Source organism: Campylobacter concisus, from assembly GCF_003048905.1.
GTDB classification, from domain to species: Bacteria; Campylobacterota; Campylobacteria; order Campylobacterales; family Campylobacteraceae; genus Campylobacter_A; species Campylobacter_A concisus_V.
In genome coordinates this window covers 1-56,884 of sequence record NZ_PIRO01000005.1, presented here as the reverse complement: position 1 = coordinate 56,884, position 56,884 = coordinate 1, and the positions used below count along the sequence as shown (strand labels likewise).

Sequence of the window (56,884 nt, the reverse complement as noted above, 5' to 3'; positions counted from 1 at the left end):
ATTTTGGAAATTTATACAAAGAGCTTTATGAAATTTGGCTTGAAGTGTGCAAAAGTGGCGTAGAATTTGACCTAGTCTACGACCCAGTGGGCTTTATGACACTTTTTGCAAATTTAGACAAGCTTGGTAGCGAAATTTTATATATCCACCAGGGCGGAATTTTAGGTAACATTACACAAAAGCAAAGATATGAGAGAAAACTAAAAATAAAGGATCATAAATGAAGTTTTTACACAGCAGCGACGCTGACTTTGAGAGTAAATTTTCGCAGCTTGTTAGGCGAAGCGACAATGACATGAGTGCCGTGATGCCAGTGGTTACAGGTATCATAGACGAGATAAGAAAAGATGGTGATAGCGCGCTTTTTACCCAGATAAGCAAATTTGATAAATTTAATGTCACAAGCAAAAACGACATAATAATCGACGTAAAAGAGATGGAAGCGGCCTATAATTCGCTAGATAACGCCCTAAGAGTGGCTTTAAATTCAGCTCACGATAGGATAAAAAGCTATCACGAGCGCACAAAGCCAAGTGACTGGACATATAAAGATGAGCATGATATCTTGCTTGGTGCAAAATACACAGCGGTTGACCGCGCTGGCCTTTATATCCCAGGTGGTAAAGCAGCTTATCCTAGCTCACTTCTTATGAATGCAATCCCAGCGATCGTAGCTGGCGTAAAAGAGATCGTAGTGTGCACTCCAGCGCCAAATGGCAAGGTAAATACCTTACTTCTTGCGGCAATGCACCTTTGTGGCATAAAAACAGCCTTTAAAATAGGCGGTGCAAGCGCGATCGCGGCGATGGCATACGGAACTGAAACAGTACCAAAAGTTGATGTCATCACAGGACCTGGCAATATCTACGTAGCGACTGCTAAAAAGCTAGTTTATGGCGACGTAAATATTGATATGATCGCTGGTCCAAGCGAGATAGGCGTCATCGCTGATGATAGTGCCGATTCTCGCCACATAGCTATTGATATGCTCTCTCAAGCTGAGCACGACGAGATCGCAAGTGCCTTTTTGATAACACCGGTAGAGGCTTTTGCAAGGGCTGTGCAAAGACACATTGAAGATGAGCTAAAGACACTAAAACGTGAGCCGATCGCAAGTGCAAGCATAAGAAATAAAGCTGCAATAATAGTGGCAAGAGATTTAAAAGAGTGTTTTGCTCTCATGAATGAGCTTGCTGTTGAGCACCTAGAGATCGCTACAAACGATGCTTTAAGTTATATTGATGATGTGACTCATGCGGGCGCTATATTTTTTGGACACTTTACGCCTGAAGCGATGGGAGATTATATCGCTGGACCAAATCACACATTGCCAACTGGCGGAAGTGCGAGATTTTACTCGCCGCTTGGAGTTGAAAATTTCATGAAGCGAAGCTCGATCATTTCAGTGAGTAGAAAAGGTATCATGCATCTTGGCAAATCATGCATGCAGCTAGCTGAAGCTGAGGGGCTAACCGCTCATAAAAAATCAGTTGCAGTGAGACTAGAAGAGTAAAGAAAAATGGATTTTATAGAGATTTTGCAACTTTTTATAGAATTTATAGTAGAATCCATAGCGAATTATTAAAAAGGAGTTGTTATGAAGTTAGGAACTTATACTGCAAACCAGGCTTCAGGAAACTATTATTTAGATCAAGCAAAAAATAGCGAGAAGAAAGCGCTAAATGCTATCTCTGCAAACAGCGAGATCAAAGCATCAGGTGCAAATTTGCAGATCGCAGAGAGTTTGCTTTCACAAACAAATGTCTTGAACGAAGGTTTGGCAAATGCAAACGATATGATCGGTATGCTTCAAATCGCTGACTCAACACTTTTAAATTTAAGTAAAAGCACAGATAGAATAGGCGAACTTTCAAGTAAGCTTACAAATCCTACTCTCTCAGCAAATGAACAAAAAGGCATAAAGGGCGAAATCAACGCACTAAGAAATGCTATGAATGATAGCGTAAAAGAGGCTAAATTTAACGGTAAAAACGTATTTGATGCTGAGCTTGGATTTTTTACAGGTGAGAGCACAAAAAATATAAATTTGGGCACAAATGCTCTTTTAAATGTAAAAGATGACGGCTCAAATACAGGTGAAATTTTAAAAAATATAAATTCACTTCGCTCAGAGATCGGATCAACACAAAATGCTGTATTTAGAGGCATAAATGCTCTAGCCGCAAGGAGCGTGGCAAATGCTAATAGTGTAGAGAACCTTGATAGTAGTGATATCGCAAAGAGCTTGGAAGAAAATTTACAAGTAAATTTAAAACTTCATGCTACGAGCTTAGCTAAAGCTCACGATACTACGAGCTTGGCTGCAAAACTAGATAAACTTCTAGCTGAATAAATTTTTACCGGTCTTGCGCCGGTAAAATACTTTTTATCTAACTTTATTCTTTAAAAAAATATTAAGTTCTTTGTATTTTTAAGTTGGTCTAATGGCTAAATGAGGGCTGAATCCAGCCTTTCAATAATAAAATCAATGTAGATTGTTAGTGAAATTTGTTGCTAAAAAAATTTTTAAATTTTATAAAGCTAAAGAGAAAGTCTTAAGGAAAATATCCAAAAGAAAAAAGGGCTTTTTAGCCCTCAATGTAGTTTTTAAGTTTTCTACCGACTTTTGGGTGTTTTAGTTTTTTGATAGCTGAGCTTTCTATCTGGCGAACACGCTCGCGAGTGACGTTTAGTGCCTTACCGATCTCTTCAAGTGTGCGGTCGCTCTCATCTTCTAGTAGACCAAATCTCATTGAGATGACAGCTTTCTCGCGCTCATTTAGCTGTGAAAGCACATCGTCAATTTGCTCTCTAAGGTCACTTTTTAAAATTTGCTCTATCGGAGAAAGTGAGCTTTTATCCTCAACAAAATCTCCAAATTTACCGTCTTCTTCGTTTGCGATCGGAGCTTCAAGGCTGATAGGCTCTTTTGTGATCTTGATGACTTGTTTTACCTTATCAACACTTAGTCCAACCTCTTTTGCGATAACGCTTACATCAGGCTCTTTACCTTCTTCTTGGAGGTATTTGCGGTTTATTTTGTTGATACGATTTATTGTCTCTATCATGTGGATAGGTATCCTAATCGTCCTTGCCTGATCGGCGATCGCACGCGAGATAGCCTGGCGGATCCACCATGTGGCGTAGGTTGAAAATTTATAGCCTTTTCTATATTCAAATTTATCAACTGCTTTCATAAGGCCGATGTTGCCCTCTTGGATAAGATCTAAAAATGGCAAACCCCTGTTTGTATAGCGTTTTGCGATACTTACAACTAGACGGAGGTTTGACTTAGCCATTCTGGCTTTTGCCTCGTCAGAAATTTTCTTTCCACGTTTGATCTGCTCTAAAATTTCTTTTAGCCTTGTTGGCTCAAGATCAAAGCCTTGCTTGCTCGCCTCTTTTGTAGTAAATAGCTTTTTGATCTCGACATAAGTTGAGACCATTGTAGCTTCTGGCACACGAGCTGCGATCTCCTCCTTACTAAGCTTGATGATATCTTTTAAGATACTTTTGTGATTTTTCTTAAGCTCGTCGCTAAACATCGGTAAGCGATACTCCAAGCGTTTTAGCTCTCTGTCAAATTCATCATCACTTTTTAGCGCTGTCTCCATTGATTTTACGATCTCGCTAATTAACTTACTTGTTGGGCCAAGATCCATTAGCTTCTCTTTTAAAATTTTCTTTTTAAATGCAAGAGTCATCTTTGAAGCTGTGTCATCGCTCTCAACTTTATCTTGTTTGTTTGCAGTCTTTAGCCACTCTTTTTTTGCCTTTTCGAGGGCCTTGAAACTCTCTATAACTTTTTCAGCGCGTTTATCGTTTTTGGCTGATTTTTTAGGAGTTTCGTTCTCTTCGTTTTCTTCATCTTCCTCGTCTATATCGTCTTCGCTGTCTTCATTCTCTTCGTTTTCACTCTCGTCTTCAAAGCTCTTAAAAAGCTCTTTTACACGGCGCTCCCTATTGATTAGTGGCTCTTTATAATCAAGTATGAAGTCAATCAAAAATGGCACAGAACAAAATGCATCGATAATGATATCTTCGCCAAGCTCAATCCTTTTGCTGATCTCAACTTCCTCATCTTTTGTAAGAAGCGCGATCTGACCCATCTCTCTTAGATACATCCTCACTGGACTATCTGACCTTGACCACTCTAAAAGGTCACTTTCGCCTGAAAGATCGAGATCCTCGTCGATATCTTGATCACTTTTTTGAGCGTTTTCTTGGCGCTTTTTAGCATCAGCTAAATTTCTAAGCTTTGCAGCCTCAGCAGATGTGATGAGCTGGACTTTGTTTGTTTTTGCTAGTTGTTCTATCTTTTTTACTATCGTAGCTGTCGGAGCTTTGTCTAATAATTTTACTAATTTTTCGTATGTCAAAAAGCCTTTTGCATTTTCAGCGAAAAGCTCTTCTATCTGAGAAAAAGAGTCTTTTGCGGCGCTCATAAATTTCCTTTCGAATCGTCTAATTGTGATTTAAGTGTTGTTTAAAAGAAAGTGGATTATACCCAAATTTTGTAAATGTGTATAAAAAACAAAGTTGGAACGATGATTGCTTAGTAGCTATAAAAATCAAATTTTGATTAGGAAATTTTATGCAAAATGGTTATTATCAAGCCACAGCTGGCATGGTAACGCAGTTTAATAGATTAAACGTTATCTCAAATAATCTTGCAAATGTAAATACGATCGGCTATAAACGAAATGACGTAGTTATCGGTGACTTTGCGAGAATTTTTAAAGAGACGCAAGATGAGCTTCCGCTTAAAAATCACACAAAAGATGGAGCTAAATTTTTAAATAGAACGCTTGACCGCGTACCACAAGTAAGTGAAGAGTACACCGACTTTAGTGCCGGTGGCTTTAAATACAGCTCAAACACGCTTGACTTTGCGATAAAAAGAGATGACGCATTTTTCTTAGTTGATACCCCAAATGGTGTAAAGCTTAGCAAAAACGGCTCTTTTAGCCTTGATGGCGACGGCTATATCGTCACAAAGGAGGGCTATAAGGTTTTACCAAGTGGCTATGAGGCACAAAGCCCCGGTCAAAGAGGCATTCAAGCACCACAAGGTGAGGTGCTAACTGCTGATAAAAATGGAAATTTATACTCAAATAATAATCAATTTTCTAAATTTTTTATCGCTCAGCCAAGAGAGATAAGAGATCTTAAAAAGGTCGGCGACAACCTCTTTGAAACTAGAAATTTTAACGACATAAATGAGCTTGATGAAGCTGATAGCGTAATGCAAGGATATGCCCAGATGTCAAACGTAAATCCAGTTTTAGAAATGGTGGGTCTTATAGAAACCCAGCGCCTAGTTGATATGTATCAAAAGGTTATGACAAGCCACATGACTGACCTTAACCAAGATGCTGTTCAAAAACTAGCCCTAAAAGCTTAATAAAAGGATAAAACTATGATGAGATCACTTTACACTGCGGCCACTGGCATGATCGCCGAGCAGACGCAGATAGACGTAACCTCACACAACATCGCAAACGTAAATACCTATGGATATAAGAAAAATAGGGCTGAATTTGCTGACCTTATGTATCAAGTCATGGAGTATGCAGGCACAGCTACGAGCCAAACTACTACAAGCCCGACAGGCATCGAAGTAGGCCTTGGTGTGCGCCCAACAGCGATAAATAAAATTTTCTCTCAGGGCTATTTTAAAGAGACTAGCAACAACCTAGATATGGTAATAGCTGGCAACGGCTTTTTTCAAATTCAACTCCCTGATGGCACGACGGCTTACACTAGAAATGGTGCATTTAAGCTTGACGCAAACGGCACGATCGTAAATAGTGATGGCTATCAGCTAATCCCTCAGATCACAGTGCCTGCAAATGCGACGCAAATTTCTATCGGCACAGATGGCACCGTGTCAGTGCTTCAAGCAGGCGAGAGAGAGATGGCTCAGATAGGTCAGATCGAGCTAGCAAATTTCATAAACCCAGCTGGCCTTCACTCAATGGGCGACAACAACTACCTAGAAACAAGCGCTAGCGGTAATGTTGTGGTAGGTGTGGCAGGACTTGACGGACTTGGTACGATCAGACAAGGATTTGTCGAGATGAGTAACGTTCAGCTAGTTGAAGAGATGACCGATCTTATCACTGGTCAGCGCGCATACGAGGCAAACTCAAAGGCGATAACTACGAGCGATTCGATGCTTGAAATAGTAAATGGGCTTAAAAGGTAGGTAGTATGAACGCGACTCTAGCTATCGTTGGGCTTATACTGCTTTCTTTTACGCTTGAGGTATTTTACTTTTTAAATAAAACGCCAAAAGGCAAGGACTCGATAAAATAGACTCATTAATTTGGGCTAAATTAAAATTTGGCACATCTCGTCTAAAATTTCTACTTTTAGGAGCAAGAATAAAAGTTACTGAGAAATTTTTAAGCTACTGCATGCTTCTTCCAAAGCAAGCTCGCAGGCTTTTTTGTAGTAGTTTTTTGCTCTATTTTTATTTTGCAGTATACCAGCATCTCCAGCTTCGTAGATGAGTGCAAGGGTGTAGCAAGCAAATGCATTTTTTAATTCGCAAGCCTTATTATAAAGCCTAAGCCCTTCTTCTTTCTCTTGTGCTAGTGTGTCTTTTTGTAGATATATATTTCCTAAAAATAGACAACTGTGTGGATTGCCTAGCTCGCAGGCCTTGTTTGCCATAGCTGACATTTTATCGCGCTCATTTTTGTCAAGGTAGATATATATAAGATCGGTGCAGCTTTCTACGTTATTTAAAGCGCATTCACTTTCAAGCTTGGTGGCATCAAAATTTTTACCCCAAGAAAATAGAACACAAAATAAAATTAAAATTACTTTTTTCATCTTTTGGCTCCATAAATTTTTATTATTTTATAAAATTAGCTCCATTTTTACTCTAAATTTTTCAAATTTTGCTAACATTTCGGCTTTTTATGAAGGTAAAAATTTGACATTTAACTACGTTTTTAAACTATCCATTCCTATCTTTATGGGTTTTTTCCCTCTTGGCATCGCCTTTGGCATTTTGGCTAAAAGCATGGGCATTAGCGCATTTATCGCTGTGGCGCTTAGTATGCTTGGATATGGCGGAGCAGCGCAGTTTATGATGCTTTCGCTCTTTAGCGTCGGCACGAGCTATGTTGAGGTTTTTATCGTGAGCTATCTGGTAAATTTGCGCCACACTTTTTATGGAATTTCACTTTTAAAAGAGTATAGCGGGATCAAATTTAAGCTCTTAAACATCGCTTTGCTAACAGATGAGACCTTTGCGATATTTAAAAATTTGGGGCTAAAAGAGGCTAGTGATCGAAGTTTTGTCTTTACTTGGCTAAATGTGCTTTCTTGGTCTTACTGGGCGGCTGGAACGCTGCTTGGAGCGATACTTGGTGACTTTATCAAGGCCGATACGAAGGGGCTTGAGTTTAGTTTGACCTCGCTTTTTATAGTAGTCGTCATCGAGATGTTTAAAAATGATAAAAATTACCGCGTGCTCTTTGCGGCGACATTTTTTGGCGTGCTTGGAGTGAGCCTATTTCCAGCTAAATTTGTGCTTGTTGGCTCGATGACGCTTTGTTTTGTATTTTTGCTTTTGTTTAAGGATAAAATTTGATAAGTGTAAATTCAAGTGAAATGATACTGTTTATAGCGGTGCTTTTAAGTGCCTTGGCTACTTTCATCACAAGGGCGACACCGTTTTATGCATTAAGAAACTATAAGCCAAACCCTTATTTGGATGCCATCGAGAAGCATATGGGTATGATGATAATGGTTGTTTTGGTCTGCTACGGCTTAAAAGATACGAAATTTAGCGAGTTTCCATACGGCTTAAGCGAGATAGTAGCGGTTTTTACAGCTATTTTGATGCATTTAAAATTTAAAAATACCCTTCTTAGCATAGTTATTTCAACCGGAATTTATATGTTTTTGATAAGAATTTTTTAAATAAATATAAAATTTAGAAGTTAATAATTTTTTTAAATAAATGGCATTATAATGACTTTGCAAATTTTAATGCAAAGGAGCTAAAATGCGTTTAATCTTTAAGGCGGTGTTACTCATGATTTTAGGTGCTACTTTAGCGGTTGCTAAGCCAACCATCTACATCCTAGCCACTGGTGGAACGATAGCAGGAAGCGGCTCAGGTTCGCTTGATTCTAGCTATACTTCTGGAACTGTTACGGTTGATAAACTTATCGCAGCCGTACCAGATATCAACAAGATCGCTACCATAAAAGGCGAGCAAATTTCAAATATCGGCTCACAAGATATGAACAACGAAGTTTGGCTAAAGCTTGCAAATAGAATCAACGAGCTTCTAAATAGCGGCAAAGCTGATGGTATCGTTGTTACTCACGGCACAGATACTATGGAAGAGACAGCTTACTTTCTAAATTTAGTTGTTAAAAGCGACAAGCCAGTTGTACTTGTAGGTGCGATGAGAAATAGTGGCTCACTAAGTGCAGATGGCCCACTAAATTTATTTAACGCTGTAAACGTAGCTATTAGCAAAGATAGCGTAGGTAAGGGCGTTGTGGTTACTATGAATGATGAAATTCACGCTGCTAGAGAGGTGACAAAGACCAATACAACAGGCGTTGATACATTTAAATCACCAAATAGCGGCAAAATCGGAACAGTCTTTTATGGTAACGTAAAATACTATATGAATCCGATCAGAAAACACACAGCAAAATCAGCATTTGACCTAGAGGGTGTAAAAGAGCTTCCAAGAGTCGATATCATCTACTCTCACGCAAATGACAACCCTGACTTTGTAAACATAGCTGTTAAAAACGGCGCAAAAGGTATCGTTAGTGCTGGCCTTGGTAACGGCAACCCTTACTTTAGCGTACTTGACGCACTTGGTGAGGCTTCAAAAGCTGGCGTAGTGGTAGTTCGTGACTCACGTGTAGGAAGTGGCGAGACAACTATGAACGGCGAAGTTGATGACGCAAAATACGGCTTTTTAACAAGCGACAACCTAAACGCGCAAAAAGCCAGAGTGCTTTTGATGCTTGCGCTTACAAAAACAAACAATAAAGCAAAAATTCAAGAATATTTCTTGACTCACTAAAAAAGAGGCGGCTTAGTCCGCCTTTTAAATTTAAGCTATAAATTTGATCGTTGGATCTGATTTATAGCTTAAATTTTTATATTCGTTAGCTAAATTTCAAGGCTTTTTATGGACTTCTTACTCTTTTTTGCCACACTTGCTCCTATCTCACTAATGCCAGGCATCAACATGACCTATGCGATGAGTATCGGTATGAGTTTTGGTTATAAACACTCGCTTATTATGATGACCGGACAGCTTCTTTCGCTTGCTTTCGTGGCATTTTGCTGTATGCTTGGCGTGGGTGCGGTGCTTCATCATTTTGAGTACGCATTTAAGGCGCTAAACATCATCGCAGGGCTTTATATGCTCTATCTTGGCGCGATGCTTCTTTTTGGCAAGAGCGAGCTTAGCATAACAAACGTCTCAAATTTACCAAGCAAAAAGCAGATGTTTATAAACGGACTCATCGTTTGCGTCACAAATCCAAAGGCATGGATATTTTTCTCGGCTTTACTGCCTACATTTTTGGATAAAGACGATCCCTTTAGTCTCGCTCGTATGTGCTTGATCACGGCAACGCTCGTTTTTATCGAGTTTTGCTCGCTAAATATCTATGCGCTTGGCGGAGCTATGCTAAAGAAATTTTTACAAACGCACCTAAGGCTACTTGAAATTTGCACCGCCATTATCGTCTGCACGATCGGCGTACTTTTACTTTTTAGATAAATTTAGCCTCTTTTTATATAGCTTGGCTAGAATTTGCCCGGTTTGCACTACATTTTTGGCAAAAGGAGAAAAAGATGAAAAAATTTCTATTTATACTTACAAATCAACCATACAACGGTACCGACAACGCTTACAACGCATTAAGGCTAGCTAAAACGCTAAAAGAAAAAGGCGAAGAGGTTAGAATTTTTCTAATGAACGACGCGGTCGACCTTGCGCGAAATAGCACCAAAAAGCCGGAAAACTACGACGTAGATCTAGTAGCGATGTTAAAAGAGCTTTACGCTAGCGGCGCTATGCTAAAGGTTTGCGGTAGCTGCCAAACGAGGTGCGGTTTGTATGCGGGAGAGCCTTATTTCGAGGCTGAGGTGAAAGGCAGCATGGATATCTTGTCCGAGTGTGTTAGGCAGTGCGATCAAGCGATGACATTTTAGAGTAGGCGAAAGAGAATTTATGAGCGTAACATTTAAGGTAAAAAATAAAAAGAAGCTTTTGGGCGGATATGAAAAGGCGCTAAGCGAGCGCGAAATTTCAGAGTTTATAGAGGGATTTTGCTTTTTTAATAGCCAAAACGACGAGCCGAGCGAGCTTTTGCTAAACGAAAACGTGATGATTGCTGGCGTATGGCAAAAGAGCGCTCGCGGCTTTGAGCTAAGCTACGAAGACGGCAAATATATCGTTCGGGTCTGTACTCCAAGCGGCGTTGGCGATTGGCAGACGGCGATTTTGTTTCTTTCTAAAATTTCAGCCAAAACCGGCTCGAAAATAGAGTGCGACAATGAAGAAATTTACGATAGCGAGCAAATTTTAAAATTTGATTATGAAGCCGACATAATGTGGGGACTTGAAGCGTTAAAAGACGCAAAAGAGAAAAATCAAACGCTTTATATCTCTGGCCTGGAGCGCGACGTGGCGTTTGACGCGGTTATGATAGATGAAATCTTTGCAAGCGCTAGCCCTGCGGCTAAATTTGATGAGATGATGAGGCGGGTGCAGTATCTTGACGCTTATAGCGCAAGAGAGAATTTATACGAAGATAAAGACGGCAGCGAAATTTTTGGCGCATATACGCTTAGCGAAAATTTACCGACTATCTTGCCTTACGCCCCCTCTCCTTCGTGGCAGGCGCAAGAAGTTCTAGGAGAGAGAAAGGTCTCGCGCTGGATACTTACGCTAGTCGTCGGCGTAGATGATAGGGACGCGCACGTGCTCGGCGAATGCGAATATGGCGCTTTTATGGTAAATCTGCCAAAAGAAAAATATCGCTTCATAGACGCCGCAAATATACTAGTTGAGCCGCTTAGCGAAGAAGAGATGAGAGAAATTTTTAAAAAGGCAAATGAAGCTTAGGTTTAAGTTAATAAACCGCAAGGAAATGAAAATTGCCTCAGGCTTGCTTAAAAATTTAAGTCGGTTTCAAGCGCGGATTTAAACTCGTAAAAGATAGAATTTTACTGGTATTGCCGCTTTTTAGCCTAAACTAATCTAGGCTTTGCGTGATTTGAAAAAGGATAAAAATGAAAATTTTAAAGGCTATTTTAGCGGCGGCATTGGCGGTTTGTTATCTAAACTCGGCCGTTTTACCGCAAAACGACTGGAACAAAAGAGAGCTAAAAGGCGAGGTAAAAAGCATGACGGCTACGGAGTATGAATACTCTACGGACGGCTCCGGGACGCTAGAAAATACGCGCGTAAGGCGGACGGAGTTTAACGAAAACGGCTATATACTGCAAGAAACCGAGCATATAAACGGCGTACCGAACGGCTCGGTTTTGTTTGAGTACGGCAAAGACGGGTTAGTGCGCAAAAAATATCAAGACAGCGCCGTTTATCTATACGAATACGAATTTGACGGCGAAAATTTAGTCGCGACGGCCAAAAAACGGTATATCGAGGATAGATTTTACCCCCGCACGGAGAAAACTACCTACGGCAAGGACGGCAAAATGATCGCTCGGGCTGTGTATTCGGGCGGGACGCTAGTGACGGACGATAGCTACGTCTACGATGAAAGGGGCGTTTTAGTGCGGATAGAAAATAATATGGAGCCGCGCCACGGTATAGAGATAAGCTTCGAGCGCAAGCCAAACGGCGAATACGAAAAAATCACGCAAGGCCCGAACTCAAAATGGGTTTATTACTACGCCGCAAACGGCGACGAGATGGAGTATACGTCGGTAAATTACTTCGGCTCCGAGGCAAAAATCTGGCAAATCTTGCAGTTTAAAGACATAACGAGGGACGAGCGTGGAAATTTGACGCATAAAACCTCGGTCAAATTTAAGCCCGCGGACAAATACTATGAAAACGGCGACATAACGGAAATCGGCCTATATAAAAAGCTAGAAATCAGCTACGAATACTACTAAAGTAAATTTTTGAGTTAAGGCTATTTTTCCGAAAAAATTTCGCCGTTTATTATGGATTTAACCGTTAAAAATCCGACTATCAAAATCGAAGCGACTAGAGCCGCAAAAGCACCGACGCCTAAAACTAAGTAAAAATCGCTTTGCGTAATTTCGTAAGCTTTTAAAAACGCTATGGAGCTAGCGGCCGTCGGGAAGGTAAAAGCCCACCACGATAGGGCGAATTTGAGTTTAATAAATCTTTTATACGAAAAAAGTATAAGCGCGGCGAAAAATACGTTTATATTAAGCAGTATCGCCGCAAAAGCGTCGAATCGCTCGGTTAATTTTACGTATCCTAAAAACGCCATAGCCGGCGGCGCTAGCGTAATGACTAGCGTCGGGACGAATTTATCGGCTAACCTATCGCAAAAGACTAATCTGTAAAATATAACGGCGAATAAAATAATCCAGAAAAATAGCCCCAAACTAAAATAATACCAGATCTCTTGAGATTTTTCGGCTATGATCGGAATTAGCAAGTTGCCCACTACGGGGATAAACCATGCCGGATTTAGCATTGCGATATCGAATTTTTCGTCAATCCAAAAAGAAATTACGTAAAGCGTAAAAATCGTTTGCAAGCCTAAAGCCGCGTAAAAGAGCGAGTAGTATAGTCGCGGCGCGTCTTTGTAGGCCAGAGCTAAAAGAAAAAGCGAGATGATAAATCCGCCGAAAAAATTTATCTTTATAGGGTGCGAAAATTCGGCCTTTATCTCTTCTTTAAATTTTAAAAACTTAAAGAAGTAAAACGCCGAAAGTAGGCAAAATACCGTGCAGTCTAACGCTCTAAGCGCCGAGAATATCTCGCTCGGTAAATCAAATATCTCGCTTAATTTCTTATAGGCCGCGCAAAGCCCTCCAAGCCCCATAGTACCGGCAAAAAGCATAATCGGCAGCGATTTTATTTTGCTTTGCGAGTCGTTTTTCTTAACGTCGTGCATTGTTTTTCTTTTCGTATTAAATTTTTATGCAATATTACCTATAATAAGGTTAAATTTTTGTAACGAAGTCACGAAAGGGCAAAATGCTAAGCGAAGAGTTAAAAGAAATTTTGCGCGAGAGGTTTACGAATAATTTCGATCTAGCAAGCGAGGATCTAAATGCGATCTTTGCTAACGCGTATCTAAAAACCGTAAAAAAGGGCGATATATTTTACTCCGGAAACGATTGCTTCGGATTTATCCTTATACTAAAAGGCGTTTTAAGGGCGTTCGTGTCGTCTAACGCAAAGGAAATAACGATATTTAGGCTAACTAAAGACGAGAGTTGCGTGCTGTGCGATACGTGTTCTATAAATTCGCTAGAAAATAAAGTAAGCGTCGAAATCGAGCAAGATAGCGAGATTATCGTTATTCCGGCGCGAATTTACAAACCTCTTAAAGAAAAATATCCAAGCATTTTAAATTTTACTCTAAAAATCGTAGCCGATCGGTTTGCCAGAACGATAAACGTTATGGAGCAGGCTTTGTTTTCGCCGCTTTCGGCGCGGATTATGAATTTTTTATCCCAAAGCATCGAAAATCTAAACGAAAATTTTATAAAAATAACTCACGAAGAGCTGGCGAATCATCTAGGAAGCGCTAGAGAAGCGGTATCTAGGGTGCTAAAAGAGCTTGAGAGAAGCGGGCAAATAACGCAAAGCCGCGGCGAAATAAGGCTTGTTTCTTAAGATTCTCGTTTTAAGGTAACTTTGTTACGGAGAGAGCGGCCTTTTTTATGTAGCATTTCATAAACTCGTTTGAAAGGAGAATTTATGAAAGGACTGCAAAGAAGAGACGCTTTAAAGCTAATGGGGGCCGCGGGACTAGCCGCGAGTATGAGCGGTTGTTCGGCAACGGGCGGCGAAAACGACGATATAAATTCTAAAATCGTCATAATGGGCGCAGGACTTAGCGGTATCGCGTTGGCGGCTAAACTTAGAAGAGATATGCCTAACGCCAAGGTAATTCTCGTGGATAAAGACGAGAAATTTTACTACCAGCCGGGCTTTACGCTAATTGCCGTCGGAATTTACGAAGCTAGCGACGTCGTTTACGAAAAAGCGGATTATATCCCGCAAGGAGCCGAGTGGATACGCAAAAACGTATCGGAGATAAAACCCGAAGCCAATCTACTCGTCCTAGACGACGGGAGCGAACTAGGGTATGATTATCTAATCGTAGCAAGCGGCGTGGAATACGATTTTGAGGCCGTTAAGGGGCTGAGCTTAGAGGATATTAACGATACGAGCGGCAACATATCCTCCGTCTACACTCTACAAGGTGCCGTAAAAAGCAACGAGCTGATGAAAAAATTCTCTCAAAACGGCGGCGCGGCGGTATTTTGTGATCAAAAAACCCCAATGAAATGTAGCGGCGCTAATAAAAAAGTAACATGCATGAGCGAAGATAGGCTGAGGTTGGCCGGTAACCGCGATAAAGGCAGCGTTAATCTTTACGTCGGCGGCGGCAAGCTTTTCGGCGATCCGACTTATGCCGCGGCGATGACTCAAATAATGATAAAAAGAAAGATAAAATTTAATCTTCGCCACCAAATCGTAGCCGTCGATAAAAGCTCAAATACCGCTACTTTCGAGTTTTGGACGGCGTATAGGCAAAACGGCGAAGATAAAATCGCATCCGAGCTAATCGACGTAAAATACGACTGGCTTCACTTGCCGCCTAAGCAAAAAGGAAGCGAAATTTTAGCTCGCGCCGGCCTAACCAAAGAGGGCGACAAGCTAAATTTCCTAGCCGTCGATAAATACAGCCTACAAAGTACAAAATTTAAAAATATATTCGGTATCGGCGATATTTGCGGATTTGCGGCCGGCAAAACGGGAGCTAGCGTTAGGAAAATGTATCCGATCTTAGCTAAAAATTTAGCCGATACGATAAAAGGACGAGAACCTAGCGAGAAATTTACAGGATATACGGCTTGCCCTTTTATCACCAAATACGGCAAGGCCATAATGGTAGAGTTTGACTGGGAGGGAACGGCTCCGACGCTAGAGTGCTTCGGTGCTACCAGGGAGAGCTATATGAGTTGGCTGGTTAAAATTTACGGATTTAAACCTATGGTTATGAACGGAATGCTAAAAGCTTTGGCTTAAAGGAGATAAAATGAGCGTTTTAGATAAAACTATACGTTTGATTATAGCGGCGATTTGGTTTTTTATTTTCGGATTTATTTGCGACTGCTGGTTGTGGACGGTTGGGCTAATTCCGCTTTTAACGGGATATTACGGCTACTGCCCGCTTTATAAAATTTTCAAGAAAAGGTAAAAATATGGTAAGCGTAAAAAGTAGAATTATTAGGGTCGTACTAGGGCTAGTTTTTATGGCGGCAGTTTGGTATTTTTACGAGAGCTACTGGGCGTTAATCGGGTTAATCCCGATTATCGTCGGCGTTACGGGTTTTTGCCCGGCGTGTAAATTCTTGGGCAGGTGTTCTTTAAATTTAAAAAAATAAAAAGGGCGTTAAACGCCCTTTGCCTTGTCCTTTAGCCGTTTGGGCCGCAAATTTTATTCGCCGTTTGATGAATTATTTAGCTACTTTTGGCTAAAATCTCGAAAATTTAAAAAAGGCGAAACGATGAATAAAGTTTGGAAATTCGGCGACAATATCGATACCGATATAATTATCGCCGCCAGATACTTAAATACTTCCGACGAAAATATCTTAGCAAAACATATAATGGAGGACGCCGATCCTAATTTTAGCACCAAGATAGATAAGGGCGACATTATCGTAGCGGGCGAAAATTTCGGCTGCGGTAGCTCTCGCGAGCACGCTCCTATCGCGCTTAAAGCTGCCGGTATAGGTGCGGTGATAGCTAAAAGCTATGCGAGAATTTTTTATAGAAATAGCTTTAATACGGGACTTTTAATACTTGAGATCAAAGAAACGGACGAGATAAACGAGGGCGACGAACTAAAAATAGACGTAGATAACGGCACGATCGTAAATCTAACCAGCGGCAAAGAGTATAAATTTAGCCCTATACCGCCGTTTATGCAAGAGCTTCTAAACGCCGGCGGACTTATAGAATACGCAAAAGTAAAGTTGGATTAAATAATGAGAGAATATAAAATTTGTGTTATAAAAGGCGATGGCATCGGCCCTGAGATCATAGATGAAGCGATAAAAATTTTAGATGTCGTTAGCGCTGAGTTTGGGATAAAATTTGAGTACGACTACAAGCTTATGGGTGGTGCAGCTTATGATGTATTTGGCGTGCCTTTGCCAGATGAGACGCTTAACTCTGCTCTAAACTCTGATGCTGTGCTTTTTGGAGCGATCGGTGGCGAGAAGTGGGATAATTTGCCAAGACATCTAAGGCCAGAGAGCGGGCTTTTAAAGATTAGAAAAGAGCTAGAAGCTTATGCAAATTTACGTCCAGCCATTGTTTTTGATGAGCTAGTGGATGCTAGCACGCTAAAGCCAGAGGTTTTAAGAGGCGTTGATTTTGTCGTGGTTCGTGAGCTAACGGGCGGACTTTATTTTGGACAGCCACGTGAAAAAGGCGAAGATAGAGCGTTTAATACGATGGTTTATTCTAAATTTGAGATCGAGCGCATCGCAAAGATCGCTTTTGAAACAGCAATGCTTCGAAAGAAAAAGGTCTGCATGGTCGATAAGGCAAATGTGCTTGAGACAAGCCAGTTTTGGCGCGAGGTGACTAGCGAGGTGGCTAAAAATTACCCTGAAGTAGAGCTTAGCTTTATGTATGTGGATAATGCGGCGATGCAGTTAGTAAGAGCGCCAGCAAATTTTGACGTCATCCTTACTGAAAATTTATTTGGCGACATCTTAAGTGACGAAGCGAGTATGATCTGTGGCTCGATAGGACTACTTCCAAGTGCTAGTATGGGCGGTAAAGTGGGAATTTATGAGCCAATACATGGCTCAGCACCAGACATCGCAGGGCAGGGCATAGCAAATCCAATCGCAACAATTTTAAGTGCAGCGATGATGCTAAGATACGCATTTAGTGAAAATGAAGCCGCAGATACGATAGAAAATGCTGTGAAAGAGGCACTTGCAAAAGGTTATAGAACAAAAGATATCGCTGCTTTTAATGCGGTTGAAATTTGCTCAACTAGCGAGATAGGCGATGTTATCGCAGGATTTATCAAAAAATGAAAAACACAATCACTGAAGCACTGATCTACGAAGCTCAGGGGCTAAAAGATGATGCACTTGAAATTTATAAAAATATCTTAAAGCAAGATCCATCAAACAAAGACGCCCTTAGCGCGATAAACCGCCTGAGCGGACTTCGCAAAGAGCGAGCGATAAAAAACAAGCAGATGAAAGAGTTTTTTATAGCGATGAAAAGTGATGAAGAGATAAATGAATTTAAAAGGTGGTTGATAAGATTATGAAGCTTGATGATATCGCTAGAATGGCAATCAGTGAGGTTAGCGCTGAGCTTGAGAAAATAGAAGCATTGCAAAGTAAGAAGCAAGAAGAGCTTGAGCGAGAGAATTTAAAAAAAGAGCTTTTGGCTATAGAGTCTAATGAAAATGCACTAAATAACGAGCTAAAAGTTGAGGCAAATTTACAAAATGAGCAAGCGTTTGAAGTAAAAGAGGATCCAGCAAGTCTAACAAAAAGTAGAGAAGTGAGCGAAGAGAAAATTTTCTTAGCAAACCTTGCTGAGCGCATAGAAGTGCTTTTTGAAGGGCTTAAACAAACTAGTGAACAAAATCTTGCTTCAAGGCTTGAGCTAACGACAAAATTTTTAGAATTTACCCTTGCAAATATCGAAAATAGACTCCAAAATCTCTCAAAATAAGCCATTGGACGGCTCAAAAAATGAGATAAAAATCAAAAATAAAATTTATAAAAATAGCGAGCTAGACTTTTTTAGATCGCTATTTTCTCCATTTACTTCACGTGTCTATCTAGTTGGTGGCTGTGTGAGAGATGCGTTCTTGGGGCGAGAAATTTATGATTATGACATCGAAGTTTATGACATTGAGCCTACTAAATTTAATGAGCTAATGGCTAGTATAGGCGCTAGCGGTGTTGGTAAAAGCTACTTTATCTACAAATACAAAAACTACGATATTGGGCTTCCAAGAAGCGAGAGCAAAACTGGAAATTCACACAAAGACTTTGCAGTAAGCTATATTAATGATCCCAAAATGGCGAGCCTTAGGCGAGATTTTACGATAAATGCCATGATGATGAATATCTTTAATGGAGAAATTTTAGACTTTTACGGCGGGAAGCAAGATTTAGCAAACAAGATATTAAGGCACATTGATAGTGAAAAATTTAAAGAAGATCCGCTAAGGGTGCTACGTGGCGTGCAGTTTAGCGCAAGGCTTGATTTTAGCATAGCTGATGATACGCTAGAGCTTATGAAAACGCTTGATTTATCGCATCTAAGTAAGGATAGGATAAATACTGAGCTTATTAAATTTTTTCGCGCAAAGTATCTAGAAAAGGGAGCTTACTATCTTTTTGAGCTTGGGTTTTTTAAAGAAATTTTTGGCGTGCAAATTTCTATGGACGATGGGTTTTTAAGTGATCTTAAGAGTGCTAGAGAATTTGTGGATGATGAGAGGCTATTTTTGTATCTTTTGTTTGGCAAATTTGAGTTTGACGCAAAAGAAATTTTAGAGAAAATGCGTCTGCCAAAGAGCTACTTTTCTATCTTAAAGCAGCCTTATTTTAAGGATATGCCAAGCGATAAAGATCTAATGCAAATTGCTCTAAATATGCCTATAAAATCATGGCTTGGAGCTTATAATAAAGAGCGGATAGAGCGTGCTGTGAAGCTTGGAATTTATGAGGCAAAATTTGACGCGAAAGTTGATGTGGCAGAAATTTTATCAGCTGGTTTTAAAAACGAAGAGATCGCAAAAGAGATAAAACGTAGGCAAGAGTTTGAAATTTCAAAATATCTAAGCGAGTATAGGCCTAGAAAAGATTAGTCTTTAAAACTCTTAAAAGCCCATTTTGGCTAAAATAGGCTAGTTTATAACACTTTTTAAGGCAAAGAAAGCTTATGTTTAACATAGTCTTAGTTCATCCTCAGATACCGCAAAATACTGGAGCTATCGGTAGAATGTGCGTTAATGCAAATTTAAAGCTACATATCGTTAAGCCAACGGTCTTTGATCTGAGCGAAAAGGCTGTTAGACGAGCAGGGCTTGACTACTGGAAAATTTTAAATCCAAAAATTTGGGATAGTTTGGAAGAATTTTTAGAAGCAAACTTAAGCCACAAGGATAGATTTTTCTTCGCTACCACAAAGACAAATAGGCTTTACTACGAGATTAGGTTTAAGCCAGGAGATTTTATATTTTTTGGTGGTGAGAGTACTGGGCTGCCAAGAGAATTTATGGATATAAATTTTAAAAACGCCATAACCATACCAATGGGAAAAGAGGGCAGAAGCTTAAATTTAGCTATGAGTGCTGGTATTATCGCTTATGAGGCGATCAGGCAAAATATCGCTGAATTTGACTTTAGGAGTGAGATTTGAGAGTAGTTTTTGCTTTGGTTTTTACCATTTTAGTGGCATTTGCGAGTGAAATTAGCATCGCAACTTATAATGTGCAAAATTTATTTGATTGCAAAGATGATGGTAGCGAGTATCTTGATTTTAAAGTAGGCGTATCAAAATGGGACTGCGAGGCGGCTGATTCAAAACTACAAAGGACAAGACAAGTCATAAATGCATTAAATACTGACATTATCGCACTTCAAGAGATCGAAAATGAGCAGGTTTTAAAAGCTCTGGTAAGTGATAGCGAGTATAAATTCGTTAGTTTTACAAAGGAGAAAAACTCACCTGTTGGGCTTGGGCTTATTTCAAAATTGCAGCCAAGTAGCAGTGAAATTTTTAAAGTTCCAAACGTAAAGACGAGAAATATTTTAAAGGTTGTTTTTGAGAAGGAAGGCAAGAAATTTAGCATATTTGTAAATCACTTTCCAACTTATAAAAATGGCATAAATATGCAAAAAAAGGCTGAAAAAACGTTAAGAACGGCTCTAGGCAAAGAGAAAAATGCGATTATTTTGGGTGATTTTAACTCGCCCTTTGGACAAAAATCCATCCTAAATGACATCATTGCAACGAGAAATTTTTATGATCTTTATAAAGAGCTTGAGCCAAAAGATAGATATTCTCACGCAGTACATGGCAAAAAAAGAGCGATTGATCATGTTTTACTTTCACCTAGTTTTATGGAAAATGGCGATCTAAGCTATGTTAGCGGCAGTTTTGAAGTCTTTAAACCAAGCTTTGCAGTTGATGAAAAAGGCTTTGCAAAGAGCGACCTTTACTCAGATCACTTTGCACTAAAGTTTAAAATTTCAACTGATCCAAGCCCAGTAAAAAAAGGCTTTGTAAGTAAAATTTTTAAAAAAGATGAAAATAAAGCCAATAAAAAAATAAGCGAACAAAGCTATAAGACGGCTGATGTAGATACGCTTTTTGATCATCTAGAAGCTGTGCCAGCAGTGATTGAAAAAGCGGTTGTTATCTTAAAAGATAAGCATGGCTTTATTTTCTCGAAAAATCACCGTGGAATTTATGTTTATGATCCTAAAAATAGCGTTACTGTAGGTGAAGAGCTAGATGTTTTAGTAAAGCGAATGAAAATTTATAAAGATGCGCTTGAAGTCAGCTCTTATGAGATCATAAATGAGCATGGCACAAAAGATATTAGCGAAAATTTATTAGATGCATCGCAATTAAGCGAAGCTAGAAGTGGCGATGTCTTTGCTAAAATTTCTGGTAGACTAGAGAGGGGCTATCTGCATACACCATACGGTAAGATCAGGGTTTATAGTAAGAAAAAGCTAAAAGATGGCGAGTATAGTTTTGAAAACGCGAGAGTTAAAATTTACAAGAGAGAAAACCAAATCGTTGTGGAGTAGAGAGTGCAAATTTTAGATATTTTTATGATTACGGCGTTTGTTTTATTTCTTATTTTTATGATAAGAGGCGTCATTTTGCAGTCACAGGAGAAGGAGAGGGCAAGAAAAATGGTAAGAGAAAAAAGAGAAAATTTTAATAAAAAGAGTGAAATATGAAAGAGTTATTATTAGAAATTGGAGTTGAGGAGCTTCCAGCGATACCGTTTTTAAGGGAGCTACCAAATATCAATGCTAAATGGCAGGCTGTGCTTGAAAAATATAATCTTGTAAGTCCTTTTAAATTTTATTATACGCCGCGTCGTTTGGTCTTTTTTCATGAGAAATTTCCACAATCTCAGCCTGACAGCGTAGCTAGCTTTATCGGTGCGCCAAAGCAAGTTGCGCTAAAAGATGGAGTCTTTACGAAAGCTGCACTTAGCTTTGCAAATAAATGCGATATAAGCGAGAGCGAGCTTAAATTTAAAGAGATAGACGGCAAAGAGGTGCTTTACTACGAAAAAGAGGTAAAAGGCGAGCCGGTTGCCAAGATAATGGGAGAGATGGTTGAGGAGTTTTTAAAGAGTCTTAACTTTGGCAAGTCTATGCGCTGGGGCAACGGCGAGTTTGAGTTCATTCGTCCGATAAGATCGTTTTTGTGTTTACTTGGCGATGAGGTCATAAAATTTAATAAATTTGGCGTTGAGAGCGGTGATTCAACCTATCCACATAGAAGCATTAGCTATGACAAGATAAAAATTTCAAATATAAAAGAGTATTTTGAAGGCTCAAAGAGCCGTGGTGTCGTGCTTGAAGCAGGCGAGAGAGAAAAAATAATCCTTGATGAGTTTGAAAAAATTAGCCAAAAAAGTGGGCTAAAGATCGAAATCGATAAAGACTTGTTAGCTGAAGTCGTGGCGATCACCGAGTATCCAACAGCACTTCTTGGCTCGTTTGAAGAGGAATTTTTGGAGGTGCCAAGTGAGGTCATCATCACTTCAATGAAGGAAAATCAGCGCTACTTTCCAGTCTTTAAAAATGGTAAACTCGCAAATGGCTTCGTTGTCGTTAGCAACGCCATAACGCAGGACTACTCGCTCATCATCAAAGGCAATGAAAAGGTGCTAAGAGCAAGACTAAGTGATGCGATGTTCTTTTGGCAAAGCGACCTAGCGCACGAATTTAGCCCAGAAAAACTAAAAAATATAACTTATCTAAAAGAGCTTGGAAGTATCTATGAAAAAGAGCTTAGAGAGCTACAAGTGGCTAAAAAGCTTGCTAGTAACTATGACGAGCTACTCAAAAAAGAAGCTGGCGAGTACGCGGCTAAGCTTGAGCGAGCTGTGATGTTAAGCAAGGCTGATCTTACAACACAGATGGTTTATGAGTTTACCGAGCTTCAAGGTATCATGGGTGCTTACTACGCAAAGGCAAAAAATGAGGATGAAGATGTCGTTTTAGCCATAAAAGAGCAGTATTTGCCAGACGGTGAAGAGGCGCAGTGCCCAAGCAAGGTTTTTAGCTCGGTTGTGGCACTTTCAAATAAGCTTGATACGCTAATGGGGCTCTTTAGCATCGGTAAAATTCCAAGCGGCACAAAAGATCCATACGCTCTAAGACGCGCAGCAAATGGCGTGATAAAGATCGTTTTGGCGCATAATTTGAAATTTAATGTAAAAGAAATTTTAGAAGATATCGCAAAAGATTATAAGAAATTTGACGTTGAAGTGCTTATAAATTTCATCCTTGATAGGCTCTACACCTTTTTTGATGCAAATGCTTCTATCGTAAAAGCTTGCATAAAAAGCGGCGAAAAGGACATCTTGGAGCTAACTAAGATGATAGAAGCACTTGCTAAAATTTCAAGCGAGCCAAATTTTAGGGAGAATTTCTCGACATTTAAGCGCCTTGCAAACATTATAAAAGATGATAAATTTAGCAAGGTTGAAGAGAATCTCTTTGAGATAGATGCTGAAAAAGCCCTAAATGATGCATTTAAAGCGGTCGATAAGAGCCTAGCGTATGAGCCAAGGCTAAAAGCGCTATTTGCCCTAAAACCGCAGATCGATGAGTTTTTTGACAAAGTTATGATAAATGTTGAAAATGAGAAAGTGCGAAACAATCGCGTCGCGATCATCGGCCAAATTTATAGCGAGATACTAAAAGTAGCTGATATAAAAGAGATCAGCTTTTAAATTTGTGCCAGCTTCGGGCTCTTGCCTAGGCTGGCTTTAAATTTACTCCCTAAAAATATCAAATTCTGGCTCGTAAGCCTTGGTTTTTACCCCAAAATATCCAAGAACTGAGCTAAATATAAAATCATGCGAAAGACTTTCGTTTTTTCTAGTTTTTAGCCTTTTTAAAAGCTCGCTATCGCTTAAAAATACGATGGCTGGGATGTGTTTTTGCTCATCTGGAGCGATAGAATAAGGCAGACCATGTAAATATATGCCATTTTCGCCTAGGCTCTCCCCGTGATCTGAGAAAAATAACATGGCAACTTCAAATTCATCTTTTCTTGCTTCAAGGGCGTTTATTAGCTCGCTTTGTAGATAGTCCTCATATAAAATAGTGTTGTCGTAGGTATTTGCTATCTCATCTGGCGTACATTTATTTAGCTCGGCAGTATCACACGTTGGGGTAAATTCTTTAAATTTGCTTGGGTAGCCTTTGTAGTAGATAGGGCCATGCGAGCCTTGCAAATGCAATACAATGAATGTAGTGGAATTTGCATCTTCGATGACCTTTTTTGCCTCATTAAATATCACTTCGTCAAAGCCTTCTGCTCTATGATCTGAAGTATGGTTTTGATCAAGATTGTCGCAAACACCCTTGCAACCACCACTGTTGTTGCCAAAAAAGTATGTTTTTATACCAAGCTTATTGATGATATTAACTAAATTTTCACGAGCTTTTGCTTCACGGTTGCTAAAATTTTCTCGCTTTAAGTCTGAAAATAGGCAAGGTACACTAATCTCTGTGGCTGTTCCACATGAGTAGAAATTTGTAAAACTTACCACGCCTTTTTGTTTAGTAAATTTATTAGTATCATTTTTGGTATAGCCATTTAGTGAGTAGTTTCTGCTTCTTTGCGTCTCACCAACTATCAAAACTAAAATTTTCTTTTTATCATCAGCTAGTACCGCATCATCTGCTACATAAGCAAAAGGTAGTGGTTTTTGTGCGATCGATTTTACTAGTTTTACAGCTGAATAGATGGGATAGTATGGGAGCAATGCGGTTCTTAAATTCGAGTGTTCTCTAAAAAATGGTATAAAAATTTTAGACGTTAATGAAAATATGATAGCTATCGCAACTATAGAAAATGAGATAATTTTTACTCTTGATTTAAGCTCATTTTTGAAACTATCATAGTTAATCTTTACAAATTCTACATATATGCAAGGTAAGATGGTTGTAAAAATTATCCAAAAAATTAAATCTGTACCAAAGTAACTAAAGGCTTCTTTGGTGTCGGTGTGTAGGACGTTTAATAACATATCTTTATCTATAATAACACCATATACTTGCATAAAGTAAGCAGATATGCCACTTGCTAAAATCAAAATAATCGCAACTGGCTTTAGTAAAAAAGGTAAAAATAAAATACAAAAAATACTAGCGAAAACTAAGATAAAGACAATTGCAAATATAAGAAAAAAGAATATAGAAAAAGATAGTTGATTATTTTGTAGAAAGCCTGAAAGAACGCCTTTGTATAGAAATATATAATTTATAAAAAATATGTAAGCAATAAATAAAATCAGAAACTTTAAAAAACTGATATTTTTAAATTTATTAATATTTAGCATCTTTTCAGCCTTTGTAAAAAGCCATAATAATAGGACTCAAATGTAAATGGCTAGAAATTTCAAATAAAAAATAAGATTATTTTTTCTTGCCTTTGGAGTTTTTTGCTTCAGTTTTTTTGACTTTCGCATTCTCTTTTATGCTAAGTTTTTCTTTAACTTTTTGCATATCGTTAAAGCCAATACCTTGGACTTTTTCAAGTTCATCGATGCTTTTAAATTTATGGGCTTTTCTGTATTTTATAATGTTTAACGCTTGGCCTTTGCTTAGCCCAAGCTCCATTAACTCGTTTTTGCTGGCTGTATTTAGATTAGCGCCATATGCAATACTTGCAACTACTAAACAAAGTAAAATTTTAATCCACATCTTATCTTCCTAAAACAATAATCCATCGTTTTCTTGATCTTGTATGATGTCATTTGCTGGCATATTTTGAGGTAGTGGTGAGTCGTTTGTGTAGTATTCGTCACTGCCACCATAATAGCCTTTATAAACACCATCTGGCTGCTCAAATGCACGTCTTAAAGTAGGATAAAGCTTAATGTAGCCTTCCATAAATTTTTTAAACACAGGTGCTGCTGTCCTGCCGCCGCCTTCAATCTTTTTCATAGGGCTGTTGTCGTCATTTCCGTACCAGATTATCGCTTCGATATCAGGTGAGTAACCACAAAACCAAGCATCGATGTTATTATTTGTTGTGCCGGTTTTGCCTGCTATTTGGATGCCATTTATTTTTGCGTTACGTCCAGTACCATTATTTACGACATTTTGAAGAAGTGTCGTCATCAAAAATGCCTGTTCTGGTTTTAGCACTTGCTTTCTTTGTGGTTCATAATCCATCGAAGCCCCAAAGCTATTTTCTATATGCTTAATAAGTGTTGGCTCAACCATCTCGCCCTCATTTGGGAACATCGAGTAAAATTTTGCAAAATCAAGTGGCGAAATCCCAAAGCTTCCAAGTGCGATAGATAAATTTTCTGGGATATCGTTAAAGCCCATATCAGTAAGCTGTTTGCGAACCGAGCTAAGACCAAGATCGTTTAGCAAATTTATGGTTGCGAGGTTACGCGACTGGGTTATGGCTGATTTTATAGTGATATAGCCTTGAAAACCGCCACTATAATTCTTTGGTGTCCACTCTTTGCCATTTCCCATGTCAAATGTCCTGGCGATATCTGCTACTTGAGAGACGACTGAGTAGCCATTATCAAGTGCTATTTGATAGATAAATGGCTTAAAGCTAGATCCTGGCTGGCGCTTGCTTTGAGTGGCGCGGTTATAGCTGCTTTTTGCATAGTCGATACCGCCAATTAGTGCCAAAATTTGACCACTTTGTGGATGAGTGACTACTATAGCTCCATTTAGGATTTCTGCATTTGCTTTTTTGTCGCGCTTTAAAATTTCATTGTAGCCATAGACTAGAGCTTCTTGAGCGATCTTTTGAACATTTAGATCAACTGTGCTTTGTATCTTATAGCCGCCAGTTTTTATATCGTCAAATTTTTTAGAGGCCTCTTTTATTATCTCATCGACTACGTAAGGGGCTTTATTTCTTGTGAGAGTATCGTCAAAGACTGCTGGCTCTTCAAGTACACCTTTGCGGTACTCATCCTCATTTATCCAGCCGATGCTATACATTCTCTCAAGCACTCTGTTTGCACGGCTAAGCGACAAATCAAGGTGCTTTGTAGGATCATAGGTGCTTGGAGCCTTTGGTAAGCCAACTAGCATGGCAACCTCTTTTATGCTTAGCTCATTTAGCTCTTTTCTAAAATATCCTTCAGCTGCTGTTTTTATGCCGTAGTAGCCATGTCCAAAATAGACGTGGTTTAGGTATCTTTCGATGATATCTTCTTTGCTAAGCTCGCTTTCAAGCTTCATGGCAAGCACGATTTCTTTTATCTTTCTTGTAAATTTCTTCTCACGGCTTAGAGCCAAATTTTTAATGAGCTGTTGTGTTAGTGTTGAAGCTCCCTCGACTAGTTTTCTGGCCTTGATATCTTTTATGGCAGCTCTTGCCATAGCTTCTACGTTTATGCCACCATGCTCAAAGTAGCTCGTATCCTCGATAGCCACGAGTGCTTCGATGACACGCGGTGGGATGTCGTTATACTTTACGTAAATTCTATTTTCTTCAAAGATATTTGCGATGAGTTCGTTGTTTCTATCAAAAATTTGCGTTGTAAGCTTTGGTTTATAATCAATAATAGCGTAAGCATCAAATCTAACTTGTGAGTAAAAATATAAAAATGCTCCGCCAAGCGAAATGGCAACTATAAAGATAAATGCCAAAATATATTTCATAAAAATGCCTTTAATATTTTTAAATTTAGTCCCATGGCCGTGCTAGTCTCGCCGTGCTGGGAGATGATATATTTTTTATTAAAATTTTCTATCGTCATGGCTCCAGCCTTGCCTTGCCACTCATTATTTTTTATGTATTCATTAAGGTCATGCTCGTCAAATTTTTTAAATTTATACGTAGTCTTACTTACGTTTATAAGCTCAAATTCGCCTAAAAATATCATCGCCGTATAGACGTTGCATTCGTTGCCACTTTGTAAATTTAGCATAGCAAGCGCCTCATTCTCGTCTTTTGCTTTACCTAAAATTTTATCTCCACATGCCACGCAGCTATCTGCAAAGAGCAAATTTTTAAGACCTACATTTTCTTTTAAAAATTGTTCTTTTTTAGCTTTTACGACATTTTGGACATAAATTTCAGGCTTTACGTTTTTTTCTATCTTACTCTCGTCAAACTGGAAAGAAATTTGAGTGAAATTTATACCAGCTTCTTTTAATAAATTTGCCCTTGTTGGCGAGCTTGAAGCGAGCATTATCATAAAAATACCTTATAGCTTATACCAAGATAAATAGCTGCTAAAGAAGCTAATAAATTTAGTGGTGTAAAATAATAAATTATAACAATCAAACTCTCGTTTAGCTCGATCATTTCATGCGATCTTAGTGCTTTTAAAGCCTTTTTGTATCTATAAAATATATAGCTTAAATTTAATAGCAAAAATAGTTCTATTGCGCATTTTGTTACTACCATCGCACTTGCCATAGGATTTGTCAAATTTGCATCATAAAATCCAAAAATTATAACTATGCTTGTCGCTATCACGCAAAGGATTAGTATGAAAATCGTAATGCCAAAGCGTCTTATAATGTGAAGTAAGATGTGATAGCGTTCCTTGTCTTCAAATTTATTTTTTATAAAGTAACTTCCAACAAGCACAAGACCGGCTTGTAGCCCCACAAAAAGAGCTACAGAGCATACATGCAAAAATAGTACTACTTGGTCAAATTTTATAAAAGCTATATCGTAATGACTCATTTTTCTAAGGCTTGCCTTGCGTACTCAAGTGAGTCTTTTATCGCATCTTCTATCATTGATGCATCTTTGCCACCGGCTGTTGCAAAGTCATCTTTGCCACCGCCATTGCCACCTAGGATTTGCGCTGCAAATTTTACCCAAGCACCTGCCTTTAAAGGAGCGTTTTTAACTCCAGCTGCAAGAGAAATTTTGCCACTCTCATCGACTTGCGCTAGCAAAATAGCAGCACTTTCATGCTCATTTTTAAACTCGTCTATCAAGGTTTTTATGTCTCCACTATCTACGCTTGTAACGCAAAGTTTGGTTTTATTTATATCTAAATAGACTAGCTCATGAGAATTTTTAGCATTTTTTAGTTTGTCTTTTAAAACTCTTAGTTCATTTTTTAGCTTTTTGATCGCATTTAGTGGCTCGGTGCTCTTTAGCTCATCTTTTAGCTCGTCAAGCTCAGCTCTAAATGATCTTGCTAAATTTAGTGCAGCCCTTGAGCAAACGGCCTCTATACGCCTAACACCAGCACTTACGCCACTCTCTTTTATGATAAAAAATGATCCAATCTCATCTATATTTTTTACGTGTGTGCCACCGCAAAGCTCTTTGCTAACATTGCCAAAGCTAACGACTCTTACATCATCAGCGTATTTTTCATTAAATAGTGCGATAGCTCCACTCTTTTTAGCATCTTCAAGTTTCATAAGTTCTGTTTTTGAGTTAGCGCCATTTAGTATCCACTCATTTACTAAATTTTCAATCTTTGAAATTTCTTCGCTAGTAAGCGCTTTTGGATGTGAGAAGTCAAACCTTAGCCTATCTGCTTCTACGCTTGAGCCAGCTTGAGCGATATGCGTGCCAAGCACGTTTCTAAGGGCCGCATGAAGTAAGTGTGTAGCACTGTGATGACGCGCGATCTGGGCTCTATCGCTGCCCACTTCAAGCTCTACTTCGTTGCCAACTTTTAGCGCCGCGCTAGTTTTTACTAAAGATAAATTTAGTCCATGAAATTTTTGCGTATCAAGCACATTTGCTTTGCCTACTATCTTACCGCTATCACCGCACTGGCCGCCACTTTGAGCATAAAATGGAGTGACGTCAAACATCACCCAGCCCTCTTTGCCAGCATCTAAACTATCTACATTTTTAAATTCTTCATCAAGCAGGGCTAGAATTTTACTTTTGCTCTTAAGCTCTTCGTAGCCTATAAATTTATTCTCGCCAAATTTTTCAAGTAGCTCTTTAAAGTCGCCCTTCGCGCTCTTGTCGCCACTGCCTTTCCAGGCAGCTTTTGCACGTGCTTTTTGCTCACTCATAAGCTCATCAAACCTTGCCTCATCGACTTTTAGGCCCTTTTCTCTAAGCATATCAGCTGTTAGATCAAGCGGAAAGCCAAATGTGTCATAAAGCTTAAACGCAGCCTCTCCGCTAAAAATTTCTTTTGTATTTTTAAGCTCGCTCTCAAATAGCTCCAAACCGCTAGCAATAGTCGCTAGAAATCTCTCTTCTTCAAGCTTTATCTGCTCTTTTACAGCCGCTTTTTTCTCATTTAGATAGGTGTAGTGCTCGCCCATTAGCTCGCAAACTTTATCGACAAGCTTATACATAAATGGCTCTTTTATACCTAGCAAGTATCCATGGCGGATCGCACGGCGTAAGATGCGGCGAAGCACGTAGCCACGGCCTTCTTTGTCAAATGTCGTACCCTGAGCTAGCAAAAATGTAACCGAGCGGATGTGATCGCTTATGACGCGGTAGCTAGCGCCACTTTCATAGACGTATGGCTTGCCACAAAGCTTTGCTACTTCGTTAATTAGCGGCATAAAAAGTGAGCTATCGTAGTTGCTAAATTTACCCTGCAAGATAGCTGTAACACGCTCAAGTCCCATACCTGTATCGATACTTGGCTTTGGTAGTGGGCTTAGCTTGCCGTCCGCACTTCTTTCATACTGCATGAAAACAAGGTTCCAGATCTCTAAAAATCTATCGCCATCGCCGCCCATGTAGTCTTCAGGTGTGTTAAAGTGTTCAGCGCCTTGATCGTAAAAAATTTCACTGCAAGGGCCGCATGGTCCAGTATCGCCCATCTGCCAGAAGTTATCATGGTCGCCAAAGCGGTAAATTCTCTCTTTTGCGATGTGAGTGCTCCAAATTTCAAACGCCTCATCGTCGCTTTCGTGAACGGTCACATAAAGCTTATCTTTTGGCAGTTTTAGTATTTCTGTTACAAATTCCCAAGCGTAAGCGATCGCCTCTTTTTTGAAGTACTCGCCGAAGCTAAAATTTCCTAACATCTCAAAAAACGTGTGGTGGCGTGCTGTGTAGCCGACGTTATCAAGATCGTTATGCTTACCGCCAGCTCTTATGCAGGTCTGACAGCTAGTGCGAATAGGTGGTGTTGGGCGTGGCACTTCGCCTGTGAAAATACTCTTAAATGGCACCATACCAGCGTTTGTGAAAAGTAGCGTTGCATCATTTGGCACGAGTGGTGCAGAAGCTACTACTTCGTGACCTTTTGATTTAAAAAAATCAAGATACGCCTTTCTTATATCTAAATTTTGCATTTTTATCCTCGTTAGTTTTAAATTTTGCTCGATTTTAGCTAAAAATCGTTTGTAAATTTATAAAAAAATACAAAATTAATTTTTGCTTAATATATTTTATAAATTTATTTGTTTAAAAGCGATTTGCAATTAAAATAGCCTAAAAATTTATAACTAAAAGGTCTTTAGTGAAACTCAAAATTGGCATTGTTGGATACAATCTAGTTGGCAAGCGGCACTATATGGAGCTGAGGCGTTCTGACAAATTTGAAGTTTGTGGAGTTTTTGATAAAGAAAATAGAGATGATGCTTGCAGAGCTCCGTTTTTTGATGAGTTTAAGAAATTTATAGAAGTAGCCCAGCCGCAAGCTGTCGTACTTTGTCTGCCTCAACATGAGATCGTAGAGGCCTTTTGTCAGTGTGCAAAATATTGTCAAAATATATTGATTTCAAGGCCTGTATTTAAAAGCGTAAGTGAGCTAAAAGAGATAAAATATGCGTCAGTTGTAAATAAAGTCAGAGTTTGTACTGGCGTTGATGAGCGCTTTAATCCGACCATCATTTCATTAAAAAAGGCACTTTTGAAAGAAGAAGAAATTTATAGCATTTCAATTGCGCATTTTAAACCACTTTGTGAGGGAAATATTATAAACGAGCTTTCGCTTTGCGATATAGATCTTGCTAAAAATTTAGTAGGTAGCGAAGTCTGCAATTTCTTTTATACTCAGGCAAATAAAACCAATACCAAAGTATGCGATAATGTTGGAATTAACATTAAAATGAAAAATCAAATTTTAGTAAATATTACCGATTCGTTCTGTGGTTCATTAGAACGTTTCAAAATAGAAGTAAATGCAAAAGAAGGTGTTTATTTTGGTGATCTTATTGATTATAAACTTCACAGAGTAAATGAAAATGGTCAGATGAATTTAAAAACGGATCCTTTAAACAATGAAATAAAAGCTCAATACGATGCTTTTTATGACCTTTGCCAAAGCGGCGAAAACATCGAACTTTCAAGTATTGACGATGCTATAAAAATTAAGGAGTTATTTTGAAGAAAAAGGCACTTTTGCTTTTAAATATGGGTGGTGCAAATAACCTTGATGATGTAGAAATTTTTTTAAAAAATATGTTTGATGATCCATATATTTTGGGCATAAAAAATAAATTTTTAAGAAAACTTGTAGCTTTTATGATAGTAAAAGGTAGACTAAAGGCTGCACAGCACAACTATAAACAAATCGGTGGCAAGTCGCCTATTTGTGAGCTTACAAAAAAGCTTTGCGATAAAATTTCAAGCTTTGAAAATGAGTTTAGTGCGATTGATTTTGCGATGAACTATACTTCGCCTTTTACAAAAGAAGTGCTGAAAAAATATGAAAATTTTGATGAGATAGTACTTTTGCCACTTTATCCTCATCATTCACAAACTACGATAACTTCGAGTTTAGATGATTTTAAAAAAGCAAAAGATGAGTTAGGCGTAAAGGCTAAAATTTTGCTTTGCGGGCCATTTTATGATGATGAAATTTATAATAAAATCATAATCTCGCACATAAATGAAGCCATAAATAATATAGATATAAGCGATGTGGAACTTATCTTTTCGGCTCATTCGTTGCCTCAAAAGATTATCGATAAAGGTGATGTCTACGAAAAACATATAAATGAGCATGTGCAAATTTTAAGCAAAATGATAAAAGATAGTGGACTAAACTTCAAAGAGATAAATTTAGCATACCAATCGCGCCTTGGCCCTGTAAAATGGCTAGAGCCCTCACTAAATGAAATTTTGGCAAAGTGTAAGAGTAAAAAGGCTCTTATCTATCCGCTCTCTTTTTGTATAGATAACTCCGAGACCATTTTTGAGCTAGTTATTGAGTATGCAAAGATTGCAAAAGAGCTAAATTTTAGCTTCTACAAGGTTGTTTGGTGCCCAAATTTTAGTGATGAGTTTGCTAGTTTTATCTTACAAAAAGCAAAAACAGCCAAAGAGATTAACTTTTAGGAATAAATCTTGCTTATAAAATATATCTCAATACAGTAAAAGGAGATATATGAAGGTACAAAATAACGACATAATCGATTATTTATTGCAATCAGGCTCAAGCAAAACTAAGGATAAAAAAAATAGTTTTGATGAAATTTTAAGCCTTGCTATGGATAAGATCGCAAGCGATGCAAAAATTTCAGATAAGATTGAACAGTTTAAAAAAAGACTTACTGAAATTGGCGCAGTTGGTTTTATAAGTGAGCTAAATTCTAACAAGATAGAAGAAAAAATAGCCCAAAAGAAAAAGGAGCTAACTGAACTTCTAGGCATAGATGATCCCGCAAAAACACAGGATCAAAAAAATGAGCTACTTAAAATAATGGATAAAATTTTAAGTGATTACCGCAAAGAGCTAAATGTAGCACTTGCTAATCAAGCTCTGCTAGAGAAGCAAAAAAATCTTAATAGTAAGAATAGTAACTCGGTTAATCTAAGTTCTGTTTTAAATGAGCTAGGACTTGCTTAAAATTTATATAAAAGATATTTAAGCCTATATAACTTTGCCAAAAAATCTATATTTTTACGGCAAAGTTATGCCAAATTTTATAGCAGCCCCGTATATTATTGCGCTAATTATTCCAGCAAAAAAGCCAGCCACCATATCATCGCCCATTACGCCAAGTCCGCCCTTTATATTGCGGTCGATCCTACCTATTATCGAAGGCTTTTTAATATCAAGCACTCTAAAAAGTACAAGCGAGAGCATGAGTTGAGAGATCGTAGCTCCACTAATGGCAATAGCAAGCCAAACTCCAGCAACTTCGTCTATAACGATAAAACTTTCATCGTGAGAATTTACCTTTTTTTCAAAATCATCAATAACGCTAATGCTTACCAAAAATAGCAAAATGCTAGCTAGAAAAAGCGTGGTTGATGATAAAAAATAAAGCACAAAATAAGCTACCACAGCGCCAGCGATAGAGCCCCAAGTACCAGGTGCTTTTGGCAAAAGTCCAAATCCAAAAAAAGTTAAAAATAGTTTTTGCATAAATTTCCTTAAGTCATCGATGATGTTTGATAAAGCTTCATAAGCTCTTCGTAAAAGTCGCGGTCAGTTTTATTTTCAAGTAGTCCTGAATTTACAAAAAGGTCATCACAAAGCTTTTGCACGTCTTTGAAGCGATTTGTAAAGAGTTTGCTTAAAACTAGTGCAGAAATTTCTGGCCTCACAAGAATTGCTGGTGGCATAATGCCGTTAAATAGCAGCTCTTTGATAACATCTGGATGATATTTGATCTGATGATGTTGTCCGTGCGGGCAACTTTTGGTGCTAACTAGTGTCTTGCATTTGTTGCAATAAACTAGCTCTGGCAGCACGATTACCTCTAAATTTAGGTCGTTTTTATAAATATCAAGAATCGTATGAGCTTCATTGTGATCAAAAAACATTCCAATTCCTGAGTGGTTTTGTCCGATGACTAGCTTATTTGCTCCAAATCTTGAAGCAGCGATACACTCAAGTGTAGGATTTGCGTGCGAGCTAAAAAGAGTCGTGTTTTTTAGAGCAAAGACAAAGACCTTTTTTATTGGTAAATAATTTTGTATAAAATAATCCAGCACTTGCTTTCTAATCTCGTAATCAACGTGCTTTTCTTCACGTGTTCGTATTAAAAAAATGATTACTAAATCAGCCTTGTCAATAGTCATTCTAACAAGGCGCTCGTGAGCTCTATTAAATGGATCAGCCGTTAAAAAGACCGCCGTTATCTTTTTGGCGCCATCTTCTTTTATTAGATCATTTAGTGCATTTTTGCTTATTTGCATACTTTCATCATAAAGCTCAAATTCGCCACTAATGCCGTATTTGCCTAAATTTAGCTCTTTATCATTACTGGCTTCATTTGCTAAAAATATATTTTTAGCCCTCATGTTCTCGTCAAATTTAAAGACCTTGGCAACATTGATGTGTCCAACGATCTTGCCATCAAGACTTAGATTTACCTTTTGTCCAGGAGTAAGCTTGCTGGCAATATTTTGATTTAGCTCGCCAAATGGAGCAAATCCAAAAGAATACGGCATTGGCTCGCCATTAAAATAGCCTTTTTTACTCACCTCTTTTATCTGTTCATCATCCATCAACGAGTCGTAATCTGAGAGAATTTTATTTTTTATTAGCTCCAAAGCACCAAAAACTTCGGTATTTATAGAAATTTCACTATTTTTTCTTGCTGACGTCATATTTCTTTCTCTTTTCCCAAAGTGATTTTCTAGAAATTCCAAGCTTTTTGCTAAGTTCTGTATCAGGAAATTTATCTTGATAATTAACGATTATGTACTTTATATATTCATCGATCGTAACGATCTCATCGATATTGAAATTTTTATCGCGTCCTGAAAGCTCAAGCTCGTCAAATGGTGCTTTTTGTGCAAAATCGTTAGTTGAGATCGCGACCTTTTTCTTTTTGCAAATTTCTAAAATTTTCTCTTTTTCTTCTTGTTTTAGCTCCTCTAAATTTGTCATATAGATTAGCTCGTCACCATTTTTAGCTAGTGCCTTTTCAAGCTCAGAGAAACAGGCTTTGCCTAAAAATAAAAATGGTAATTTGCAAGCTTTTACGTAGCTAAATATAAATTTATCGCTGTATCCGCTTTTGCTTGATTTTAAAAGCAGTGGAAATTTTATCTTTTTTGCCTCAAAGCTAGAAATTTCGTACTCTTTTAAAGCATAATTTACGTAGCTTTCATAGTTTTTGATTTCGTTTTTGAAATTTCTAAATTCCTCAAAATGCTTTATCTTTCTAACTAGCTCTTCTATCATAAATGGCTTTTGGATGTAATCAACTGCACCTGCCTGAATCGGTTTTAGCACAGTGTCACTATTGATATAAGCGATTAGTAAAATAATGATAGAGTTTTTAAATTTTTCGATAACAGGGTAAAAATCCTGCCCTGGGAGTGTGGTAGAAAGTAACACTACATCAAAATTTTCAAACTTCAATGCCTCTTTAACGCTCTTGGCAATCTCACAGTCGTAGCCAAAATCAGCTAGCTTACTAGCCATCGAGCCAGCTAGGTAAATTTCATTTTCTACTATTAAAATTTTCATATTTGTTTCCAGTTGTAAAATTTAAGGCTAGCACTTGCCATTACGGCGATCCCTTCGCATCTGCCAACAAAGCCAAGCCCTTCAGTAGTCGTTGCCTTTACATTTATGCGGCTTTGGCTTAAATTTAGAGCTTTTGCGATATTTGCCTCCATTTTTGACTTTAGTTTTGAAATTTTTGGTTTTTGTGCCATTATCGTGATATCAGCGTTTGTTAGCACAAAGCCCACGCTTTGCACCCTTTTGTAAGCCTCCTCAAGCAAGTAAATGGAGCTAATATCTTTAAATTTAGCATCTGTATCAGGGAAAAGCTCGCCTATATCGCCAAGCCCAGCAGCTCCCAAGATAGCGTCTGTTAATGCATGAAGTGCCACGTCGCCATCGCTGTGTGCTTTTAGCCCAAACTCATAGTCGATCTTCTCACCACAAAGAATCAAAGGACGACCCTTTTCAAACTCATGCACGTCAAAGCCGTTTCCAACAAAGACTTCATTTTCAGGCTCTTTTAAAGCAGAAATTTTGGCAAGATCCTCTTTGTAAGTGATCTTTCTTGCCATCTCATCACCTAAAATTTGCCATACGCTAGCACCAATGGCTCTCATAGCCGAGCTATCATCTGTGTAAATTTCGCCGCTGCTAAGAGCCTTTTTAAGAAGTGCTGTGCGCGAGAGCTGCGGTGTTTGGATAAGTTTTACCTTTTCTCTGTCTATTGCATTTTCGCCAAGATAAGCGGTGTCAGCGATCTTTAGTGCAGGCACCACGCAGTCAGCCTGAGCGGCCGCCTCGATGATCTTGTGAAAGAGCTCGCTTGATATGCAAGGACGCGCGATGTCGCTAACTAAGACAAATTCACTATTTACTAGCTCAAGTGCGTTTTTTAGGCTATCTTGCCTGGTTTCGCCGCCATCAACAAATTTATAATTTGGAGCAAATTTTGACATATATTTGCACTCTTTGCTAACGACGATTATCTCTTTAAATGTGTAAAAGTTACTCAAATTTTTAGTAGCGAATAGCCAAAGTGGATCGCTTCCTATTCGAAGCCATTGCTTCTTTACTGGTAGCTCAAAACGGCTAGAATTTCCTGCTCCAAGCATTATAAGTGATATATCAAGCAAGATAACTCCTTTGAAAATTGTTACAGAATTATACATCTCAAAACTTCAAAATTTCTTTTTAAAAAAGTAAATTTTTAAAAGCTTATTTAGTTAGTTTAAATCAAAAAAGGACTAAAATGAGGTTTTTAAAAATCAAAAAAGGCCTTATATGAGAGATAAGACGCAGATGTATTATGCTAGGCGCGGCGAGATAACGCAAGAGATGAGCTATGTGGCAAGGATCGAAGGGCTTAGTGAAAATTTGGTGATGGATGAGGTGGCAAAAGGTAGCATCATCATCCCAGCAAATATAAATCATAAAAATTTAAAGCCAATGGGCATAGGCAGAAAGCTAAAGACAAAGGTCAATGCAAATATCGGCAACTCAAGCCTAAGTAGTGACATTTGCGCTGAGCTTAGAAAGCTTGAAATTTGCCTAGAATTTGGTGCTGATACGGTTATGGATCTAAGTACGGACGGCGATTTAGACTCTATTAGAAGTGCGATCATCGAGCATTCAAGCGTGCCAGTTGGCACAGTGCCTATGTATGAAATTTTAAAAGAGGCAAAAGAGGTTACAAATATCACAAATGAGCTCATTTTAGAGATACTTGAAAAGCAAGCAAAGCAAGGAGTTAGTTACTTTACGATACACGCTGGCTTTTTGCGTGAGTTTTTGCCACTTGTTAAAAAGCGTAAAATGGGCATAGTAAGCCGCGGTGGCAGTTTAAGCGCAAGCTACATGTCAAAGTTAAATAGACAAAATCCATTTTATGAAATTTTTGATCAAATTTTAGAAATTTGCGCAAGATATGATGTCTCGCTCTCGCTTGGCGATGGACTTCGCCCAGGATGCCTTTTTGATGCGACAGACGAGGCACAGCTTAGTGAACTAAAGGTGCTTGGAGAGCTAACGCTTCGTGCATGGGAAAAAGATGTGCAAGTGATGATTGAGGGTCCTGGTCATGTGCCATTAAATCAAATTGAGTATAATATGAAAATCGAACAAGAGCTCTGCCATGACGCCCCATTTTACGTGCTTGGGCCGCTTGTCTCAGACATAGGTGCAGGATACGATCATATCACCTCGGCGATCGGTGGCACAATGGCAGCATATCACGGTGCTAGCATGCTTTGCTACGTGACGCAAAAAGAGCACCTTGGCTTGCCAAACGAAAATGATGTAAGAGAGGGCATCGTAGCTCACAAGATAGCAGCTCATGCCGCAGACGTCGCGCTTGGCAAAGCTGGAGCTATCGAAAAAGATCATGCGATGAGTGATGCAAGATACGCATTTGATTGGAACAAGCAGTTTGAGCTTAGCTTTGATCCAAAAAAGGCTAGAGAGCTTCACGATGAGAGCTTGCCAGAAGACGCGTTTAAGAGCGCTCATTTTTGTTCGATGTGCGGACCAAAATTTTGTGCATATAAAATTTCAAAAGATCTAGAAAAAGGAGAAAAATGTTAAATAAAGAAGAGGTCTTAAATAGGCTAAAAGGTGTTATATATCCTGGTTTTGAAAAAGATATAGTTAGCTTTGGCTTTGTAAAAAATGTAGAAATCGGCGATAAAATTTTAATCGAAGTCGAGATCGTCAGCTCAAGCCCAGAAGTGGCAAACGAGCTAAAAACGGACATCAAACGTGTCATGGGCTCAAATGAGTATGTGCTAAATTTGATCCAGCCAAAGATACCTGAGGAGAAAAGTAACACTCAAAGTGGTAAAAATATCGCGCCACAAGTTAAAAATTTCGTAATGGTAAGCTCAGGAAAAGGTGGCGTTGGTAAATCAACCACAACGCTAAATTTAGCCATCTCAATGGCAAAACTAGGCAAAAAAGTGGGAATTTTAGACGCTGACATCTACGGACCAAATATCCCAAGAATGTTAGGTGAAGTAAATACTCAGCCACAAGTCGTTGGTAACAAGCTAAAACCGATACTTAGCCACGGTGTTGAGATGATGAGTATGGGCGTTTTGATGGAAGAGGGCATGAGCCTCATCTGGCGTGGCTCGATGATAATGAAAGCGATCGAGCAGCTGCTAAAAGACGTGCTTTGGAGCGAACTTGATGTCTTGTTTCTCGACATGCCTCCAGGAACGGGCGACGCACAGCTAACTCTAGCTCAAAGCGTGCCAGTAACGGCAGGTATTTGCGTCACAACGCCACAAGTGGTAGCGCTTGACGATAGCAAGCGTGCGCTTGATATGTTTGAGAAGCTCCACATCCCAATCGCTGGCGTCATCGAAAATATGAGTGGTTTCATCTGCCCAGATAATGGCAAAGAGTACGACATCTTTGGCAAAGGTACGACTGAAGAGGTAGCAAAAGCTTACAACACGCAAATTTTAGCCGAAATCCCTATCGAACCAGCTGTTCGCGTGGGTGGAGATAATGGTAAGCCAGTTAGCTTCTATGAGCCAAACTCAGTCACTGCAAAACGCTACGAGAGCGCGGCTGCTAGACTTTGGGAAGTGATAGAAAATATAAATAGTGATGGCGGAGCTGATAACTCAGCGATCCAACCAGTAAATGACGGCAAGAGTGCTTGCTCGAAGTAAAATTTACAAAAGATAAAAATTTATATCAAATTTTAAAATTTGCCAGTTTGAAGTTGGCTGCCAAAATTTAGCTTTGCTTGATACTTGGCTTAAATTTTGGAGCCAAAATGCACTTCAAATCAAAAATTTATTAACAGGAGAAAAGATGAAAGCGATCGTAACCGTAGTCGGAAAAGATAGAGTCGGCATCGTTGCTGGCGTCTCAGCAAAGCTTAGCGAGCTAGGGCTAAACATAGATGATATCTCACAGACTATTTTAGATGAGTTTTTTACGATGATGGCAGTGGTTTCAAGTGATGAAAATAAGGATTTTACGGTCCTAAGAGAAGAGCTTAATAAACTTGGAGAGAATCTAAAAGTAAAGATAAATATCCAAAGTTCCGCTATCTTTGATGCGATGCATACAATCTAAGGAAAAACAATGGACATCAAAAACGTAACCGAAACGATCTCGATGATCGAAGAGCAAAATTTTGACATCAGAACGATCACGATGGGCATTAGTTTGCTTGACTGCATCGATCCTGATATAAACAAAGCTTGCGACAAAATTTACGCAAAAATCACCACTAAAGCCAAAGACCTAGTCAAAGTGGGCAACGAAATTTCTACTGAGCTAGGCATACCAATCGTCAATAAAAGAGTGAGCGTGACGCCTATCTCGATAATCGGCGCCGCAACGGATGCAAAAGACTACGTGATGATCGCAAAGACGCTTGATAGAGCGGCTATTGAGGTTGGTATTGATTTTATAGGTGGTTTTTCAGCTTTAGTTCAAAAGGGATATCAAAAGGGCGATGAAATTTTGATAAATTCTATCCCGCAAGCACTTGCGCAGACTACAAAAGTGTGTGCAAGCGTCAATGTCGGCTCAACGAAAACTGGCATAAATATGAGCGCGGTGCGTGATATGGGACGTATCATAAAAGAGACGGCGGCAGCTTCGGAGATGGGTTGTGCCAAGCTTGTTGTCTTTGCAAATGCAGTCGAGGATAATCCTTTCATGGCTGGTGCATTTCACGGCGTGGGCGAGGCTGATGTGGTGATAAATGTCGGCGTTTCTGGCCCTGGCGTGGTAAAAAGAGCCCTTGAAAAGGTACGTGGCGAGAGCTTTGACGTGGTGGCTGAGACCGTTAAAAAGACGGCGTTTAAGATAACGCGTATCGGCCAGTTAGTTGGTCAAATGGCGAGTGAGCGCCTTGGGATGAAATTTGGTATCGTCGATCTCTCTCTTGCCCCAACACCAGCTGTGGGCGACTCGGTGGCTCGTGTGCTTGAGGAGATGGGGCTTGAGGCTGTTGGTACGCACGGAACGACTGCGGCACTTGCTTTGTTAAATGACGCAGTTAAAAAAGGTGGCGTCATGGCGTGCAATCAAGTGGGCGGCTTAAGCGGTGCATTTATCCCGGTCTCAGAAGATGAGGGCATGATAGCTGCGGTGCGCGCGGGATCGCTAAATTTAGAAAAGCTTGAAGCGATGACGGCGATATGCTCGGTTGGTCTTGATATGATCGCTATACCTGCTGACACACCAAGCGAGAGCATAGCTGCTATGATCGCTGATGAGGCGGCTATCGGCGTGATAAATCAAAAAACAACGGCCGTTCGAATTATACCTCTTGGACGTGAGGGCGATATGATCGAGTTTGGAGGCCTTTTAGGAAGAGCACCTGTGATGAAGATAAACAAAGCCTCTAGTGCCGACTTCATCGCTCGTGGCGGACAAATTCCAGCTCCAATTCATAGTTTTAAAAACTAATCTTCGAAGTCCGCTTTAAATTTGCGGACTTTTTCTTAAATTTATCCTAATCTTTTCAACTGCTTTTAGTTAAAATAATAAAAATTTTAAACCAAGGAGCTAAAATGAAAATTTTATCACTGCTTTTGATGCTACTTTTTACAGCGGTATGTGGCTTTGCAAATGATGGCAAAGTAAGAAGTATCGACATCTACGTCACGCCATACTACTCAGCAAATGCTGGCAAGGTGGAGTACGTAAAGGTCTATGACAAGATAGATGAGCTTTTAAAAAGTGGCAAAAAAGAGGGCTTTAAAAAGGCTGAAAAGATCGTACAAGACGCCCCACAAATGGTCTCTCCGATAACTCTTTTTGTTCTTTCAGCTCGCGCATACGATCTTGGACTTCGCGATGATGCGGTATTTTGGTTTTATGCGGCAAAAAATCGCGCGATCTTGCTAAGAGGCGTTATAGACATGGAGGGCGAGAAATTTACTGACGTGGTGGCCGCGATAGGAGCGTTTATGAAGCTTGTTGGCGACGTGGTCAATCCTTATGCATTTTGCGATATCAAAAAGCAACAAGAGATCGCTGATAAAGCGCTTGAATGGACTAAGAAAAATGCTTATGAAGCGATGTTCTCGCCAGAATTTAGCTCACCTCACGAAGATAGAAAAGCAGCCCTTGCAAAAGGCATAGAAAAGCTAGAAGCCCGCAATAAAAAAGAGAAAGATTACTTTTTAGATAAAGATAATCTTGCTAACTTTAAAGCTATGCGCAAGCAAAATGGCACTGATGAGAAATTTTGCTTCTAAATAGCGAGAAAAACTGAAAATTTGCTTGTAAATTTAGCTTTTTCTTTATGCTAAAAGGTCAAATTTACAAGTTATCTTCATTTTAGATGATAAATTTTAGGTCACTACAAATTTGCTTAAATTTGGCTCTTTTTCATAAGAGTAGCAAAACCACAAAAATGAGAATAAAAAATGACTTTAAAATTTGGCGAACTTGAAAAAGTTGCAACTGATGATGGCTTTATCTGGTATGCGGAGATGAAGCTTGAAAGTGAAATTTTTGATCAGGTACCATTTTGCCTTGTTAGCACAGATGGGGCAGATGTGGATGATGAGACGATTTTGCTTGCGCAGAGTATCACCCAGGATATCGACCGGTACATAAAAGATGCGCTTATTTTTTTACGAGATGAGCTTAAGCAAAAATGCCTTTTGAGCAAGGACGAGCTTAAATTGCTTGACGTGCCAGTTTGCGACCTGCCATTTAGCTCGCCACAATGTACCTTTTATTCACACGATAAGCAGTGGCTGATGAGATTTGCTGAGGGTGCGCTTGATATTTGTGAACCTTTTGGTATTGGGGTGATTTTTGAAGGTGAAAAGCCACTTCGTTTAGAAAATTTAGAGCTTAGCCAGGAGTGCTAATCGCGGATAAATTTTGCTTTTAAATGGTGAGATAAATTTAGTTGCTGTTTTAGGTTTTTAGCCCAAAACAGTAGAAATTTGCACTTATGCGTTGCAGTAGCAATAATCACTTGGATCTTTTTCTTTTGTGATCCTAGCTCTTAGGTCGTGACGGATGATCTCTATCGACCAGAACCATATCATGTGGCCGACAAATTCAGATACATGCTCGTACCAAGGGAGTGTCCAAAGTGGTGGAGTAAGCCCCAAAATAGGTAATGTGATCACGTGAACAGCGATATTTACGATAACGCCAACTAGTAAGCCTTGCCATATTGTAATCTTTGGAAATTTCTCAGCCAAAACACAATAAGCAACCGCAAAAACGATCGAAAATAATATATGCGTCATCATTACGTAGTTAAATGCATGCCCTGCAAACTCGTAAATAGCGGCATTTGGATCGGCTACGCCCAAATAATCCCTTAAAAATACATAAGGCGGATTTAAGAAATTTCTAGAGCAATCGATCGCATCGGCTGCTCTAATGGCACTCTCTGGTCCACAAGCAGCGTTAAACATATCCATCGGACTTCTTGGAGGAAGTGGAAATTCTGCTCCCCATTTGACAAAAGCTGAGACAATGCCAGCGACAAGGCCGATTAACACAGCCAGAGCAAATCTAGGTTTTGTTACTAAATTTGACATTTAAACTCCTTCTTTAAATTTTGCGAAATATTATTGCAATTTACTTTATGATAAGGTTAATCATTATTAAAAATATAAAAATATTTAAAAATTTTAATGGACTTAAAATCATAAAATTTTTAGCCATTTTTGGCTAGACTAAGAAAAAATTTAAAGGAGAATAGATGTCTAAAGAGTTTAAAGATGCAAATGAATTTAAGGAATTTTTTGAAGAATTTAGAAAAAAAGATGGCTACAAAGATCCGCTTGCTTTTGGTATCGCTAGGATCGATCGCGGACAAAAAAATACAGATAAAATTTTGCAAGCGACATTCGCTGTTGTAAATTACAAAGAGAGCTTTTTAAGCGCAGCTGCTTATATCTATGCCTTGCAAAAATGTGATGTTAAGGTTGATTTTAATGGCTCTGAATTTGTAGCCGATCTTACTCCAAAAGTGGTGAAAAAAGCTAGCAAGCTCTTTAGTGTTTTTGAAAAAGAGATAAGCTCTCATAAAAATGTACAAAATTTGCATGCCGTAAAAATGGCATTCGATGACGATCTTGAACTAAATGAGAATAAATTTAAGCTTGTGTTTTTATTTGATGATGCAAAACCACTTAGCGTAGAGGCCGTATATCTCAAGCTTTACTTGATCTCACTTGGTAAGGTCGCACCTAGAACGATCGTGCTTGATGGAGCTTTTGGTGTGTTGCCAAATGTTGCATGGACTAGCCAAAATACGCCGATTGAGCTTGAATGGCTAAGAGAAAATGAAATTTCTCTAAAGATGTTTGGCGAATACCCAGCAATCGTTAGCGTCGATAAATTCCCAAGATTTTTAAGCCATATCATTCCGGCTGATAACACGAGAATTTTAGACTCAGCTAAGGTTCGCATGGGTGCTGCCGTGTATCCTGGCACAGTCGTTATGCCAGGTGCTGCCTACATCAACTTTAACGCAGGTACAACTGGTGGCGTGATGGTCGAAGGCAGAGTCAGCAGCTCTGTCGTAGTTGGCGAGGGTAGCGACGTAGGCGGAGGGGCAAGCATACTTGGCGTACTAAGTGGCACAAACGGGAACCCTGTAAGCATCGGCAAACACTGCTTGCTTGGGGCAAACTCAGTTACAGGTGTACCTCTTGGTGATAACTGCATCGTGGATGCTGGTATAGCAGTGCTTGAAGGCACAAAGGTCTATATATCAGCTAGCGAGTGCGAAAAGTTAGCTAAGCTAAATCCAGAGTTTAAATTTGAAGCTGAAATTTACAAAGCACTTGAGCTTGGCGGGCTAAATGGACTTCATTTTAGACAAAATAGCCAAACAGGTCAGATCACTGCAAGTGCGAGCAAAAGGGCGATCAAGCTAAATGAGGCACTTCATTAAAAGGAGCTAGCATGAAAGTTGGCATTTTGATGTTTGACAAGCTAAATCTACTAAGCTTTGCCAAAATTTATGATTTTTTACATAAATTTGAGGATTTTAATATCAAGACTTACGCACTAAAGCCTGAGATTGTCGATGAATTTGGCGTCAGGCTTCATCCAGAAATTTATGCTGAGAGCCTTTATGGTGTAGATATCTTAATCGTGCCAGATGGCGTTGGAGCACTTGGATTAAGATACGATGAGATATTTTTAAGCTGGGTTAAAAGCTCGGCGAGTGCGAAATTTAAGATAGGTTTTGACCTTGGCGTGCTTATCCTTGGTGGTGCTGGATTTTTAGAAGATAGAGAGGCTTGCATAAGGGGCGGATACAAAAATGCACTTAGTGACTACTGTGATGTTAATGATGCCAAGATGTGCGAAAGTAGGGGTGTCATAAGCGTTAGTGAATTTGATGATAGAATCAAAGAACAGCTGACAACGATACTAGGTAAAGATAATTTTTAATGGCTTTGACTCTTAAATTACGATAGAAATTTTATATTTTTAGTAAGCTTATAGCTTGTTTATAGCGCTATTTACCGCTTGTAGGTGTGCTACATTATCCACTCTGTGAAATCAAAATTTAAATTATTTCCAAGCTTTGTTATCTGCTCTAAAATTTCATAATAATTTTTTCTATTTGCTTAAATAATGCTAGAGATAGAAAATGGCTTAACACCATCTTCTCTTAAAAAGTAGTGCGCCAAAGCCCTTGTTATGCGTCCATTACCGTCATCATAAGGATGGATAAAAAACTAAAGATGTGCAATAAAACTTTTTAGATATGCGTTTTCAAGGCTTTTGTTGATAAAATTTTAAAAGTTCTCATCTCATCTTCTATACCTCTACTGGCAAGGCTTCATAGTGGATTTGCACATTTTCTGGAGAGCCTGAGACGACGCTCATCTCATCATCTCTAAACTTGGCTCGTTTTATCTTGTAAGTTTTGCTTTGGATATATTCAAACAAGGTATTGTGCCAGCTATGTAGCCGCTCGAGGTTCATATAGTCTTTGTTTAAATTTACTTCAAACATTAGCGAGACTAGATTAACACTGTGTCTAGTCGCATGAGTGTCAGCTAGCCAGTCAAAATTTTCATATAGCCTCTTTTTTATCTACGAGCGAATGCTTGATCTTTTAAGCCTTTCGCCCCCTATGAGAGATGAACTTATTATTTCATCTTCAAGTGCACTAATTTGCACCTTTAAAAGATCGTCTCTGCTGATATTGCTTGTTAGCTCTTTTAAATTTTTATGGTCTTGCTCTAACTTATTTGTAAGGGTGTCTATTACTCTTTTGTCGAAAGAAAAATTTGGGTAGTTGGGATGTTGTCGTATCCACAGGTTTTGTAATTTTTAATCAATGCACTGAACTTATTTATAGCAGTAAAATTTGGTATATGTATTGTTTTTGATTTGCTATTTGTAGAAGTCGTTTTTTTGTTAGAAAAGAGCCAGTTAAAGTTAAGGCTAGATAAGATTATCTACCTAGCCTATAGTCTCTTCTAGCATCCTTATAACCACGTCTATATCCACGCTCAAAACCATCATCATAGTCGTCATCGTTATAGTAGCCTCCGCGGTAACCACGCTGAAATCTATCATATCTTTCGTACTCATTTCGATAGTATGGGCGGTAGTTAGGCGGATATGGCGCATAGTTTGGATCAACAGGATAGTAGCCATTTGCACGGCAACTATCCTCGTCAAATTTTTCTATTCCGTTGCGAAATTTGTAGCTTTCTATTTTTTTGTCAAAGCTATCAATGCTTCTTATATCGCCATAAATTTTAGCCATTTCTCTTTGATTTATAAGACCACAAAGCCTAGCTTCAACTTTTTTTTCATAACTCATAGCAAACAAAAAAGTCAATGAACAAAATAAAATGGCTAAAAATTTCATGTTATTCTCCTACTTTTAGACTTCCGCCTTTTCCAAGACCACCTTTTACGGTTTGTGCTTTGTAATCTTTTAGGGCAATAACTAATTGATTCATCGAATCAAGAAAAGCATTTACAAGTGTTTTTCCTTCAGGTGTTCTTGAATACGCGCCAAGTCCAGCACCAAGAGAAGCGCCAGCACCGCCGCCCATGCCAAAGAAGTCAGTGCTAGAAGCTGAGCCAATAGCTGCCGCTAATTGAACACCTGAACGATTTTCTATAAGAACCAATGTGGTTTGTGTCTCTTTTGTTGAAAAACCACCAGCTATAGCACCTGCTACACTACCAAAAAGTGCTCCAACAAGAGCACCTGCACCGCCCGTATCTTCGTTACTAAAGAAAATTTCAGGGCGAATAGTATAATCAGCTGCTACCATTTTACCTTTGCCAAAACCAGAACCGCTACGTAGTTCGCCTGATCTATCAAGTGCACGCTCTTGCATCATATTATCCATCATAGCGCCACGTTCAACTATAACAAAACAACCAGTTTGTTGTGCAAGAAGGCGTAAAACAGGAATAGTTGATGTGAGCTCGTAGTTGCGTGTTAAATATGAATACCAGTCAGAATTCTGATCTTCGTAAAACGCAAGTGTTCCAAGAGTGCTACTACACTTTTCTATTTTTGTGTTAGCGTTTTTGTTGTTGCTACCAGCAGCACTGCCAGTTACGCCATTGTTGTTGCCAGTTGCGCAACCGCTTAAAAGTAAAACTCCAAGACCTACGCTTAGTAAAGATGAACTTAACTTCATTTTTATCCTTAATGTTTAAGTTGGTCTTAGCATTATATATAAGCAAATATTATAAAAATATTAATATAAGATTTATGTTTAGTAGCATAATGCAAAACTACTTTTATAAAAATTTAAGTAGCCAGCAAGATGCCAGCCACACGAGTTATTCGACAGTTACGCTTTTTGCAAGATTCCTTGGCATATCGACGTTGTTGCCAAGTCTAACAGAAATTTCAAGAGCAAGTAGCTGAAGTACAAGCATCATCTCGAAAAATTCGCTCATATAGTGATCTTGCGCGCTTGTTTTTACGTAGTCATCGCTTAGCTCAAACTCAAGTGGGCTTATCGCTAGGATGTATGCATCTCTTGCGGCAAGCTCTTCGACGTTGCTCTTTGTCTTTTCATAAAGTAAATTCTGAGGCATTAAAGCGATCGTAAATAGCTTCTCATCTGCAAGTGCGATAGGGCCGTGCTTCATCTCGCCTGAAGGATAGCCCTCGGCGTGAAGATATGAGATTTCTTTAAGCTTTAGCGCACCTTCAAGTGCTAGCGGATAGAAAATATCTCTACCGATAAAAAAGAAGCCATGCCCGTGCAAATAGTGCTTGCTTAGGCGGTGAAGCTTCTCTTGAAGAGAGTTATTGATATTTAAAATTTGTGGAATGTGAAGAAGAGTTTTGATCTCGTGATCAAGCTCTTTTTTGCTGATAGAATTTTTAGCTGCCGCCATTTGAAGCACAAGCATCCAAAGTACGATGATCTGCGTTGCAAAGGCCTTTGTGCTTGCCACACCTTTTTCGATGCCAGCACGAGTTAGAAGAGTATTGTCAGCTAGTCTAACGATAGATGAGTTATCAACATTACAAATAGCAAGCGTTCTAAGCCCAGCCTCTTTTGCTATCCTAAGTGCCTCAAGAGTGTCGGCTGTCTCGCCACTTTGTGAGATAACGATGAAGAGTGAGTTTTTGTTTAGATAAGGCTTTCTGTATCTAAATTCACTTGCCACTTCGACCTTTGTTCTAACTTTGGCAAGTCTTTCAAAAAGATAGCTTGCGGTTAGCGCTGCATGGTAGCTCGTACCGCACGCACAAAGTACGACATCATCGATACTTTTTAGATATTCATCGTCTAAATTTTCAAGGGTGACTTTGTGGTTTTTGACTCTGCCCATGATGGTTTCAGATACGACCGCACCTTGCTCGTAAATTTCTTTCTCCATAAAAAATGTATAGCCCTCTTTTTGGGCATAGCTCTTATCTTTTGGTAAAGCATTAAACGTTATGCTCGCCTTTTTGCCGTATTTAAAGACTGCGATCTCGTCTAAGCTCACGTAGCCGTAATTGTTGTCATCAAGATATGCCACCTCTGTTGCATTGCCGATAAGTGGAGCGTCAGATGAAGCAAAATATAGCTCTTTTTCATTACTCTTTCCTATCGCCATAGGAGCGGCATCTTTTGCAAAAAATATCTTATCAGGCGCAGTTTTGGTGATAAGTAGCGTCGCATAAGCGCCTCTTAGCTTTGCAATAGTTGCCTCATAAGCTTTAAATGGATCTTTTTTCTCTTTTAAAATTTCTTCAAAAAGGTGCACGATCACCTCAGTATCGGTTTGGCTGACAAATTTCACGCCCTTTGCCTCAAGCTCATCTTTAAGCTCTTTGTAGTTTTCGATGATGCCGTTGTGAACGACAAATGAGTGCTCGCCAAGGTGCGGGTGAGCGTTTATCTCAGTTGGTTTGCCGTGCGTCGCCCAGCGTGTGTGACCTATCGCCACGCCAAAACCTTCTGATGTAAAGTCCTTTGTCTTTTGGGCTAAATTTTCAAGCTTGCCAACAGCCTTGAAAAAGTCGATCTTGCCATCACTCATCACAGCCATGCCAGCGCTGTCGTATCCACGATACTCAAGCTCTTTTAGACCGCTTAAAATGACCTCTTTTTTCTCTTTATCTCCGATGTATCCTACGATTCCACACATGTTTTACTCGCTTATTAATAAATTTAATATCTCTTCGCCTTTACTCTCAAGTCGCTCGTTTTTCTCGATCAAAAAGAGATTTCTCGTTCTATTTTTAACCGTCTGAATTCTAGCACTCGTGACTTGAAAATTAAGCCTGTCAAAAACACTCATCACATAAGCCATTAGCCCACGCTGATCTTTTGCGTTGATGCTAAGTTTGGCGTAATCTTTTGAGTGATTTAGCTCGAAGTTTATCTCATCTTTGTTAATGTTTGGTTTCAAAGGCTCTTTTAAAACCTCGCTATTTAGGGATTTTAGAGCTAAATTTTTAGTAATTTCAAGCTCCTCTTTTTTAACATTTTGGTTAAAATCAAGCCTGATATAAAATTTCTTCTCAAAAAGCTCAAATATCTCCATATATGCAAGGTCAAATTTGGCAAATTCATAGAGCAGGGCGCTTAAATTTAGGCTCTTTTTTGTATAAATCTGAATGCTTAAATTTTTAGAGTTATTTATAAAAATTTCTGTCGTATCTAAGCTATCTGCAGCCTTGCTTAAATTTACGATCTCACTCGCACTATATTTTATAAAGACAAGATTTGATGTGATTTTAAAAATTTTCTCTTGCAAGCTTGGTTCAAGCGCCAAAAACTCGCTATTTCGTTTTATAGACTGCTCTTTTTTTACGCGCCTTGTTGCTTCATCTAGTAAATTTTCATCGCTAAATGCACTAAGAGAAATTTCATAAAGCTCTCTTAAAAGCTTTGCAGTATAGGCATTATAAAGCCTCTCGTTTGTCGCATTTATCACGCAGTAGCTAAGGATGTAAAGTAGTTTTAAAACCTGCTTGTCGCCAAGCTTTGAGATAAAAGCAAATATAACGCGTTGGGAATAAATGTCTTCTCTGTTTGAGACGTTGCTCATTAGCGTGTGGTATTTTATCAAGATGACGCCGATATTTACGGCTTTTTGACTTAAATTTAGCTTGTTTGCGTAGGCTCTAAAGATATTAGCGCCGATATTTGCGTGATCTTTGCCAAGCCCCTTGCCAACGTCGTGCATTAAAGTCACGATCTTTAGCATTGTTTTGCCCTCCAAGCAAAGCTCGGTATAGAGATTTTTTATGAATTTATCTTTTATATTTTCAAGAAATTTTACACTTAAAATACTATGCTCATCGACCGTAAATTCGTGATAGCCGTCGTACTGAGCTAGCTGACTGATGTGTTCCATTGGTTTTATTAAAATTTGTATCATTTGCGCATCGAGCAATGATTTTAAAATTGCGTAGGAATTTTTTCTTAAAAATATCTTCTTAAACTCGCTTATAGCGCGCTCTAGTCCATCTTTTGTGATGATGGCTCGCTTGATATAAAAGATCGCGCTTATATCAAATTTATAATCCACATCTTTTAGCTCTAAAAGCTCATTTATGAGATCCTCGATGAGCGCTGGCTTTTTGTGAAGTGGCACGTAGATGACGCCATTTATCTCATAAAAGCCATTTTTTAGCCTAGCAAATTTTCTCTGCTCGAAGCTTAGCTCGCTTTTGAAAAATGGCCTGCAAAGCGAAGCTGCGATAAATCTTGAATAAATGGCTACATTATTCATCGAGCTTAGCATCTTTTGGCTGATGACACTCTCGTTGTCTTGTAGTTTTTTGGACTTTGTCTGCATGAAATTTGTCGTGATCTCGACACTTGAAGCGCTGAAAGTATCGGTGTTTTGTGTTAAATTTAAAGCACTTAGCAAGCTTAGTAAAAAATCCACATTTAGATTAAAACTTGCGATCTCTTTTTCATTCATCACTTTAAGGGCTTGCGATCTAACCGAAACGTCGCTATCAAGGCAGTTTAGTATGCAGTTTAAGCGGTAAATTTCATCGATCCCGCCAAAGCCACTTTTTAAATTTGGCTCTTGTGCCAAGTAGCTTATGCTAGAAAATGGCAAAAATGCCTTTAAATGGTAGTTTAAAAAGGCTTTTTTATCAAATTCTTTTATCTTTACGATCTCGCTTTTTACTAGGCGGTAAAGGCTTTTTGAGCCACAAATGTAGCGAAGTTGCGAGGTTTCGCTTTTAAATTTAAGGTCATCTTTGAAATTTATAAAAATTTCATCCACTTCGGCGCTTTTTATCACAAATTTCATGCCAGAGCCATCTAAAATTTCAGAAAAATCTTTTAAGAAATTTTTTATATTGTAGCCCTTTAAATTTTTATAAACTAGCAAAATTTCAAGCTCGCTATTTGCGCTAAGCAGCGTTTGAGCGTATTTGCCAGTGGCTAGAACGCTAAAAGCAAAGCTGTCGTTTTGTGGCACAAACTCATCAAAAAATTCTCGCATAGTTTCATTTAAATAAGATTTTATAAAATCATCATACTCTTTGGCTAAGAAATTTGTGAAATTTCTGCCTTGATTTTTTTGAAAATGTTTTGGCAAATTTGCCTTATAATCAAGAAATTTCTCTTTGATCTTTGAATAATTATCGCTATTTTTGGCACTTTTATCAGCTAGCATTTAGTGTTTCCATTGTTAAAAATATCTTGGCAAATGTTACATAATTTTTGCAAAAACAAAGCTTTATTTGCTTATAATAAAGCCTTAAGTTCAGCTTTAGGACGATATAAATAATGAATCTATTACAAAAACTAGAAAGTGGCGAGAGATTAAGCAAGCAAGAGGCTTTTTCGCTTTATGAGCTTGATCTTTTTACCTTGGCTAAATTTGCCGACAAAAAGCGCAGAAAACTGCACGGCAACAAGGTCTTTTTTAACGTAAATCGCCACATAAACCCAACAAATATCTGTGCTGACATCTGTAAATTTTGCGCATTTTCAGCCCACAGAAAAAATCCAAATCCATACCTAATGAGCCACGAAGAAATTTTAAAGATCGTTGATGAGAGCGTGAGTCACGGTGTAAAAGAGATACACATCGTCTCCGCCCACAACGCAACTAGCGGCTGGCAGTGGTATTTAGAAATTTTTAAAAAGATAAAGGCAGCTCATCCAGAGCTTCACGTAAAGGCGATGACGGCGGCTGAGATCGACTTTTTATCAAGACATTACGGCTTAAGCTACGATGAGGTGATAGAAAAGATGCTCGAATACGGCGTCGATAGCATGCCAGGGGGTGGGGCTGAAATTTTTGACGAAGAGGTCAGGGCTAAAATTTGCAAAGGCAAAGTAAGTAGCGAGAACTGGCTCAAAATCCACAAAATGTGGCATGATAAAGGCAGACAAAGCAATGCAACGATGCTTTTTGGTCATATAGAAAGCCGTGATAATAGGATCGATCATATGCTAAGGATTAGAGACTTGCAAGATGAAACTGGCGGATTTAACGCGTTTATCCCGCTTGTCTATCAAAGAGAAAACAACTACTTAAAAGATGTTAAATTTTTAGGATCAGCTGAAATTTTAAAGACTCTGGCGATCTCACGTCTTGTGCTTGATAATGTCCCACATATCAAAGCTTACTGGGCTACTTCGACGCTAAATTTAGCGATGATAGCTCAGGAATTTGGCGCTGATGATCTTGATGGCACGATAGAAAAAGAGAGCATCCAAAGTGCAGCTGGCGCAAATAGCGCAAATGGCGTTACGCTAAAGACATTTTGCGATCTCATAAAAACATCTGGTTTTACGCCGGTTGAGCGTGATAGCTTATATAACGAACTTAAAATTTACTAAAAGGAGCTTGGGGTGAAATTTTTTGACTTAGCACAAAACAAAACGAGTGTGAAGCAGGAATTTGGAGCGGGACTTACGACATTTTTGGCGATGATGTATATCGTGCCGGTAAATGCGATCATTATGAGCAAAACTGGCATGCCTTATGAGGCACTAATCACGGCAACTGCGCTAATTACCATCTTTTCTACGATATTAAATGGTCTTTGGGCGAACACGCCAGTTGCGATGAGCGTTGGCATGGGGCTTAATGCTTATTTTACATTTGGTCTTTGCATCGGTATGAAAGTGCCTTGGCAAACGGCTCTTGGCGTTGTTTTTCTAAGTGGCGTGATATTTGTTGTCTTGTCTTTTACAAATTTTAGAATGTGGATAATAAGATCCATCCCACTTGATCTAAGAAGAGCGATAAGCGCTGGCATAGGCACCTTTATCAGCTTTGTTGCGTTTCAGCAAATGGGCTTTATCGTAAATAGCGACGCAGTTTTGGTTGGCATAGGAAATTTCAGAGATCCAAACGTGCTTCTTGGCGTTCTGGGGTTATTTTTGGTTATTTGCTTTTGGGCGTGGAAGATAAAGGGCGCGTTTATCCTAGCCGTGCTTGCTACTTCAGTGATTGCTTGGGTGCTTGGTATCGCTCCTCATCCAACAGAAATTTTCTCAACTCCAGCTTCTATCTCACCGATATTTTTAGAGCTTGACATAAAAGGCGCGCTTAGTCTAGCCTTGCTTCCTGTTGTAATCACCTTTTTTGTGACTGATCTTTTTGACTCGATAGGCACGCTAGCTGGCGTTGGCACAAGGGCTGGGATATTTGACGAAAACAAAAAAGATGGCGTCGTAAAACTTGAAAAAACTCTTGAAGCTGACGCTATTGCTACCGCAGCTGGCTCGCTTGTAGGCGTAAGTACGACCACATCGTTTGTAGAGAGTGCTAGCGGTGTAGAAGAGGGCGGTAGAACTGGTCTAACGGCTGTATTTTGCGGACTTTTGTTTATACTTACACTCTTTATGTTGCCACTTTTTAAAGCGATCCCTAGCAATGCCATTTATCCGATCCTTGTGATGGTTGGCGTGCTTATGTTTGCTGAGCTTGCTAGTATAAATTTCAAAGATCCGGCCATTGCGGTTGCGACATTTTTTATAGTCGTGCTCATCCCACTTACTTACTCGATCACAAACGGCCTTGCATTTGGTTTTATGTCATACGTCATAGTTAAGCTTATAAAGAGAGAATTTAGTGATATAAATTTAGGTGTAGTCGTGCTAGCGCTCATTAGTTTTATCGTATTTTTAGTGCATTGATAAGGATGAAAGATGATATTTTATAGCTACGATGAATTTGCCGTTGATGCCAAAAAGATGGCAAAACAGATAAAAGATGAGTTTGATCCAGAGGTGATACTAGCCGTGGCAAGAGGTGGTCTAACGCTTGGCCACTCACTAGCTGTTGCGCTTGAAAATAGAAATTTATTTACATTAAATTCTATCCACTACGAGGATACAAACAAGCTTGATACGATACAAATTTTTAACGTACCAGATCTTAGCAAATACACTAAAATTTTGCTTGTTGATGATATCATCGATAGCGGCGAGAGCATGGTCGAGATAAAAAGAGAGCTGCTTAAACGCTATCCAAATTTAGATATAAAGATAGCAACTGTATTTTACAAAGAGAAGGCTCTGCTTTTGCCTGAATTTAAGGTAAAAGAGGCTCACGATTGGATCGAGTTTTTTTGGGATATACATATTTAAGGAAAATTTTTGCTAGATAAATTTAGAGAATTTGTTAGACATCATGTCGCTTTTAGCGTATTTTTAATATGTTTGATTGATTGTATATTTTTACTTTTTACGGCAAATTCTCTTAGCATAAGTTACAGTGAAGCTGAAATTTTTTTTAACAAACAAAATTTTCTTAGCCATGTTTTAAACTTAAGCGTTCAAATTTTTGGTCAAACAGATATTGCTCTAAGATCTGTGATGATCGCGTTTCATGTCATAAGCGTCGTTTTAATGTATAAGGTAAGCAAATTTTACATTAAATTAGAGTTTGACAGACTTATTGCGGTATTGCTTTTTATCTTACTTCCTGGCACGATAGCTTCAGCTCTTATTGTCAATAATGCTGGGCTTTGCGTTATGCTGGCGCTCTTATGTATATACTTTTTCCATATTAAAAATAAAATTTTATTTGTAACATTTTTTTGTCTTTCTTTTTTTATAGATGGCGATTTTTTGATATTTTACGTAGGATTTTTTATATTTGCACTTTACAAAAGAAAGCCGCCTCTTGCTTGGCTAAGTGCTATTTTGTTTTTACTCACGCTTTACTTTTTTGGTTTTGATACAAATGGTAGGCCAAGTGGGCACTTTATCGATACTTTTGGTATCTTTGCCGCTGTTTTTTCGCCGTTTATTTTTATCTTTTTTGTCTATACGATTTATAGAATTTGGGTTAAGGAAAAGAAGGATCTTTTATGGTTTATCGCCATTTGCTCATTTTGCTTTTGTATGATAGTCTCAGTGCGCCAAAGGCTAGAGCTTGAGCAGTTTTTGCCGTTTTGCGTGATCGCAACGCCACTTATGGTAAGAGTTTTTTTTAATTCGTATCGCGTAAGATTGCCAAAATTTAGAAAAGGCTATAAAATTTGTACGACTTTAGTGATGCTTTTTCTGGCTATAAACTGGTCGATGATTGTATTTAATCAAATTTTTTACCTATTTTTGGATAATCCAACAAAGCATTTTGTCTATAAATTTGATATTGTAAAAGAGCTTGCTGATAAATTAAAAGAAGCGGAAATCAAGGATTTATACACTGACAATAAAAAGCTTGCATTAAGACTTAAATTTTATGGTATAGATGTAAGAGATGAGTCTAAAAATTTATTATTAAGCGTCGATCTAAATGGAAAATCAAAATTTTGCATAGAAAAAATGGGAAAAGTAATTGCAAATTTTGACATAAGAGGCAGGTAGATGCATAAAAACAAGGGTTTTACTGTTATAGAGCTTATCTTTGTGATTATTGCCGTAGGCATACTTGCAGCAATGATCATACCAAGGCTAGAAATAAACGGAGCTAGAGAGGCAGCTACACAGATGCTAACGCATATAAGGTACGCCCAACACCTTGCCATGCAAGATGATAAATTTGTACATTCTGAAAATGAAAAATTTTGGTTTAAAATGAGATGGGGGATAGCTATCAATGACACTAGTTTGCAAGAGTGCTCTGTAGATGAGCCTGGGGTTAAATCTTGGAAATATAGTATTTTTTATGATAAAAGAGGTGGTGGTAATAAATTTAGTGGTAATCTAAATTCCAAAGAAGAGGTTGCCGTCGATACACAAAAGTCAAATAAATTTTTAAGTGCGGGCTGGAGAGGCATTCCTCAGTCCTATTGCAATAAAATTAATACAGATTTAAATATCGAGAAAAAATATGGCATAAAATCAGTTAAATTTGTCGGTAGTTGCGGAAAAGGCAAAATGCAAACCATTGATTTTGATGAATTAGGTAGGCCTATGAGAGTAGTAAGTGTTACTGGCAATAAAGGAGCAAAAAGACCTTATTCAAGACTATTAAAAGGTGATTGTAAGATAGTTTTAACAGATAAAAATAACAATGTAGCCTCTATAAATATAGAAAAAAGAAGTGGATACGCATATATAAACTAAACCCTATAAACCTACTAATAAAAATACATACTTTAAAATTTTTAATCGCCAACAATTTTTTCTCAAATTCCCTAATTATTTCAACTATCTTTAAGTATTGCTCGTATATAATTCCAGCTC

61 protein-coding genes (1 of these 61 cut by a window edge) are annotated in these 56,884 nt (G+C 38.7%); 40 read left to right on the top strand and 21 right to left on the bottom strand.

Annotated elements, in window-relative coordinates; all coding sequences use genetic code 11:
- The 3 genes from CVS95_RS08540 to CVS95_RS08530 form a co-directional block, all read left to right on the top strand.
- Positions 1–224, top strand: partial view of a pyridoxal-phosphate dependent enzyme gene (locus tag CVS95_RS08540; RefSeq protein WP_107696307.1) — the 3' portion only. It extends 628 nt beyond the left edge of the window; 224 of the gene's 852 nt are visible here — the last part of the coding sequence; its start codon lies beyond the left edge, outside the window; its stop codon occupies positions 222–224.
- Positions 221–1,513 carry a histidinol dehydrogenase gene (gene hisD / locus CVS95_RS08535; RefSeq protein WP_107696306.1) on the top strand — a complete coding sequence of 431 codons (1,293 nt, stop codon included), beginning with the start codon at positions 221–223 and terminating at the stop codon, positions 1,511–1,513. Before CVS95_RS08540 ends, hisD begins: the two co-directional genes overlap by 4 nt.
- Positions 1,514–1,597: 84 nt before the next feature.
- A complete protein-coding gene (locus CVS95_RS08530) occupies positions 1,598–2,353 on the top strand; it encodes a flagellin (protein WP_199906351.1) in 756 nt (251 codons plus the stop codon).
- A gap of 235 nt (positions 2,354–2,588) precedes the next feature.
- On the opposite strand, the gene rpoD is transcribed toward CVS95_RS08530, so the two are convergent.
- Positions 2,589–4,445 carry an RNA polymerase sigma factor RpoD gene (gene rpoD / locus CVS95_RS08525; RefSeq protein WP_085658291.1) on the bottom strand — a complete coding sequence of 619 codons (1,857 nt, stop codon included), beginning with the start codon at positions 4,443–4,445 and terminating at the stop codon, positions 2,589–2,591.
- A 149-nt stretch (positions 4,446–4,594) separates the two neighbouring features.
- On the opposite strand from rpoD, the gene CVS95_RS08520 reads away from it, so the two are divergent.
- Both CVS95_RS08520 and flgG read left to right on the top strand, forming a co-directional pair.
- Complete coding sequence (locus tag CVS95_RS08520; protein WP_107696305.1) at positions 4,595–5,404, top strand: flagellar hook-basal body protein; 810 nt, start codon at positions 4,595–4,597, stop codon at positions 5,402–5,404.
- A gap of 15 nt (positions 5,405–5,419) precedes the next feature.
- Entirely contained in the window at positions 5,420–6,208 is a 789-nt protein-coding gene (flgG, locus tag CVS95_RS08515) for a flagellar basal-body rod protein FlgG (RefSeq protein WP_087583870.1), read from the top strand.
- A gap of 185 nt (positions 6,209–6,393) precedes the next feature.
- On the opposite strand, the gene CVS95_RS08505 is transcribed toward flgG, so the two are convergent.
- Positions 6,394–6,840, bottom strand: coding sequence for a tetratricopeptide repeat protein (locus CVS95_RS08505; RefSeq protein WP_107696304.1), 447 nt, complete (start codon positions 6,838–6,840; stop codon positions 6,394–6,396).
- 103 nt (positions 6,841–6,943) lie between these two features.
- Here CVS95_RS08505 and CVS95_RS08500 point away from each other — a divergent pair, with 103 nt between their 5' ends.
- The 7 genes from CVS95_RS08500 to CVS95_RS08470 all read left to right on the top strand — a co-directional run bounded on the left by CVS95_RS08500 (position 6,944) and on the right by CVS95_RS08470 (position 12,147).
- Positions 6,944–7,606 (top strand): AzlC family ABC transporter permease, encoded by a 663-nt coding sequence (locus tag CVS95_RS08500; RefSeq protein WP_107696314.1) that lies wholly within the window; start codon positions 6,944–6,946, stop codon positions 7,604–7,606.
- The gene (locus CVS95_RS08495) at positions 7,603–7,938 is read left to right on the top strand and encodes a branched-chain amino acid transporter permease (RefSeq protein ID WP_103577367.1); all 336 of its coding nucleotides are present in this window, start codon (positions 7,603–7,605) and stop codon (positions 7,936–7,938) included. Before CVS95_RS08500 ends, CVS95_RS08495 begins: the two co-directional genes overlap by 4 nt.
- A gap of 115 nt (positions 7,939–8,053) precedes the next feature.
- Positions 8,054–9,070: a type II asparaginase gene (locus tag CVS95_RS08490; protein ID WP_413784127.1), complete on the top strand. Its 1,017-nt coding sequence runs from the start codon at positions 8,054–8,056 to the stop codon at positions 9,068–9,070.
- 108 nt (positions 9,071–9,178) lie between these two features.
- Positions 9,179–9,778: a LysE family translocator gene (locus CVS95_RS08485; RefSeq protein ID WP_107696302.1), complete on the top strand. Its 600-nt coding sequence runs from the start codon at positions 9,179–9,181 to the stop codon at positions 9,776–9,778.
- Positions 9,779–9,852: 74 nt separating this feature from the next.
- A complete protein-coding gene (locus CVS95_RS08480) occupies positions 9,853–10,212 on the top strand; it encodes a DsrE/DsrF/TusD sulfur relay family protein (protein WP_107696301.1) in 360 nt (119 codons plus the stop codon).
- 19 nt (positions 10,213–10,231) lie between these two features.
- Entirely contained in the window at positions 10,232–11,128 is an 897-nt protein-coding gene (locus CVS95_RS08475) for a DUF4299 family protein (protein ID WP_107696300.1), read from the top strand.
- A 167-nt stretch (positions 11,129–11,295) separates the two neighbouring features.
- Positions 11,296–12,147, top strand: coding sequence for a hypothetical protein (locus CVS95_RS08470; protein WP_107696299.1), 852 nt, complete (start codon positions 11,296–11,298; stop codon positions 12,145–12,147).
- Between the two features lie 20 nt (positions 12,148–12,167).
- Here the strand turns inward: CVS95_RS08470 and CVS95_RS08465 are convergent, their stop codons facing one another.
- Complete coding sequence (locus CVS95_RS08465; protein ID WP_107696298.1) at positions 12,168–13,127, bottom strand: SLAC1 anion channel family protein; 960 nt, start codon at positions 13,125–13,127, stop codon at positions 12,168–12,170.
- Between the two features lie 83 nt (positions 13,128–13,210).
- Between CVS95_RS08465 and CVS95_RS08460 the strand changes: the two genes are divergently transcribed.
- From CVS95_RS08460 to glyS, 12 genes are all read left to right on the top strand, one after another.
- Complete coding sequence (locus CVS95_RS08460; protein WP_103619489.1) at positions 13,211–13,855, top strand: Crp/Fnr family transcriptional regulator; 645 nt, start codon at positions 13,211–13,213, stop codon at positions 13,853–13,855.
- 84 nt (positions 13,856–13,939) lie between these two features.
- A complete protein-coding gene (locus CVS95_RS08455; protein WP_085658304.1) occupies positions 13,940–15,277 on the top strand; it encodes an NAD(P)/FAD-dependent oxidoreductase in 1,338 nt (445 codons plus the stop codon).
- A gap of 10 nt (positions 15,278–15,287) precedes the next feature.
- On the top strand, positions 15,288–15,449 hold the full coding sequence (locus tag CVS95_RS08450) for a DUF2892 domain-containing protein (RefSeq protein ID WP_021091464.1): 162 nt from the start codon (positions 15,288–15,290) through the stop codon (positions 15,447–15,449).
- 4 nt (positions 15,450–15,453) lie between these two features.
- Entirely contained in the window at positions 15,454–15,636 is a 183-nt protein-coding gene (locus tag CVS95_RS08445) for a DUF2892 domain-containing protein (protein ID WP_107696297.1), read from the top strand.
- Positions 15,637–15,759: 123 nt separating this feature from the next.
- Positions 15,760–16,239, top strand: coding sequence for a 3-isopropylmalate dehydratase small subunit (locus CVS95_RS08440; protein WP_107696313.1), 480 nt, complete (start codon positions 15,760–15,762; stop codon positions 16,237–16,239).
- Positions 16,240–16,242: 3 nt separating this feature from the next.
- Entirely contained in the window at positions 16,243–17,310 is a 1,068-nt protein-coding gene (leuB, locus tag CVS95_RS08435) for a 3-isopropylmalate dehydrogenase (RefSeq protein ID WP_107696296.1), read from the top strand.
- Entirely contained in the window at positions 17,307–17,552 is a 246-nt protein-coding gene (locus tag CVS95_RS08430) for a hypothetical protein (protein WP_107696295.1), read from the top strand. Before leuB ends, CVS95_RS08430 begins: the two co-directional genes overlap by 4 nt.
- A complete protein-coding gene (locus tag CVS95_RS08425) occupies positions 17,549–17,965 on the top strand; it encodes a CiaD-like domain-containing protein (protein ID WP_107696294.1) in 417 nt (138 codons plus the stop codon). Before CVS95_RS08430 ends, CVS95_RS08425 begins: the two co-directional genes overlap by 4 nt.
- The gene (locus tag CVS95_RS08420) at positions 17,925–19,112 is read left to right on the top strand and encodes a CCA tRNA nucleotidyltransferase (protein ID WP_107696293.1); all 1,188 of its coding nucleotides are present in this window, start codon (positions 17,925–17,927) and stop codon (positions 19,110–19,112) included. Before CVS95_RS08425 ends, CVS95_RS08420 begins: the two co-directional genes overlap by 41 nt.
- 74 nt (positions 19,113–19,186) lie before the next feature.
- A complete protein-coding gene (locus tag CVS95_RS08415) occupies positions 19,187–19,666 on the top strand; it encodes a tRNA (cytidine(34)-2'-O)-methyltransferase (RefSeq protein ID WP_107696292.1) in 480 nt (159 codons plus the stop codon).
- Positions 19,663–21,066 (top strand): endonuclease/exonuclease/phosphatase family protein, encoded by a 1,404-nt coding sequence (locus CVS95_RS08410; protein WP_107696291.1) that lies wholly within the window; start codon positions 19,663–19,665, stop codon positions 21,064–21,066. Before CVS95_RS08415 ends, CVS95_RS08410 begins: the two co-directional genes overlap by 4 nt.
- 152 nt (positions 21,067–21,218) lie before the next feature.
- A complete protein-coding gene (gene glyS, locus CVS95_RS08405; protein WP_107696290.1) occupies positions 21,219–23,237 on the top strand; it encodes a glycine--tRNA ligase subunit beta in 2,019 nt (672 codons plus the stop codon).
- A gap of 42 nt (positions 23,238–23,279) precedes the next feature.
- Here glyS and CVS95_RS08400 read toward each other — a convergent pair whose 3' ends face one another.
- The 6 genes from CVS95_RS08400 to alaS all read right to left on the bottom strand — a co-directional run bounded on the left by CVS95_RS08400 (position 23,280) and on the right by alaS (position 30,747).
- On the bottom strand, positions 23,280–24,854 hold the full coding sequence (locus tag CVS95_RS08400) for a phosphoethanolamine transferase (protein ID WP_107696289.1): 1,575 nt from the start codon (positions 24,852–24,854) through the stop codon (positions 23,280–23,282).
- Between the two features lie 76 nt (positions 24,855–24,930).
- Positions 24,931–25,218: a ComEA family DNA-binding protein gene (locus CVS95_RS08395; RefSeq protein ID WP_103619496.1), complete on the bottom strand. Its 288-nt coding sequence runs from the start codon at positions 25,216–25,218 to the stop codon at positions 24,931–24,933.
- 9 nt (positions 25,219–25,227) lie between these two features.
- The gene (locus CVS95_RS08390; protein ID WP_107696288.1) at positions 25,228–27,156 is read right to left on the bottom strand and encodes a transglycosylase domain-containing protein; all 1,929 of its coding nucleotides are present in this window, start codon (positions 27,154–27,156) and stop codon (positions 25,228–25,230) included.
- Positions 27,153–27,695: a septum formation inhibitor Maf gene (maf, locus tag CVS95_RS08385; protein ID WP_107696287.1), complete on the bottom strand. Its 543-nt coding sequence runs from the start codon at positions 27,693–27,695 to the stop codon at positions 27,153–27,155. Before maf ends, CVS95_RS08390 begins: the two co-directional genes overlap by 4 nt.
- Positions 27,692–28,192, bottom strand: a complete 501-nt coding sequence (locus tag CVS95_RS08380) for a 3-isopropylmalate dehydratase (protein ID WP_107696286.1) — start codon at positions 28,190–28,192, stop codon at positions 27,692–27,694. Before CVS95_RS08380 ends, maf begins: the two co-directional genes overlap by 4 nt.
- Entirely contained in the window at positions 28,189–30,747 is a 2,559-nt protein-coding gene (gene alaS / locus CVS95_RS08375; RefSeq protein WP_107696285.1) for an alanine--tRNA ligase, read from the bottom strand. Before alaS ends, CVS95_RS08380 begins: the two co-directional genes overlap by 4 nt.
- 167 nt (positions 30,748–30,914) lie before the next feature.
- On the opposite strand from alaS, the gene CVS95_RS08370 reads away from it, so the two are divergent.
- Genes CVS95_RS08370 through CVS95_RS08360 form a run of 3 tightly spaced genes read left to right on the top strand, consistent with a single transcriptional unit; the run spans position 30,915 to position 33,248 of the window.
- The gene (locus CVS95_RS08370) at positions 30,915–31,784 is read left to right on the top strand and encodes a Gfo/Idh/MocA family protein (protein ID WP_087586456.1); all 870 of its coding nucleotides are present in this window, start codon (positions 30,915–30,917) and stop codon (positions 31,782–31,784) included.
- Positions 31,781–32,737: a ferrochelatase gene (hemH, locus tag CVS95_RS08365; RefSeq protein WP_107696284.1), complete on the top strand. Its 957-nt coding sequence runs from the start codon at positions 31,781–31,783 to the stop codon at positions 32,735–32,737. Before CVS95_RS08370 ends, hemH begins: the two co-directional genes overlap by 4 nt.
- A gap of 49 nt (positions 32,738–32,786) precedes the next feature.
- Positions 32,787–33,248 carry a response regulator gene (locus CVS95_RS08360; RefSeq protein ID WP_107696283.1) on the top strand — a complete coding sequence of 154 codons (462 nt, stop codon included), beginning with the start codon at positions 32,787–32,789 and terminating at the stop codon, positions 33,246–33,248.
- Between the two features lie 54 nt (positions 33,249–33,302).
- Here the strand turns inward: CVS95_RS08360 and CVS95_RS08355 are convergent, their stop codons facing one another.
- The 4 genes from CVS95_RS08355 to CVS95_RS08340 are packed head-to-tail and all read right to left on the bottom strand — an operon-like array spanning position 33,303 to position 36,943.
- Complete coding sequence (locus CVS95_RS08355) at positions 33,303–33,770, bottom strand: phosphatidylglycerophosphatase A (protein WP_107696282.1); 468 nt, start codon at positions 33,768–33,770, stop codon at positions 33,303–33,305.
- A gap of 8 nt (positions 33,771–33,778) precedes the next feature.
- On the bottom strand, positions 33,779–34,960 hold the full coding sequence (locus tag CVS95_RS08350; protein ID WP_103559742.1) for a sulfate adenylyltransferase: 1,182 nt from the start codon (positions 34,958–34,960) through the stop codon (positions 33,779–33,781).
- Positions 34,938–35,828, bottom strand: coding sequence for a response regulator (locus tag CVS95_RS08345; RefSeq protein ID WP_107696281.1), 891 nt, complete (start codon positions 35,826–35,828; stop codon positions 34,938–34,940). The genes CVS95_RS08350 and CVS95_RS08345 overlap by 23 nt, the downstream gene beginning before the upstream one ends.
- The gene (locus tag CVS95_RS08340) at positions 35,825–36,943 is read right to left on the bottom strand and encodes a bifunctional 2-C-methyl-D-erythritol 4-phosphate cytidylyltransferase/2-C-methyl-D-erythritol 2,4-cyclodiphosphate synthase (RefSeq protein ID WP_103589510.1); all 1,119 of its coding nucleotides are present in this window, start codon (positions 36,941–36,943) and stop codon (positions 35,825–35,827) included. The genes CVS95_RS08345 and CVS95_RS08340 overlap by 4 nt, the downstream gene beginning before the upstream one ends.
- 148 nt (positions 36,944–37,091) lie before the next feature.
- On the opposite strand from CVS95_RS08340, the gene thiC reads away from it, so the two are divergent.
- The 6 genes from thiC (at position 37,092) to CVS95_RS08310 (ending at position 42,661) form a co-directional block, all read left to right on the top strand.
- Positions 37,092–38,390 (top strand): phosphomethylpyrimidine synthase ThiC, encoded by a 1,299-nt coding sequence (gene thiC, locus CVS95_RS08335; RefSeq protein WP_107696280.1) that lies wholly within the window; start codon positions 37,092–37,094, stop codon positions 38,388–38,390.
- A complete protein-coding gene (locus CVS95_RS08330) occupies positions 38,384–39,484 on the top strand; it encodes an Mrp/NBP35 family ATP-binding protein (RefSeq protein WP_107696279.1) in 1,101 nt (366 codons plus the stop codon). The genes thiC and CVS95_RS08330 overlap by 7 nt, the downstream gene beginning before the upstream one ends.
- 145 nt (positions 39,485–39,629) lie before the next feature.
- Complete coding sequence (locus tag CVS95_RS08325; protein ID WP_107696278.1) at positions 39,630–39,896, top strand: ACT domain-containing protein; 267 nt, start codon at positions 39,630–39,632, stop codon at positions 39,894–39,896.
- Between the two features lie 9 nt (positions 39,897–39,905).
- The gene (locus CVS95_RS08320; RefSeq protein ID WP_107696277.1) at positions 39,906–41,243 is read left to right on the top strand and encodes a PFL family protein; all 1,338 of its coding nucleotides are present in this window, start codon (positions 39,906–39,908) and stop codon (positions 41,241–41,243) included.
- Positions 41,244–41,347: 104 nt separating this feature from the next.
- Positions 41,348–42,037: a cytochrome-c oxidase gene (locus tag CVS95_RS08315; RefSeq protein ID WP_107696276.1), complete on the top strand. Its 690-nt coding sequence runs from the start codon at positions 41,348–41,350 to the stop codon at positions 42,035–42,037.
- Between the two features lie 171 nt (positions 42,038–42,208).
- Positions 42,209–42,661 (top strand): hypothetical protein, encoded by a 453-nt coding sequence (locus CVS95_RS08310; protein WP_107696275.1) that lies wholly within the window; start codon positions 42,209–42,211, stop codon positions 42,659–42,661.
- 84 nt (positions 42,662–42,745) lie between these two features.
- Here the strand turns inward: CVS95_RS08310 and CVS95_RS08305 are convergent, their stop codons facing one another.
- Positions 42,746–43,348, bottom strand: coding sequence for a YagU family protein (locus CVS95_RS08305; RefSeq protein ID WP_107696274.1), 603 nt, complete (start codon positions 43,346–43,348; stop codon positions 42,746–42,748).
- A 164-nt stretch (positions 43,349–43,512) separates the two neighbouring features.
- Here CVS95_RS08305 and CVS95_RS08300 point away from each other — a divergent pair, with 164 nt between their 5' ends.
- The gene (locus CVS95_RS08300) at positions 43,513–44,712 is read left to right on the top strand and encodes a 2,3,4,5-tetrahydropyridine-2,6-carboxylate N-succinyltransferase (protein ID WP_107696273.1); all 1,200 of its coding nucleotides are present in this window, start codon (positions 43,513–43,515) and stop codon (positions 44,710–44,712) included.
- Between the two features lie 11 nt (positions 44,713–44,723).
- Complete coding sequence (locus CVS95_RS08295) at positions 44,724–45,218, top strand: hypothetical protein (RefSeq protein WP_107696272.1); 495 nt, start codon at positions 44,724–44,726, stop codon at positions 45,216–45,218.
- Positions 45,219–45,397: 179 nt separating this feature from the next.
- Here CVS95_RS08295 and CVS95_RS10010 read toward each other — a convergent pair whose 3' ends face one another.
- From CVS95_RS10010 to CVS95_RS08265, 7 genes are all read right to left on the bottom strand, one after another.
- The gene (locus tag CVS95_RS10010) at positions 45,398–45,502 is read right to left on the bottom strand and encodes a Fic family protein (protein ID WP_103559757.1); all 105 of its coding nucleotides are present in this window, start codon (positions 45,500–45,502) and stop codon (positions 45,398–45,400) included.
- A gap of 88 nt (positions 45,503–45,590) precedes the next feature.
- A complete protein-coding gene (locus CVS95_RS09600) occupies positions 45,591–45,788 on the bottom strand; it encodes a hypothetical protein (protein ID WP_159071267.1) in 198 nt (65 codons plus the stop codon).
- 81 nt (positions 45,789–45,869) lie between these two features.
- Positions 45,870–46,091, bottom strand: a complete 222-nt coding sequence (locus tag CVS95_RS10005; protein ID WP_223154482.1) for a DUF4172 domain-containing protein — start codon at positions 46,089–46,091, stop codon at positions 45,870–45,872.
- Between the two features lie 142 nt (positions 46,092–46,233).
- Complete coding sequence (locus tag CVS95_RS08280) at positions 46,234–46,656, bottom strand: gamma-glutamyl phosphate reductase (protein ID WP_084041528.1); 423 nt, start codon at positions 46,654–46,656, stop codon at positions 46,234–46,236.
- Between the two features lies 1 nt (position 46,657).
- Positions 46,658–47,446 (bottom strand): peptidoglycan-binding protein, encoded by a 789-nt coding sequence (locus tag CVS95_RS08275; protein ID WP_107696271.1) that lies wholly within the window; start codon positions 47,444–47,446, stop codon positions 46,658–46,660.
- Between the two features lie 145 nt (positions 47,447–47,591).
- Positions 47,592–49,403: a glutamine--fructose-6-phosphate transaminase (isomerizing) gene (gene glmS, locus CVS95_RS08270; RefSeq protein ID WP_107696270.1), complete on the bottom strand. Its 1,812-nt coding sequence runs from the start codon at positions 49,401–49,403 to the stop codon at positions 47,592–47,594.
- A gap of 3 nt (positions 49,404–49,406) precedes the next feature.
- Complete coding sequence (locus CVS95_RS08265) at positions 49,407–51,902, bottom strand: HD domain-containing protein (RefSeq protein WP_107696269.1); 2,496 nt, start codon at positions 51,900–51,902, stop codon at positions 49,407–49,409.
- 110 nt (positions 51,903–52,012) lie between these two features.
- Here CVS95_RS08265 and mqnE point away from each other — a divergent pair, with 110 nt between their 5' ends.
- Genes mqnE through CVS95_RS08240 form a run of 5 tightly spaced genes read left to right on the top strand, consistent with a single transcriptional unit; the run spans position 52,013 to position 56,764 of the window.
- Positions 52,013–53,077, top strand: a complete 1,065-nt coding sequence (mqnE, locus tag CVS95_RS08260) for an aminofutalosine synthase MqnE (RefSeq protein ID WP_107696268.1) — start codon at positions 52,013–52,015, stop codon at positions 53,075–53,077.
- Positions 53,078–53,089: 12 nt separating this feature from the next.
- The gene (locus tag CVS95_RS08255) at positions 53,090–54,382 is read left to right on the top strand and encodes an NCS2 family permease (RefSeq protein WP_107696267.1); all 1,293 of its coding nucleotides are present in this window, start codon (positions 53,090–53,092) and stop codon (positions 54,380–54,382) included.
- Between the two features lie 12 nt (positions 54,383–54,394).
- The gene (locus CVS95_RS08250) at positions 54,395–54,835 is read left to right on the top strand and encodes a phosphoribosyltransferase (protein WP_107696266.1); all 441 of its coding nucleotides are present in this window, start codon (positions 54,395–54,397) and stop codon (positions 54,833–54,835) included.
- A 9-nt stretch (positions 54,836–54,844) separates the two neighbouring features.
- Positions 54,845–56,062, top strand: coding sequence for a glycosyltransferase family 39 protein (locus tag CVS95_RS08245; protein WP_107696265.1), 1,218 nt, complete (start codon positions 54,845–54,847; stop codon positions 56,060–56,062).
- On the top strand, positions 56,063–56,764 hold the full coding sequence (locus tag CVS95_RS08240; RefSeq protein ID WP_107696264.1) for a Tfp pilus assembly protein FimT/FimU: 702 nt from the start codon (positions 56,063–56,065) through the stop codon (positions 56,762–56,764).
- The last annotated feature ends 120 nt before the right edge of the window (positions 56,765–56,884 follow it).

Coding starts and splice junctions, on each gene's coding strand:
- CVS95_RS08450 (WP_021091464.1), top strand. CDS start 15,288: ATGAGCGTTTTAGATAAAACTATACGTTTGATTATAGCGGCGATTTGG.
- CVS95_RS08445 (WP_107696297.1), top strand. CDS start 15,454: ATGGTAAGCGTAAAAAGTAGAATTATTAGGGTCGTACTAGGGCTAGTT.
- CVS95_RS08240 (WP_107696264.1), top strand. CDS start 56,063: ATGCATAAAAACAAGGGTTTTACTGTTATAGAGCTTATCTTTGTGATT.
- flgG (WP_087583870.1), top strand. CDS start 5,420: ATGATGAGATCACTTTACACTGCGGCCACTGGCATGATCGCCGAGCAG.
- CVS95_RS08330 (WP_107696279.1), top strand. CDS start 38,384: ATGTTAAATAAAGAAGAGGTCTTAAATAGGCTAAAAGGTGTTATATAT.
- CVS95_RS08440 (WP_107696313.1), top strand. CDS start 15,760: ATGAATAAAGTTTGGAAATTCGGCGACAATATCGATACCGATATAATT.
- CVS95_RS08380 (WP_107696286.1), bottom strand. CDS start 28,192: ATGAGTCATTACGATATAGCTTTTATAAAATTTGACCAAGTAGTACTA.
- CVS95_RS08505 (WP_107696304.1), bottom strand. CDS start 6,840: ATGAAAAAAGTAATTTTAATTTTATTTTGTGTTCTATTTTCTTGGGGT.
- CVS95_RS08295 (WP_107696272.1), top strand. CDS start 44,724: ATGAAAGTTGGCATTTTGATGTTTGACAAGCTAAATCTACTAAGCTTT.
- CVS95_RS08345 (WP_107696281.1), bottom strand. CDS start 35,828: ATGAAAATTTTAATAGTAGAAAATGAAATTTACCTAGCTGGCTCGATG.
- CVS95_RS08350 (WP_103559742.1), bottom strand. CDS start 34,960: ATGACGTCAGCAAGAAAAAATAGTGAAATTTCTATAAATACCGAAGTT.
- CVS95_RS08355 (WP_107696282.1), bottom strand. CDS start 33,770: ATGCAAAAACTATTTTTAACTTTTTTTGGATTTGGACTTTTGCCAAAA.
- glmS (WP_107696270.1), bottom strand. CDS start 49,403: ATGTGTGGAATCGTAGGATACATCGGAGATAAAGAGAAAAAAGAGGTC.
- CVS95_RS08265 (WP_107696269.1), bottom strand. CDS start 51,902: ATGCTAGCTGATAAAAGTGCCAAAAATAGCGATAATTATTCAAAGATC.
- rpoD (WP_085658291.1), bottom strand. CDS start 4,445: ATGAGCGCCGCAAAAGACTCTTTTTCTCAGATAGAAGAGCTTTTCGCT.
- CVS95_RS08520 (WP_107696305.1), top strand. CDS start 4,595: ATGCAAAATGGTTATTATCAAGCCACAGCTGGCATGGTAACGCAGTTT.
- CVS95_RS08490 (WP_413784127.1), top strand. CDS start 8,054: ATGATTTTAGGTGCTACTTTAGCGGTTGCTAAGCCAACCATCTACATC.
- CVS95_RS08470 (WP_107696299.1), top strand. CDS start 11,296: ATGAAAATTTTAAAGGCTATTTTAGCGGCGGCATTGGCGGTTTGTTAT.
- glyS (WP_107696290.1), top strand. CDS start 21,219: ATGAAAGAGTTATTATTAGAAATTGGAGTTGAGGAGCTTCCAGCGATA.
- CVS95_RS08465 (WP_107696298.1), bottom strand. CDS start 13,127: ATGCACGACGTTAAGAAAAACGACTCGCAAAGCAAAATAAAATCGCTG.
- CVS95_RS08360 (WP_107696283.1), top strand. CDS start 32,787: ATGAAGGTACAAAATAACGACATAATCGATTATTTATTGCAATCAGGC.
- CVS95_RS08310 (WP_107696275.1), top strand. CDS start 42,209: ATGACTTTAAAATTTGGCGAACTTGAAAAAGTTGCAACTGATGATGGC.
- CVS95_RS08485 (WP_107696302.1), top strand. CDS start 9,179: ATGGACTTCTTACTCTTTTTTGCCACACTTGCTCCTATCTCACTAATG.
- CVS95_RS08430 (WP_107696295.1), top strand. CDS start 17,307: ATGAAAAACACAATCACTGAAGCACTGATCTACGAAGCTCAGGGGCTA.
- CVS95_RS08425 (WP_107696294.1), top strand. CDS start 17,549: ATGAAGCTTGATGATATCGCTAGAATGGCAATCAGTGAGGTTAGCGCT.
- CVS95_RS08275 (WP_107696271.1), bottom strand. CDS start 47,446: ATGAAGTTAAGTTCATCTTTACTAAGCGTAGGTCTTGGAGTTTTACTT.
- CVS95_RS08475 (WP_107696300.1), top strand. CDS start 10,232: ATGAGCGTAACATTTAAGGTAAAAAATAAAAAGAAGCTTTTGGGCGGA.
- CVS95_RS08250 (WP_107696266.1), top strand. CDS start 54,395: ATGATATTTTATAGCTACGATGAATTTGCCGTTGATGCCAAAAAGATG.
- CVS95_RS08395 (WP_103619496.1), bottom strand. CDS start 25,218: ATGTGGATTAAAATTTTACTTTGTTTAGTAGTTGCAAGTATTGCATAT.
- CVS95_RS08280 (WP_084041528.1), bottom strand. CDS start 46,656: ATGAAATTTTTAGCCATTTTATTTTGTTCATTGACTTTTTTGTTTGCT.
- leuB (WP_107696296.1), top strand. CDS start 16,243: ATGAGAGAATATAAAATTTGTGTTATAAAAGGCGATGGCATCGGCCCT.
- CVS95_RS08415 (WP_107696292.1), top strand. CDS start 19,187: ATGTTTAACATAGTCTTAGTTCATCCTCAGATACCGCAAAATACTGGA.
- CVS95_RS08315 (WP_107696276.1), top strand. CDS start 41,348: ATGAAAATTTTATCACTGCTTTTGATGCTACTTTTTACAGCGGTATGT.
- CVS95_RS08460 (WP_103619489.1), top strand. CDS start 13,211: ATGCTAAGCGAAGAGTTAAAAGAAATTTTGCGCGAGAGGTTTACGAAT.
- alaS (WP_107696285.1), bottom strand. CDS start 30,747: ATGCAAAATTTAGATATAAGAAAGGCGTATCTTGATTTTTTTAAATCA.
- CVS95_RS08400 (WP_107696289.1), bottom strand. CDS start 24,854: ATGCTAAATATTAATAAATTTAAAAATATCAGTTTTTTAAAGTTTCTG.
- CVS95_RS08325 (WP_107696278.1), top strand. CDS start 39,630: ATGAAAGCGATCGTAACCGTAGTCGGAAAAGATAGAGTCGGCATCGTT.
- CVS95_RS08390 (WP_107696288.1), bottom strand. CDS start 27,156: ATGAAATATATTTTGGCATTTATCTTTATAGTTGCCATTTCGCTTGGC.
- CVS95_RS08480 (WP_107696301.1), top strand. CDS start 9,853: ATGAAAAAATTTCTATTTATACTTACAAATCAACCATACAACGGTACC.
- CVS95_RS08305 (WP_107696274.1), bottom strand. CDS start 43,348: ATGTCAAATTTAGTAACAAAACCTAGATTTGCTCTGGCTGTGTTAATC.
- CVS95_RS08320 (WP_107696277.1), top strand. CDS start 39,906: ATGGACATCAAAAACGTAACCGAAACGATCTCGATGATCGAAGAGCAA.
- CVS95_RS08455 (WP_085658304.1), top strand. CDS start 13,940: ATGAAAGGACTGCAAAGAAGAGACGCTTTAAAGCTAATGGGGGCCGCG.
- CVS95_RS08300 (WP_107696273.1), top strand. CDS start 43,513: ATGTCTAAAGAGTTTAAAGATGCAAATGAATTTAAGGAATTTTTTGAA.
- CVS95_RS09600 (WP_159071267.1), bottom strand. CDS start 45,788: ATGTTTGAAGTAAATTTAAACAAAGACTATATGAACCTCGAGCGGCTA.
- maf (WP_107696287.1), bottom strand. CDS start 27,695: ATGATAATGCTCGCTTCAAGCTCGCCAACAAGGGCAAATTTATTAAAA.
- CVS95_RS08530 (WP_199906351.1), top strand. CDS start 1,598: ATGAAGTTAGGAACTTATACTGCAAACCAGGCTTCAGGAAACTATTAT.
- hisD (WP_107696306.1), top strand. CDS start 221: ATGAAGTTTTTACACAGCAGCGACGCTGACTTTGAGAGTAAATTTTCG.
- thiC (WP_107696280.1), top strand. CDS start 37,092: ATGAGAGATAAGACGCAGATGTATTATGCTAGGCGCGGCGAGATAACG.